25 protein-coding genes (1 of these 25 only partly in view) are annotated in these 57,671 nt (G+C 70.7%); 14 read left to right on the forward strand and 11 right to left on the reverse strand.

Annotation, left to right across the window (positions count from 1 at the left end; translation table 11 throughout):
- Positions 1-300 precede the first annotated feature (300 nt).
- From IEY56_RS02255 to IEY56_RS02300, 10 genes are all read left to right on the forward strand, one after another.
- Entirely contained in the window at positions 301-2,097 is a 1,797-nt protein-coding gene (locus IEY56_RS02255; protein ID WP_189035311.1) for a carbamoyltransferase family protein, read from the forward strand.
- 70 nt (positions 2,098-2,167) lie between these two features.
- Entirely contained in the window at positions 2,168-2,518 is a 351-nt protein-coding gene (locus IEY56_RS02260; protein ID WP_189035312.1) for a hypothetical protein, read from the forward strand.
- Positions 2,519-2,928: 410 nt separating this feature from the next.
- The gene (locus tag IEY56_RS02265; RefSeq protein ID WP_308424105.1) at positions 2,929-4,017 is read left to right on the forward strand and encodes a cytochrome P450; all 1,089 of its coding nucleotides are present in this window, start codon (positions 2,929-2,931) and stop codon (positions 4,015-4,017) included.
- A gap of 827 nt (positions 4,018-4,844) precedes the next feature.
- Positions 4,845-6,431, forward strand: a complete 1,587-nt coding sequence (locus IEY56_RS02270) for a (2,3-dihydroxybenzoyl)adenylate synthase (protein WP_189035314.1) — start codon at positions 4,845-4,847, stop codon at positions 6,429-6,431.
- A 391-nt stretch (positions 6,432-6,822) separates the two neighbouring features.
- Complete coding sequence (locus IEY56_RS02275) at positions 6,823-11,364, forward strand: non-ribosomal peptide synthetase (protein WP_189035315.1); 4,542 nt, start codon at positions 6,823-6,825, stop codon at positions 11,362-11,364.
- Positions 11,361-16,874 (forward strand): non-ribosomal peptide synthetase, encoded by a 5,514-nt coding sequence (locus IEY56_RS02280; RefSeq protein ID WP_229711481.1) that lies wholly within the window; start codon positions 11,361-11,363, stop codon positions 16,872-16,874. The genes IEY56_RS02275 and IEY56_RS02280 overlap by 4 nt, the downstream gene beginning before the upstream one ends.
- Complete coding sequence (locus IEY56_RS02285; RefSeq protein WP_189035316.1) at positions 16,871-17,941, forward strand: Gfo/Idh/MocA family oxidoreductase; 1,071 nt, start codon at positions 16,871-16,873, stop codon at positions 17,939-17,941. Before IEY56_RS02280 ends, IEY56_RS02285 begins: the two co-directional genes overlap by 4 nt.
- Before the next feature lie 359 nt (positions 17,942-18,300).
- Positions 18,301-20,130 (forward strand): ABC transporter ATP-binding protein, encoded by a 1,830-nt coding sequence (locus IEY56_RS02290; protein ID WP_229711483.1) that lies wholly within the window; start codon positions 18,301-18,303, stop codon positions 20,128-20,130.
- A gap of 2 nt (positions 20,131-20,132) precedes the next feature.
- Entirely contained in the window at positions 20,133-21,848 is a 1,716-nt protein-coding gene (locus IEY56_RS02295; protein ID WP_189035375.1) for an ABC transporter ATP-binding protein, read from the forward strand.
- 7 nt (positions 21,849-21,855) lie between these two features.
- Entirely contained in the window at positions 21,856-22,665 is an 810-nt protein-coding gene (locus IEY56_RS02300) for a thioesterase II family protein (protein WP_189035317.1), read from the forward strand.
- An 88-nt stretch (positions 22,666-22,753) separates the two neighbouring features.
- Here IEY56_RS02300 and IEY56_RS02305 read toward each other — a convergent pair whose 3' ends face one another.
- Positions 22,754-23,419 (reverse strand): TetR/AcrR family transcriptional regulator, encoded by a 666-nt coding sequence (locus tag IEY56_RS02305; protein WP_189035318.1) that lies wholly within the window; start codon positions 23,417-23,419, stop codon positions 22,754-22,756.
- Positions 23,420-24,596: 1,177 nt separating this feature from the next.
- Between IEY56_RS02305 and IEY56_RS02310 the strand changes: the two genes are divergently transcribed.
- Both IEY56_RS02310 and IEY56_RS02315 read left to right on the forward strand, forming a co-directional pair.
- Complete coding sequence (locus tag IEY56_RS02310; RefSeq protein ID WP_189035319.1) at positions 24,597-25,991, forward strand: salicylate synthase; 1,395 nt, start codon at positions 24,597-24,599, stop codon at positions 25,989-25,991.
- A 55-nt stretch (positions 25,992-26,046) separates the two neighbouring features.
- Positions 26,047-28,059 carry an AfsR/SARP family transcriptional regulator gene (locus IEY56_RS02315; protein ID WP_189035320.1) on the forward strand — a complete coding sequence of 671 codons (2,013 nt, stop codon included), beginning with the start codon at positions 26,047-26,049 and terminating at the stop codon, positions 28,057-28,059.
- 64 nt (positions 28,060-28,123) lie between these two features.
- On the opposite strand, the gene IEY56_RS02320 is transcribed toward IEY56_RS02315, so the two are convergent.
- From IEY56_RS02320 to ccrA, 10 genes are all read right to left on the reverse strand, one after another.
- On the reverse strand, positions 28,124-29,125 hold the full coding sequence (locus tag IEY56_RS02320; protein WP_268241310.1) for a beta-ketoacyl-ACP synthase III: 1,002 nt from the start codon (positions 29,123-29,125) through the stop codon (positions 28,124-28,126).
- An 82-nt stretch (positions 29,126-29,207) separates the two neighbouring features.
- Complete coding sequence (locus IEY56_RS02325; RefSeq protein ID WP_189035321.1) at positions 29,208-29,987, reverse strand: thioesterase II family protein; 780 nt, start codon at positions 29,985-29,987, stop codon at positions 29,208-29,210.
- Positions 29,988-30,102: 115 nt separating this feature from the next.
- Positions 30,103-30,300: a ferredoxin gene (locus tag IEY56_RS02330; RefSeq protein WP_189035322.1), complete on the reverse strand. Its 198-nt coding sequence runs from the start codon at positions 30,298-30,300 to the stop codon at positions 30,103-30,105.
- A 65-nt stretch (positions 30,301-30,365) separates the two neighbouring features.
- The gene (locus tag IEY56_RS02335) at positions 30,366-31,574 is read right to left on the reverse strand and encodes a cytochrome P450 (protein WP_189035323.1); all 1,209 of its coding nucleotides are present in this window, start codon (positions 31,572-31,574) and stop codon (positions 30,366-30,368) included.
- 71 nt (positions 31,575-31,645) lie between these two features.
- Entirely contained in the window at positions 31,646-32,389 is a 744-nt protein-coding gene (gene fabG / locus IEY56_RS02340) for a 3-oxoacyl-ACP reductase FabG (RefSeq protein WP_189035324.1), read from the reverse strand.
- A complete protein-coding gene (locus tag IEY56_RS02345) occupies positions 32,386-38,148 on the reverse strand; it encodes a type I polyketide synthase (RefSeq protein WP_229711487.1) in 5,763 nt (1,920 codons plus the stop codon). Before IEY56_RS02345 ends, fabG begins: the two co-directional genes overlap by 4 nt.
- Positions 38,149-38,153: 5 nt before the next feature.
- Positions 38,154-41,480, reverse strand: a complete 3,327-nt coding sequence (locus tag IEY56_RS02350; protein ID WP_189035325.1) for a non-ribosomal peptide synthetase — start codon at positions 41,478-41,480, stop codon at positions 38,154-38,156.
- Positions 41,477-44,788 (reverse strand): type I polyketide synthase, encoded by a 3,312-nt coding sequence (locus tag IEY56_RS02355; protein ID WP_189035326.1) that lies wholly within the window; start codon positions 44,786-44,788, stop codon positions 41,477-41,479. The genes IEY56_RS02350 and IEY56_RS02355 overlap by 4 nt, the downstream gene beginning before the upstream one ends.
- Complete coding sequence (locus IEY56_RS02360; protein ID WP_189035327.1) at positions 44,785-53,460, reverse strand: type I polyketide synthase; 8,676 nt, start codon at positions 53,458-53,460, stop codon at positions 44,785-44,787. The genes IEY56_RS02355 and IEY56_RS02360 overlap by 4 nt, the downstream gene beginning before the upstream one ends.
- A gap of 514 nt (positions 53,461-53,974) precedes the next feature.
- Positions 53,975-55,318, reverse strand: a complete 1,344-nt coding sequence (gene ccrA, locus IEY56_RS02365) for a crotonyl-CoA carboxylase/reductase (protein ID WP_189035328.1) — start codon at positions 55,316-55,318, stop codon at positions 53,975-53,977.
- Between the two features lie 565 nt (positions 55,319-55,883).
- Between ccrA and IEY56_RS02370 the strand changes: the two genes are divergently transcribed.
- Entirely contained in the window at positions 55,884-56,606 is a 723-nt protein-coding gene (locus IEY56_RS02370; protein WP_189035329.1) for a hypothetical protein, read from the forward strand.
- A gap of 813 nt (positions 56,607-57,419) precedes the next feature.
- Positions 57,420-57,671 carry the start of a non-ribosomal peptide synthetase gene (locus tag IEY56_RS02375; protein WP_189035330.1) on the forward strand. 9,075 nt of this gene lie beyond the right edge of the window, so 252 of the gene's 9,327 nt are visible here — the first part of the coding sequence; it begins with the start codon at positions 57,420-57,422; the stop codon falls past the right edge of the window.

Here is a 57,671-nt window from a genome sequence, read left to right on the forward strand (position 1 = left end):
AACTTGCCGCTGGTAAACGCTGTGCGCAGTTTTCTGCGTTCGCGAAACAGGTCCGGAGTTCACGCCGGTGCGGGCAGCCGGGCCGGGAGGGAGCGTGGTTCACACGAATACTGCACCTCCGGGAGTACGACGCTGCAGCCGCGATCGGCAGGCGGCACCACGTCACTCAGCCACCGTCTTGCACGAAGACAGCCAGGACAGCGACGTCGCGCTGGTCCGACACCGCCGGTGAACTTGCCCAGGAGCCGAACGCAGGTGGACGCGCACCTGAGACGGCACAACAGATAAGGAATTAGGGTCATGATTGTTCTGGGGTGCAACGGGTTCACCCGGGGCGCGGAGGTATTCGCCGACGAGTTCGGTGCGGTCGGTACCGAGAAGCACTATGTGCTCGGGCACGACTCGGGAGCGGCGCTGCTGGTGGACGGCGAGCTGGTCGCCGCCGTCGAGGAAGAACGTCTCAACCGGCAGAAGAAGACTTCGGACTTCCCGTTCCAGGCAGTCAACTGGTGCCTTGAGCAGGCCGGTGTCAAATTCTCCGACGTCGACCTCATCGCAATCCCCTGGAACTTCACCGACGAGATATTCAATGTGATGATGGGCGAGCTCGCGGGAGCCCCGCTGAAGCCCGCCGAGAAGGCGGAGCGCCTCAGCCACCTGAGCGCCTTGTTCGACAAGGTGCTCGGACGTGAAGCGATTCTCGCCGACTTCGCCGAACGTACCGGCTTCACTCCGGACCCGGACCGGGTCGTGTTCGTGCAGCACCACCTGGCGCATGCGATGACCGGCTACTACATGGCCGGCAAGAAGGACTCCGCCTTCCTCATCAGCGACGGCCGCGCTGAACTGTTCTCGTCCGTCGTCGGCGAGATACGCGACGGCCGCCCCCGCGTGTTCGAAGAGTCCACCATCAGCGCCAACGACTCGATCGGCAACCTGTACGCGTCGGTCACGCGGTATCTGGGGTTCGTGCCCAACAACGACGAGTACAAGGTCATGGGCCTCTCCGGGTTCGCCGGGGCCCCGTCACCGAACCCGTTCCTCGAACACATCGTCCAGCTGCACGACGACGGGCGCTACACACTGTGCAGGCCGCACGACGTGGAGAACCCCCGCTGCTTCGACGACCTGTTCGAGCAGCACTTCGGCCCCTTCCAGGACACCGTCGAGTACAAGGCGACGGTGGCCGCCGCGGCCCAGGACATGGTCACCGCCGTCACCAGCCACCAGCTCCGTGCGCTGGAGACCAGGACCGATCTGAAGCACCTGCTCTTCGAGGGCGGCCTGGCCCTGAACTGCGTGAACAACACCCACCTCCTCGAAGGCTCCGGCTTCGAGGACATGTCGGTCAGCTTCGGTGCCAGCGACACCGGAGTCGTCATCGGTGCGGCGGTCCATGCCTGGGCCAACCACCCGGACACCACCCGGACGCCTCTCGCCGAGACGGTCACCCCCTACCTGGGCCCCTCCTTCGACGACGCCGATATCGAAGCGGCCCTGCGCGACTTCGGCGACCAGGTGCAGTGGAACAAGCTGGCCGGGGACGAGGTCATCGAGCGGGTGACCGAGCTGCTGACCGAGAAGGTCGTCATCGGCTGGTTCCAGGGCCGCCTCGAACACGGTCCCCGCGCTCTGGGCCACCGCAGCATCCTCGCCAACCCGCGGTTCCCGGACATCAAGGACGTCATCAACATGCGGGTCAAGCACCGGGAACCGTTCCGCCCGTTCGCGCCGATCGTGATGGAGCAGGACGCGCCGAAGATCTTCGAGATGGGCCGCAAGAAGCGCTCGCCCTACATGACGTTCGTCTTCCCCGTCCGGTCCGAGTACCACGACGTCATCCCCGGGGCGACGCATGTGGACGGCACGTCCAGGGTGCAGACGCTCACCGACGAGGACACGCCGCTGCTCGCCAAGCTGCTGCGCCGTTTCACGGAACGGACCGACGTGCCCTGCCTGATCAACACGTCCTTCAACGTCGCGGGCGAGCCCATCGTGAACTCCCCCTCGGACGCGCTCAACTGCTTCCTGGGCACCGAAATCGACTATCTGGTCCTCGGTGACTACCTCGTCACCAAGACCGGTCAGCCTGCGTGACATCCCACCCCGCACGCCGGGACGGCCCGATGCGGCGTCCCGGCGTGCGGATTGGTGAAAGGTGCCCTCGATGTCCACCATCCACGAACAGCCCGCGGGGCTGCCGACGGTCACTGAGCACCTGGCGACACTGGCCGGCCGCCTGCGCCACGCGGATCTGCGCATCCCCGAGGTCAGCGCCGCCCACGACGCCATCACGTGCGCGGCCTTCCTGCTGCGCACCCAGCAGGACCGCGACGACGCGACCGACCACATGGACTTGCTGCACGAAGCGATCGGCCTTGCCAGGAGCGTCGTCGAAACAACGAAATACGCCTGCCGCGCACGCGCCGGGGGGCAGCCGGCGAACAGCCCCGCTCCCAGATCAGCACCCTCTCTGCGAAACGGTCAGGCAACGCAGGCAGCGGAAAAGCCGGACTGAGACCTCGGCATGGAGGGCAGCGCCGTCCAGGCCGGCATCCAGCCCACCGTGCAGAATTTCCCGCTCCACCCCGCGGTCCGCGCTGTGTTGCCGGTCGCCCTTTCCCGCTGGGCGCGGTCTGTCGGCCCGGTTCATTGCGATTCAGATTTCCGATCAGCTGCCGTGCACGGTGACGATCCGAGAAGACCGGATACACCCGCGGCGGTTACTGGTGGCGGTGGCGGAACCACATCCGTCGCACGGAGTGAACCTCTCCCGCCAGCAGCGTAGTTGCATGAAACAATCCAGGTTAGGAAACTATGACGGTCTCTTCCTGCCCCATCACGAACGGACTGCCGACATTCCGTGAGCGCCCCTTCGATCCGCCCGACACGGTAAGGAACCTGCAGGGCGAACAGCCGATCAGCAGGATGACCTTTCCCGACGGAGTGAAGGGCTGGCTGGTAACCGGGTACAACCAGGGCCGCGAGATCCTGGCGGACCACCGGCGTTTCTCGTCGGACATCAAGTACAAGCACATGGCGTTCCCCTCCGACCGTCCCGCGGATCTCGAGGCGGGAATCCCGGGTCTGATGGAGCACATGGATCCGCCCGAGCACACCCGCATCCGGCGGCGCCTCACCGGTCAGTTCACTCTCCGGAGAATGCGGCAGCTCACCCCCCGGATCGAACAGATCACGGCGGACTACGCGGACGCGATGACGCGCAAGGGGCCCCCGGCCGACCTGGTGCACGACTACGCGTTGCCGGTCTCCTCCCAGGTGATCTGCGAACTCCTCGGAGTCCCTTTCGGCCACCGCGACCGGTTCGAAGGAAACTCGGAGAAGCTGCTCCGTCTGGAGATCGAGCCCGAAGAGGCGAGAGCGGCGTTGGGGGATATCACCGAACTCGTCGGCACTCTCCTCCAGATCAAGAAGAAGGACCCGGCCGACGACGTCTTCAGCGTGCTGGCCACAGCCGACGACATCAGCGAACCGGAGATGATCGGCGCCACCCTGATGCTGCTGGTGGCCGGGCACGTCACGACCGCGAACACGCTCGCACTCGGCACCTACGCGCTGCTCAGCAACCCCGAACAGCTGGCCATGCTCCGTGCCGACGAGTCACTCACGGAGGGCACGGTCGAGGAACTGCTGCGCTACCTCACGGTCGTGCACATCGGCGTCCAGCGCACGCCCATCGAGGACGTCGAAATCGACGGGGTGACCCTGCCCGCCGGGGAACCGGTCCTGATCCACCTCCCGAGCATGAACCGCGACCCGGACCAGTACGCGGACCCCGACCAGTTCGACATCACCCGCAAGAAGGCGCACCTGACCTTCAGCCACGGCATCCATCAGTGCCTCGGGCAGCAACTGGCACGTCTGGAGCTGCGCATCGGCTTCTCCACACTCCTTCAACGCTTCCCCGAACTGCGCCTCGCCGAGCCCCCGGAGAACATTCCGATGCGCTCGGACATGGCCGTCTACGGAGTGCACCACCTGCCCGTAACGTGGTGAACGGGCCGGTGAAGGCCGAGCCCCGCGCAGACGCCTTCAGCCTGCCCTGACAGCGGAAGACTCGCTTCCACACCACGGTGCGGGAGCGAGTTTTCACGGATTGCGGATGCATCGCCCTTGCCCGGCGAGTGTCCATTCATACAGGTCGTGCCCAGTGCCGTGCCCGGCTCGTCGAAGATCGGACGAGGCCACCTGTCGGTGTGTGACCCGGAGGGTGCGCGAACCGCTCAGAACACCGAACCGGGGTGCCTCCAACGGGAGTTCGAGCGGGCGTGCGTGTCTCCCCGGCGTTGGAGCTCGCGCGCTGAGCTCTCCGCGGCGGTCGCCGTTCGAGGCCCGTCCTGCGGGCGGCGACCGGCCTCCCTGACCGCCGGTTTCGAAGTCCAAGTCGCCCTCGCCTCTGGCCTCCCGCGGTTTCCTCACCCGTGACCGATGCACAGGCTTTGCGCATAGCTCCTTCATAGCTTGTGCAGAAAGTAGCCAGATTCCCTGTGCGAGCCTGCCTCTCCGCAGGGCGCTGCGTCATGGGAAGGCTGGGCGGTGTATGCGCAACAGAGCGCAGGGCCGGACCTGCCGTGCACGGTGTCCCGAGTGAGCCGCACGGCGGGGGCAGGGACGCACGCTGCCGTCTCCGGAGCCGGCTCGCGCACCGAAGAGCAGCGGGTCAGGCCGCATTCGTCGATGCCCACCAGGCCTGACCCGCCCCCTGCCCGGCAACCGGACGCCACGCCGGACCGGCCACCGGGGCCCGCCCTGTTCCCGATCGACGTGCTCAGACGACAACTCCGGACTCCGAGAGTGGGGGATGACCCGTGCTTGAAGGTTGTGTGCCGTGGCCTGAGTCCTTCGTCCGCGACTACAAGACCAAGGGCTACTGGACCGACGAGGTTCTCGGAGGGCTGCCCATGTGGCTCCCCGGCGCCGAGGACAGGGAAGCCGTGGTCACGCCGGGCCGCACCATGACCTACGGTCAGCTCGACCGGGCGGCAGACCGGCTCGCAGCCGGTCTGCGTGCTCTCGGCATCGGCGCCGGTGATCGTGTGGTGGTGCATCTCCCGAACGACGTGGAGATGGTCGTCCTGTGTTACGCCCTCTTCCGGTCGGGGGCACTTCCGGTGTTCGCACTGCCCGCGCACCGCTCGTCGGAGATCACCCACCTGGTCGACACCTCCCAGGCTGTCGCCTACGTGTGCGCGGACCAGGTGCTCGACTGCGACTACCGTCTCATCGCGAAGGAAGTCCTGGCGAGCACGGACGGCTCCCTGGAGCACGTACTGGTGGCCGGGGACCCGGGGCCCTACACCGCCCTCTCGGACGTGGACGCGGATCCGGTGGACCTGCCGGCACCCGACGCCCAGGACGTGGCCTTGTTCCTGCTGTCCGGGGGCACTTCGGGACCGCCCAAGCTGATCCCGCGCACCCACGCCGACTACGCCTGCCAGCTGCGGATGACCTCGCGGCTGTGCGCGTTCGAGGCCGACACCCGCTATCTGTGCGCGCTGCCCCTCGGACACAACTTCCCGCTCGCCTGCCCCGGCGTACTGGGGGTCCTGCGCTTGGGGGGTACGGCAGTCCTGGCGTCCGAACCGACCCCGGAGTCGTGCTTCCCCCTGATCGAGAGCGCCCGGGTGACGGTCACTTCCCTGGTGCCCTCCCTGGTCCCGCTGTGGCTGGAGGCCGCCGAATGGGCCCAGGACGATCTGACGTCGCTCAAGCTTCTCCAGGTGGGCGGAGCCCGGCTCGGTCCTGCGGCGGCTAGCCAGGTGCCCGGGAGACTCGGGTGCACTCTGCAGCAGGTGTACGGGATGGCGGAGGGCCTGCTCAACTTCACGCGGCTCGACGACCCGGACAGCGTCGTCTTCCACACGCAGGGATGCCCGCTGGCCTCCGCGGACGAGGTTCGGGTGGTCCGCGAGGACGGCCGGGAGGCACAGCCGGGCGAGGAAGGCGAGCTGTACACCCGGGGCCCCTACACAGTGCGCGGCTACTACCAGGCCGCGGAACGCAACCGGAGCCAGTTCACCGAGGACGGCTACTTCCGCACCGGCGACGTGGTACGGCGGACGGCGACCGGCTACTTCGAGGTCGTGGGACGCAGCAACGACGTGATCAACCGTGGCGGGGAGAAGGTCCCCACGCAGGAGGTCGAGGAGCACCTCCGCGCTGATCCGGGTATCGCCGCCGTCGCGTTGATCGGCCTGCCGGACGAGGACCTGGGCGAACTGTCCTGCGCCTGCGTCGTGCCGAAGGACCCCCAGCAGCCGCCCACTCTCCGGGAGGTGCGGGCCGGGCTCAACGACCGCGGCATCGCCTCCTACAAGCTGCCCGACCGGCTGGTGATCCTCCCCGCACTGCCGCTGACTCCCGTCGGCAAGATCGACAAGAGGGCGCTGAAGAACCAGGTCCACAGCTGAGGAGGGCCTCGGCAGGACGGAAGCCGGGCGTGGCAGGCCCTCGTGGGGCAGGCGCCTGCTTCCGCGTCGGACGACGGGACGTGATCCCGCGTCACCGGCGCGCTCCAGATGAAGGCCCCCTACAGCCCGGCCCCGGGGACCCCGATCGCGTGCCGGAGGCGGGTGCGGCACCCGCACCCGCCTCCGCAGCAGGCCATACGGAAGGTGAACCCGGTATGCCGGCTTACCGGTGACGCACCCAGGGAGGGTCCAAGAAAGCGTTCAGATTCTCGCCAGTCGTCTCTGTGAGGCTGATCAGGGCTTCCGGCCGCATCGCATCAAAGAAGAGTTCGGCAGCCGGCGTTGCAGCGCGTCGCGGCTTGTACTGGAACCGATGAACCGGAGTTAACGGATGTCTCAGCAGATCGTGTCGCCGGGAACTTCCCCCTGGGAACCGCAGAACCTGCGGCAGGAGGTCTCCCGGCTGGTGGGCCGGGAGCTGGGTCCGGCGGACGACGACGTCAACCTCTTCGAACTCGGCCTGCAGTCGCTGCAGTTGATGCGCCTCACGAGCCGGCTCAACCGCGCCGGTGTCCGCGCCGACTTCAAGCGCCTGGCCACGGACGCCCGTCTCTCGGCCTGGTACGAGCTGCTGCAGAGCCCTGACGGGACCGCCCCGGCCTTTGCTCCCCGCCCGGCTTCCCCGGCGCCGGCCGACAAGGGCGAGCCCTTCCCCCTCACCGCCGTGCAGCAGGCCTACTGGATCGGCCGGGGCGACGACCAGTCCCTGGGCGGCGTCGGATGCCATGCCTACCTGGAGATCGACGCGAAGGACGTCGACCCCCGCCGCCTCGAGGCGGCCGTCCGCGCTCTCCTGGAACGGCACCCCATGCTGCGGAGCCGGTTCGAGTCCGACGCGACTCAGCGCGTACTGCCCAATTCGCCCTGGCCCGGACTGACCGTGCACGACCTGCGGGACCAGTCCGCACAGTCGGTGTCCCGGGCGCTGGAAGAACTGCGCGACCGGCTCTCGCACCGCCGCCTGGACGTCGGCTCCGGCGAGGTGCTGGACCTCCGACTGACCCGGCTTCCCGGGGCACTTGACCGGCTGCACCTGAACGTCGACCTGCTCGTCGCCGACGTCCACAGCATCCGGCTGCTCCTCGCGGACCTCGCCGCCCTGTACGAGGACGCCTCGTCGCTGCCGGAGCCGACCACCTACACCTTCGGGCAGTACCTGGCCGAGCAGAGCGGGACGAGGCGTACCGAACGGGAGAACGCCCGGAGCTACTGGCAGCAGCGGCTGCCCCGACTGCCGGGCGGTCCTGCGCTGCCCCTCGCGGTCGAACCCGAGCAGGTGCGCGCCACCCGCTTCGTACGCCGCACCCACGAACTGACCCCTGCACGCTGGAAAGCGCTCCAGGAGCAGGCCGCGAAGGCCGGCGTCACGCCCGCCGTCTTCCTGGCCACGGCCTTCAGCGAAGTCCTCGCCCGCTGGAGCGGACAGGACCGGTTCCTCCTCAACCTGCCGCTGTTCGACCGCGACCTGGAAGCACACCCGCAGATCGAGCACATCGTCGCCGACTTCACGAGCCTGGTCCTGCTGGAGTGCGACCTGAACCGCGGGCGCGACACGGCCGAGCGGGCCAGGTCCGTCCAGAAGCAGCTGCACCAGGACGTGGGGCACGCCGCCTACACGGGCGTGGACGTACTGCGGGACATGGTCCGCGCGGACGGAGACGCGCCGCGCACCGCCCCCGTCGTCTTCGCCTGCAACCTCGACGCGCCACTCGTGCCCGACTCCTGCGCCGAGACCTTCGGGGAGCTGTCCTGGATGGTCTCCCAGACCCCGCAGGTCTGGCTCGACCACCAGGTCTACCGCACCCGTGAGGGAGGACTGCTGCTCGCCTGGGACGCGGTGGAGGAGCTCTTCCCCGACGGGGTGCTGGACGCGATGCTGGCCGCGTACGGAAGGTTCCTCGAAGACCTCGCCGCAGGCGACGGCCCCACGACGCCGGAGATCCCCCTGCCGGCCGGGCAGCGGCGCCGCCGCGAAACGGTCAACTCCACAGCAGGCCCCGCCACTCGTACGCTGCTGCACACCGCGTTCTTCGAGAAAGCCGCCGGCCGCGCCGCGGACCCCGCGGTGCTGTGGGACACCGACGGTCGGCTCACCCACGCCGAACTCGCCGGAAGAGCCCTGCGCATCGCGGCCGCGCTGGTCCGGCGCGGTATCGGTCCCGGCTCGTCAGTGGCCGTCACCGTGCCCAAGGGCCCGGACCAGATCGCTGCCGTGCTCGGCGTCCTGGCCGCCGGTGCCACCTACATACCCGTCGGACTGGACCAGCCCGCCGCCCGCCGCTCCCGCATCCTGCAACTCAGCGGTGCCGGCCTCCTCCTGGACGGCACCCCGGACGCGACGCCCCCCGGACCCGATGACGGGGTGCTGACCGTCAGCGAGGCCCTGCGCGAAGAGCCCCTCGACGCACCGGTCCGCGTCGACCCGGACCAGGCCGCCTACGTGATCTTCACTTCCGGGTCCACCGGAACGCCCAAGGGCGTCGAGGTGACCCACCGGGCCGCGGCCAACACCGTCGAGGACGTGAACGAGCGGTTCGGGATCGGCGCGGAGGACCGCGTACTGGCCGTCTCCGCCCTCGACTTCGACTTGTCGGTGTGGGACGTCTTCGGCCCCCTGGCAGAAGGCGGCGCTCTGGTCCTGGTCGACGAGTCCGACCGGCGTGACGCGAAGCGGTGGCTTGCCCTGTGCGCCCGGCACGGAGTGACGGTGTGGAACAGCGTGCCGGCCCTGATGGACATGCTGCTGACCGCCGCGGACCGGGCGGAACTGCCGCCTTCGCTGCGGCTGGCCTTGCTCTCGGGCGACTGGATCGGTCTCGACCTGCCCGCACGGCTGTCCGCCGCGTCAGGCAGGCGGTGCCGGCTCGTGGGCCTCGGCGGCGCCACCGAGGCGGCCATCTGGTCCAACTGCCACGAGGTCGACGGAGTGCCCGAGCAGTGGCGGTCCATCCCGTACGGGAAACCCCTGCGCAACCAGAAGTTCCGCGTCGTGGACGGCCGCGGCAGGGACTGTCCCGACTGGGTTCCCGGGGAGCTGTGGATCGGCGGCGCCGGTGTCGCCCGGGGCTACCGCGGCGACGAGGAGCTGACGGCGGAGCGCTTCCCCGAGGTGGACGGCGAACGCTGGTACCGGACCGGTGATCTCGGCCGCTACTGGCCCGACGGGAACCTGGAGTTCCTGGGCCGCGCCGACCATCAGGTGAAGATCAACGGCTTCCGTGTGGAACTCGGCGAGATCGAGGCCGGCCTCCAGGCCTGCCCCGAAGTCGCCGCCGCCGTAGCCGTCACCGTGGGAGACCGCCGCCGCGAGGTGGTGGCCGCCGTCGTCGAGCGCGCCCCCCGGCATGAGGACCCCGGCATCCGGGCGGCGGACGAACTCTCCCCACACGGCACTCCGTCACCCACCGATGTGCCCGGACCGCATGAGGACGACCTCGAACTCCACCTCGTCGAGACCCTCCTGGCCGACCTGGTAGCCCCTGCCGTGGCCTCCGGCGCGGACCCGGTCCTGAGCCTCGCCGTCACCGCGGAGCAACGCCCCGTCCTGGACGCCTGGCTGGATTACCTCACGCGGCACGAAGTGGTGCGGCGCGACGGCCGGACCGTCCTGCCGGGGCGCCGCTGGTCACAGGTGCGTGACCCGGAACGGGCGGAGCGGCTGCGAGAAGAAGCACACGGCACACATCTGGAGCAGGTGGCCTCCGCGCTGCGGGGAGCGGGCCCCCTGTTCGCGGCGCTGCTCGCCGGCGAGGCCCGCGCCTCCGTGCTGCTGGAAGACCCGGTCCTCTCCCCGGAGGGACTCGGCGACGCGATGCCGGGAAGCAGGGAGTGCCTGACCGCCGTCGCCGACGAGCTGAGAGTCCTCGCCGCGGACGGTCCCCCTGCCGTCGCCGACTGGGACGGGGGGAGCGGGCTGGGCGCCGTCCGGCTCCTCGCCGCACTCGACCCCGGCGCCGTCGACTACACGCTGTTCAGCTCGTCAGGCGCGCTGCTGTCCGCAGCCGACGCAAGGCTGGCGGGTTCCGGACACCGGGTGCGTACGGTCCGGCAGGGCACTTCGGCCGTCCATGCCGGTTACCTGCACGCGTTCGACGCGGTGGTGGCCAACAACGTGCTGCACCGGATGCCCTCTCCCCAGGCCGCCGCAGCGACCATGGCGTTGCTGCTCAGACCGGGAGGCCGACTCCACATGCTGGAGAACACCAGGCTCTCTCCCCTCGCCGTTCTCGTCGCCCTTCCCCTCGACGCGCAGGCCGGCCGGCTCCGAACCGGGCCGAGCTCCTGGCTGCGGGACGGCCCGCAGTGGGTCCGGGCATGCGCCGCGGCCGGCCTCGTCGACGCACGCGTGGCGCGTACCGGAACCGGGGGAGAGGTTCTCGTGACAGCGCGACGGCAGCCCGACGCCCGCGGCATCGACCCGGAGCAACTCCTCCGCCAGGCCGCGGACCGGCTGCCCGGACACATGATCCCCACCAGCGTCGCGGCCCTGCCGGCACTGCCGCTGAGCAGCAACGGCAAGGTCGACCGGCAGCGCGTCCAGAGTGTGCTGGCCTCGATGGCCTCCCGCCACCGCGAGGAGGCGGAGCCGCCCCGTGGCGCCGTGGAGAAGTCCGTCGCCGAGCTGTGGGTCCGTCTGATGAGCCTGAGCACGGTCGGCCGTGACGAGAACTTCTTCACCCTGGGCGGCGACAGCCTCCTCGCCACCCGCCTGGTGACGGAGATCCACACGACGCTCGGCGTCGAGCTGCCCATGCGCGACGTGATGCGGGCTCCGACCGTCGCCGGCATGAGCGCGCTGATCGAGGAACGTCAGACGGTGGAGGAGGGCACAGCCGGGGCTGCGGCCGGCGACTTCGAGGAAGGTGTCCTGTGAACGCCGGCCAGCTGATCGAGGAGTTCGAGAGAGCCGGAATCCAGCTGTGGCGTGACGGGGAGGGGCTGCGCTTCCGCGCGCCCCGCGGCGTCATGACCGACGAACGCCTCGCGGTCCTGCGCAGCCGCAAGGAGGAGCTGCTGGCCCACGTACCCGACGGGGCCTCACCTGACGGGACGTCCTCCCGCGGGCCGGACGCGCGGGAGGAGCTGTGGCAGCCCGAACCGCAGGACAGACACGAGCCGTTCCCGCTGACGGACATCCAGTCCGCGTACCTGCTCGGCCGTGACGAGGCCTTCGACTACGGCGGTGTCTCCTGCCACATCTATCTCGAGTTCGAGCGCCCCGCCGGACTCGATCCCCAGCGCCTGCAGGAGGCCTGGGACGGTCTGGTGGAACGCCACGACATGCTCCGTTCCGTCATCTGCCCGGACGGCACCCAGCGCATCGCGCCGGCGCTGGACGACACCCGCATCTCCGTCACCGACCTGCGGAACGAGACCGCCGAGGCCGCGGACGGCGCCCTGGCCGCCGTCCGCGAGGAGCTGTCCCACCGGGTGCACCCCGCCGGTGAACGTCCCATGTACGAGCTGAGGCTGACGCGCGCGCCGGACCACAGCCGGCTCCATCTGTCCATGGATTTCATGGTGCTGGACTGGATCAGCATCCAGCTGCTGCTGACGGAACTCGACCTCCGCTACGCCCAGCCCGACTGGCCGCTGCCGCCGGTGGAGGCCACCTTCCGGGACTACGTCGCCGCTGAGCAGCGGCTGCGTGAGACCGAGCGCTACGAGCGCGACCGGGCGTACTGGTGGAGCCGCGTCGACGACCTGCCCGCCGCTCCGGCGCTCCCGCTGGCCGACGGCCACGACCCGTCCCGGGCGACGCCCCGCTTCCGCCGTCTGGGCACCTCCTTGAGCACGGAGGACTGGCAGATGCTGCGGGCCCGGGCGGCCGACCACGGAGTCACCCCGGCCAACGCCGTACTGGCCGCGTACGCGGAGACCATCGGCCGGTGGAGCGCCGACGAGCGGTTCTGCCTGGGGCTGACCGTCCTCAACCGCCTGCCGCTGCACCCGCATGTCGCCCGGATGCTGGGCGACTTCACGTCTGTCAGCCTTCTCTCCGTCGACCACTCGTCCCGGGCGGCCTTCGCCGGGCGGGCCCGGAGTATGGGCGAACAGCTCTTCGAGGATCTGGACCACCGGCTGTGCAGCGGTGTGCGGGTGCTGCGCGAGCTCGCCCGGCGCCGCGGACGGGAAGCCGCTCTGATGCCGGTGGTCTTCACCGGCGGAATCGGTGTCGTGGGCGAGGCGCTGAAGGACGCCGCCCCGCACCTGCGGCCGGTGTACGGCATCAGCCAGACACCGCAGGTGTGGATCGACTGCCAGGCCACCGACCAGTTCGGCGGCCTGGAGGTCAACTGGGACGTGCGGGAAGGGATCTTCCCCGAGGGCATGGTGGACGAAATGTTCGCCGCCTTCTCGCGGCTCCTGCACCGCCTGGCAGAGCGGGACGCCCCCTGGCGTGAGGCCGATCCGCTGGGCCTGCCGGAGCGGCAGGCCGCCCGCAGGGAGACCGTCAACGCCACCGCCGCCGCGGAGCCGGGCGGCCTGCTGCACGCGCCGCTGGTCGAGTACGCGCGCGGATGTCCCGACCGGACCGCGGTGGTCGACGCCGGCGGGTCGATGACCTACGGGGAGTGGCTGGGGCGCGCCGCCCGGGTCGCCGGGGAGCTGCGCGACGCGGGATGCCGTCCCGGAGACCTCGTCGCCGTCCTCATGGACAAGAGCCGGGAGCAGGCGGTCGGCGTACTGGGCGTCCTGCTCGCGGGAGCGGTGTACGTCCCCGTCGACACGGGCCAGCCGCACGTCCGCAGGGACCGCATCCTCACCGGGTGCGGTGCGCGTTACGCGGTCTACTCCGACCCCGGCCCGGCAGAGGAACTGCCCGCCGGGATACGGACGGTGAACGTGACCGGCGGCGAGGTACTCGCACCGGAGGAGTGGCCCCGGCCCGTGTCGGCTCCGGACGACCTCGCCTACGTGATCCACACGTCCGGATCGACCGGTGAACCCAAGGGCGTGATGATCAGCCACCGGGCCGCCGCGAACACCGTGCACGACATCGACCAGCGCTTCGCGGTCACGTCCGACGACCGGGTCTTCGGCCTTGCCTCCCTGGCCTTCGACCTGTCCGTCTACGACCTGTTCGGGCCGCCCTCCCTCGGTGCCGTTCTGGTGCTGCCCGACCCCGCGCGCCGCGGCGACCCCTCACACTGGGCGGACCTGACGGAGCGCCACGGCGTCACGCTGTGGAACTCCGTCCCGGCCCAGCTGCAGATGCTCCTCCACTACCTGGACACCGAGCCCCGCTCGCTGCCCCGGTTGCGGCTCGCTCTGCTGTCGGGAGACTGGATTCCGCTGGCGCTGCCCGGCCACGCGCAGCGGCAGCTGCCAGGGGCCGAACTGGTCAGCCTGGGCGGGGCGACCGAGGCGGCGATCTGGTCGATCCACCACCCCATCCGTGGCGTCGAGCCGCAGTGGCACAGCATTCCCTACGGCGTTCCCCTCGCGAACCAGCGCTTTCACGTGCTGGACGGCGCCATGCGGGACCGCCCGGAGCTGGTCGCCGGCGAGCTCTACATCGCGGGCACCGGACTGGCGGACGGATATCTCGGCGATCCAGAGCGCACCGCTGAACGATTTCCGCACCACCCCGCCACCGGAGAACGCCTCTACCGCACCGGTGATCTCGGACGTTATCTGCCGGACGGCGAGATCGAGTTCCTCGGCCGCACCGACCAGCAGGTCAAGATCCGTGGGCACCGCGTCGAGCTCGGCGAGATCGACGCAGTCCTCGGCGAGCACCCGGCGGTCGGCTCCAGCGCGGTGCTCGTGGAGGGCACCGACGCGATCGAGCGCTCCCTCGTCGCCTTCGTGGAACCGGCGGTACGTACGGAGCCGGCGCAGCCCGCAGTGGCCGAGGCCGTGCGGGAGTGCGTCCCGCCGCCCCCGGCCCACGCCCCCGACGCCGAGTCCGTCACCGCCTACGTCCGCCACCTGGACCGCGCGTTCCTGCTGTCGATGGCCGGGACCGTCGCCGCTTCCGGAATCTTCGCGGGGGAGGGCGCGGGCTGTTCCGAGGAGGAGCTGGCCGGCCGGCTCGGCGTGCACGGACGGCACCGAGGGCTGCTGCACCGCTGGCTCGTCGCCCTGGAGAAGGCCGGATACGTCAGGCACGAGGCCGCGGCAGGCACCTGGCACGGAACCGAGCGGCCCGGGAAGCCGGCGACCGACCGGGCATGGGACGAGCTCGCCGCGCACACGCATGACGAGGTCTGCCCGCCCGCGCTGCGCGCGTACTTCCGGGCCCACGCCGACGCGCTGCCCGCCCTGCTGCGCGGGGAGCGGGAAGAGGTGGAGCTGTTCTTCCCCGGCGGCAGCCAGGAGATCGCCCGTTCCTGGTACGTCGACAACCTGCCCGCCCAGCACCTGCTCAGCACTCTCGCGGCCGCCGTACGGAGCGCGGCCGGCGGAGTGCGGGGGAGGCCGTTGCGGGTTCTCGAGGTGGGAGCCGGCATCGGGGCGGCCACCGGGCCGGTCCTCGACGCGCTGGCGGACCAGCCGGTGCAGTACCTGTTCACTGACGTGTCGGAGTACTTCCTCACCGATGCGAGGCAGAGTTTCGGAGCGCGGCCCGGTATGCGCTTCGGCCTGTTCGACATGAACCGGGATCCGCGCGACCAGGGCATGCTGCCGAACTCCTTCGACATCGTGCTGAGCGCGGGAGCACTCAACAACGCCCGCGACACCCCGCTCGTACTCGACCGGCTGCGCAGCCTGCTCGCTCCCCGGGGGTGGCTCTGCCTGCTGGAGATGACACGGGAACACCCGGAGATCACCGCGACCCAGGCGTTCATGATGGAGGAGCCGGAAGACCTCCGAAGCGAGTCGGGAAGCCTCTTCGTCGACGAGGACGGGTGGCGCGAACTGCTCACCCGGGCGGGAGCCGGTCACGTGCTGACACTCCCGGGTCCGGACGACCCGTTCGCGGTGCTCGGGCAGCGAGTGATCGCCGCCTCCTTCAAGCAGGACCGTGCCGTGGTCGATGCCGAGGAGGTCGTCGGATGGGCCGCCCAGCGGCTGCCGGCCCACATGGTCCCCGCACACGTCCAGGTCGTCGACGAGATGCCGTTGACCTCCAACGGCAAGGTCGACCGCAAGCAGCTCCTCGACTGGGCGCCACGGCGCGGTGAGCGTGCAGCCGCGGAGGAGGCCGAGCCGCCGCGGCCCGGCCTGGAGCAGCAAGTGGCCCGGCTCTGGGCGGGACTGCTCGGCGGCGGCCTTCCCTCCCGCGAACAGGGGTTCTTCGACGCCGGCGGTGATTCGCTGCTGGCGGCGCGTCTGGTGGGGCAGCTGCGCGAACACCTGCCCGAGGCGGCGGACGTCACGTTCGACGTCCTGCTCCGCGCGCTTCTGCACACCCCGACCGTCGCCGGGCTCGCGGCGCTGCTGGCAGCCCCGCACGGGCCCGTTACCCCCGGAGAGGGGCGTCGCAGCGCGTCGGCCCGCGGGCGGGGCGCGCTGGTCGATCTCGGCGGTACGGGGACGGGGCCGGTACGGCTGCTGGTGCACGAAGGTCTGGGCACCCTGGCGCCGTACCGTCCGCTGATCGGGGAGCTGACGGCCGCCGGTCCCGTGGTGGGACTCGCCGTGGAGGACAGCGACCGCTACCTCGAACTCCCCGCGCCTCGGCTCGTGGAGGATCTGGCCGCGGACTATGCCCGAGAGGTTCTCGCTGCCGGGCACCGCGAGGTGGAGGTGGTGGGCTACTGCTCCGGCGGTCTGGTCGCGGCCGAACTGGCCCGCGCACTCGACGAGGGCGGAGCCGAGGTCCAAGGGCTGACCGTGGTCTCCAGCTACCGCATCCCCTACCTGCTGCACGACGAGCTCTTGGTCGACTACGCCTTCGCCCGTGTCATGGGCGCGGAACTGCGGTCCCTGGGCTGGCCCGCCGACGAAGAAGACATGGGCTACGCCCTGGCTGCGGCCCTCGAACGGTCCCCCAAGGGGCTGGAGCCCGGTGCCTTCGCCGTGCTGGACGGAGACGACCGGCTGCGAGCCGTCGCCGAGAGCTTCCGCCTGCTGGGGGAGCAACCCTCCGAGAAGCGCCGGGACGCACTGCGGCAGGCGCTGGCGCAGACCGCGTCGGGACTGGACAGCGCCGGGCAAGTGACCGCGCTGCACCGCGTGTTCGAACATACGGTCCAGGCGGTCACGCACTACGACCCCATGCCTTACGCGGGTGACATCACCTTCCTGCGACCCCTGGAGCCCACACACTTCATCCCCGGCTTCCAGGACGACATGACGCGCTTCTGGCGCGAACTGTGCCTCGGCGAACTCACAGTCCGCGACGTCCCCGGCGACCACTTCACCTGCATCCAGGCCCCGCACGTACGGCGGACCGCCGCGATGATCACGGCGAACACGGGAGCAGGCCGGTGAGCGGTGGTCAACGCGCCCCGGTGAACGTGGTGGTCTGCGGCACCCGCTTCGGGCAGGTCTACCTCTCGGCACTGGCCGGCTGCCCACAGCGGTACCGCCTCGCGGGCATCGTCGCCCGTGGCAGCGCCCGGTCCGTCGCCCTCGCCGCGGAGTACGGCGTCCCGCTGTACCACTCCGCCGGCCAGTTGCCGGACGACGTCGACGCCGCTGTCGTGGCGGTCTCCAGCTCCGTCGGCGGCGGCCAGGGAGCCGAACTGGCACGGTCGCTCATGGAACGCGGAGTGCACGTGCTGCAGGAACACCCGGTCCACCAGAAGGAACTGGCGGACTGCCTGCGCACCGCCCGCAGTACCGGGACGCAGTATCTGCTCGACACCTTCTACCCGCACCTGGCACCCGTGCGGCGCTTCATCGACGCCGCACGGCGGCTGACAGCGCTGCGAACCCCCGTGTTCGTCGACGCGATGTGCGCCGTCCAGGTCTCCTTCGACCTCCTGGACATCCTCGCGGAGATCTTCGGCGGACTGCGTCCCTGGTCGCTGGCCGAGCCAGCCGCAGCGACGGGCCGCCCCCTCGCCAGTGTCGACGCGACCGTAGCGGGCGTTCCGCTCACCCTTCGGGTGGAGAACCGGATGGAACCCGGCGACGACAGCTCCAGCCTCTTCCTCCACCGCATCACCGTCGGAACCGATGCGGGGAACCTGACTCTGGTCAACACCCACGGCCCGGTGGTCTGGAGCCCGGTGCTGCGCGTGGAGCAGGACGCAGACGGACGTCTCGTCACCGGCTCCGGCGACGGCGGCCCCGAGGTGCTCGGACCAGCGGAGGGGCCGTCATGGACGGAGGTGCTCGCCTCCGTGTGGCCACAGGGCGTTCTGCGCGCTCTGGACGAGCTGTGCGCTCGCATCGAGGCGGGCGGTGACCCGCTGCGCGGAGCCCAGCGGCATCTGGCGGTGGCGCGCATCTGGCAGCAACTCACGGAGACGCTCGGCTACCCCCAGGCGGCCGGCCCTCGGCCCGGCCCTCCGATCACGGCCGCCGATCTCCTTCCGGACACCCGGCGGTGAGCCGCGCCGCCACGTAACCATGGCCCCCGCCCGCACGGGCCCCCGTAACCGGGTGACATGGGTGCCTACTTTCTGTAAAGTTACTGTACGCGTACAGTAACGCCCCTGACGGTTGGAGGAGCGGTGAATCAGGCGCGACCGAACAGAGAGCGAGGGCTCCTCGCGCGGCCCCCGGCGCTCACGGTCCCATCGGTCGTGCCGCGTGTGACCGGGACGTCGTCCGGACTCCGCTCCGGCAGGGGCGCCGCACCCCGCCGCTCTTCACCGGCCGGGGCCGGTCGCCCGCCGGCAGCGGGCACTTCGCCGGCCGGCTGCCCGTCAGCCGACGGCCAGGGAGCCCCGGCGAAGGAGGGGCGGCAGTGACCACCGAAGAGGACTTCATATACCGGGGCGGCGCCCGCGCCGCGTTCGCCGGAACCGCCAGAGGGAACCCCCTCACCGAGGTGCTGTGGCCCTACCGGATCCGCCTGAGCGCCGTCCTTCTGCTGAAGACCATCAGCGCCCTCGGCGGTCTCGCTCCCCTCATCGCCGTCGTGGAGCTGGGCCGGGCCCTGCTCTCGCCCGAACCGGTGGAGGAAAGCCATGTTTGGACCGTCGTCGCCGTCGGCGCCGGGGGCCTGCTCGTCCGTGTGCTCTTCGAGAGCCTCTCCTCGGGCCTCGGGCATCTCTTCGACGGCGAACTCCAGCTCTCACTACGGCGCTTGCTAGGCGAGCGCCTGGGCCGAGTTCCCCTCGGCTGGTACGCGAGACGGGACTCCGGCGAACTCGGCCAGGTCGTGCAGAAGGACGTGGCCGCACTGCACCCGCTGACCGCGCGCACCCCGGGGGAGATCACCTCAGCGGTCGTCGTACCGCTGATGTCCCTGGTCTACCTCTTCGCCGTCAACGTGTGGCTCACCCTGATCGCACTGATTCCGGTCCTGCTGGGTCTCGCGCTGAACCTCAAACTCATGTCGGACACCCGGCGAAGTGACCGACTGGCCCTCGACGAGGCCATGGGCCGGATCGCCCGGTCCGCCGTCGAGTTCGTCCAGGGCATCTCCGTGATGAAGACCTTCGGCGCGTCGGGCCGTGCGCACCGCGCCTTCACCAAGGCCGCGGACGACTTCGCCGACTACTTCACCGGCTGGGTGCTGGGTGTGGCGGGCCTGGGCGCCCTGGCCTCCCTGGTGCTCTCCCCGCTCTTCGTGCTGGTCCTCCTCCTCACCGGCGGCACCGCCCTGATCACCTCCGGCACCGCGCCGGCATCGGACCTGCTGCCCTTCCTGCTGCTGGCTCTCGCGCTGACCGCCCCGGTCGCCGCCCTGTGCCACGGCTTCGACGACGTGCGGGCGGCCCGGACGGCTGCCGGCCGCATCCGCGCTCTCCTCGAAGCGCCCCCGCTGCCGGAACCGGCCCGGCCCCTGCCCCCGCGCGGCAGCCAAGTCGAGCTGCGCGACGTCCACTTCTCCTACGAGCCCGGACACGAGGTCCTGCGCGGCATCAGCCTCAAACTCCCACCAGGCACGGTCACGGCGCTGGTGGGCCCGTCGGGAAGCGGCAAATCCACCCTCGCCCAGCTGGTGCCGCGGTTCTGCGACCCGACACACGGAAGCGTCCTGCTCGGAGGGGTCGACCTGCGGGACATCGCCACCCGGGACCTCTACCGCCGGGTCTCCTTCGTCTTCCAGGACGTCAGACTCCTGCGCGCCAGCGTCGCTGAGAACATCGCTCTGGCGGTCCCCCACGCCGGCCGGGACGACATCGTCCGCGCCGCGCGTCGCGCCCGGATCCATGACCGGATCCTCCAACTGCCCCGTGGCTACGACTCCGTCATAGGTGAGGACGTCACCTTCTCCGAAGGCGAGGCCCAGCGCGTCTCCATCGCCCGGGCCCTGCTGATCGAGGCCCCGGTGGTGGTGCTCGACGAAGCCACCGCCTTCGCCGACCCCCGCAGGGAACACGAGGTACGACGGGCTCTGGACACACTCCGGGAGAACCGGACCCAACTGGTCATCGCCCACCGCCTGGAGACCATCGCGGAGGCAGACACCGTTGTCGTCCTGGACGACGGAGCCGTGTCGGAGATCGGCACGCCCGCTGAACTCCTGGCGGCGGACGGGCAGTTCGCCGCGATATGGCAGTCCCAGCTGGGCATGCCCGACGCCGCCTCGCACGATCGCGACACGATCGCACGAGGAGGCGAGTGACGTTGATCCGCCTGCTCCTGCGCGTCCTCGGCGGCGAGCACGCCGCCCGGCTGCGCCGCACGCTCGCTCTGATGACCGCGGCCGCGGTGGCGGAAGGCCTCTCCTACGCGCTGCTGGTCCCCGTGCTCACCACCGTCTTCGGGGGCGAACCCGCCGACGCCTGGCCCTGGCTGGGTGCCTTCGTGGCAGCCGCGGCCGTCACAGCCGTCCTGCGCTACCGCTCGGACGTCTCCGGCTTCCGGGCCGCATCCGTGCTCTCCCGCGGCCTCCACCACAGGCTCGGCGACCATCTGGCCCGGCTGCCGCTGGGCTGGTACACCCCCCGCCGTATCGGGGAGGTCTCCGTACTCGCCGGCCGCACTGTGCTGCAGGCCATGGCAGTCCCGGCCCACCGCCTCCAGCCGCTCATCGGGGCCTGCGTCACCCCGCTCACCGTGGCCGCCGTGCTCTTCTTCCACGACTGGCGGATGGGCCTCGCGGCCTTTGCGGCCGTACCGGTCGTCGCGGCCGCTCTGGCCTGGACCGGCCGGGCCACCGCGGCACAGGACGCCGAGCGCGCACGGCGCGACGAGGAGGCGGCCGGACGGGTCCTCGAGTACTTGCGGGCCCAGCCCGCGCTGCGGGTGGGGGGCCGGACGGCGGACGGATTGAGACAGATGGAGGACGCGCTGGAGGGGCAGCGGCTCGGCCTGCGGCGTTCCAGCCTGTCGGCACTGCCCGGAGTCCTGGGCCTGTCGTTCAGCGTGCAGGCCGTCTTCACCGCCCTGCTGGTGCTCGGAGCCGCCTCGGCGCTGGGCGGACGGACCGGGCCGGCCGAGGTGCTGGCTCTGCTGGTCCTCGCCGCGCGCTGCGTGGACCCGCTGCTGTCGCTGTCCGACCTCACTGGCCGACTGCGGTCCACCCGGGGCGAGTTGCAGCGCCTTGAGGACGTTCTGCGGGAGAACCCTCTGCCTGAAGCCGACGAGCCGGTGGAGCCCCGCGGCAACGATCTCGCCCTGAACGCGGTCACCTTCCGCAGAGACGGCCGTACCGTCCTCGACCAGCTCTCTCTGACCGTCCCCGATGCCACACGCCTCGCGGTCGTAGGGCCCCCGGGCTCGGGCAAGACCACCCTGCTCCAGCTCATGGCGAGGTTCCACGACGTGGATGCCGGCGCTGTGCGCGTCGGCGGCGTGGACGTGCGGGACATCGAGACCGAGAAGCTGATGAGCCGCATCTCCGCCGTCTTCCAGGACGCCTACCTCTTCGACGGCACCATCGAGGAGAACGTACGTCTCGGCAGGCCCGACGCCGACGACGCCGACGTCCGGGCCGCCGCGGCAGCCGCACAACTCGAGGAGACCGTCGCCCGCCTCCCTGACGGCTGGTCGGCCAGGGTGGGGGAGGGCGGCGCGGTGCTCTCCGGCGGGGAGCGCCAGCGCGTCTCCATCGCACGGGCACTGCTGAAGGACGCTCCCATCGTGCTTCTGGAGGAGGCGACGTCCGCCCTGGACGCGGAGAACGAACGCGCCGTCCAGAACGCCCTCGACCGCCTGCTGCGGGGACGGACCGTGGTCGTGGTCGCCCACCGGCTGCGCACCGCCCAGCAGGCGGACTCCATCGCCTTCCTGGACGGCGGCCACGTCGTCGAACAGGGAACGCACGAGGAACTGCTGCACCGGAAGGGGCGTTACGCCCAGTTCCGGCAGCTGTCCCTGGCATCCGTACCGAGTGAGTGAGGCAGAGATGTCCCCTGAACCTCTGATACGGCCGCAGACGGGGAGCGCGATCCGCCGTCCGGCGCCCCGCGCGTACGCACGCGCCCGCGTCCTGTGCTTCCCGCACGCCGGCGGCACCGCGGGCTACTACCGCAGGTGGGCCGTGGAAGCGCCCTGGAACGTGGAGTTCGCGGTGGTCCAGTATCCGGGCCGCGAGGACCGGTACCACGAGCCGGCCCACACGGACATGGCCGAACTGTCCGGCCGGATCACCGACGACATCCTGGCCGGCCGGCAGGACGCAGCACCGCTGCCGACCGTGCTTTTCGGCCACAGCATGGGCGCGGCCGTGGCCTGGGAAGTCGCCCGCGGCCTGACTGCCGCCGGCCGGGAGCCCGCTGCCCTGGTCGTCTCCGGCCGCCCCGCGCCCGCACTGTCACGCCCGGGCACAGTGCACCTCGGAAGCGACGACGAACTCGTGGCCGACATGCGCCGTCTCGGCGGCACGAGCAGCGGCATCCTGGACGACGAGTCGCTGATGGCTGCCGTACTGCCCACCGTCCGCCGTGACTATCAGCTCATCGAGACCTACCGGCCGCTCCCCGGTGTGCCGTTGCGCTGCCCGGTCACCGTCCTGTACGGGGACCAGGACCCGGAGATCGACGAGCCGGAGGCCGAGGCTTGGGACGAGGCCACGGAGGGTCCCTGCCGGTTGCATGTCCTCCCGGGAGACCACTTCTATCTCGAGGAGCACCGCAAAGAGGTCCTCGGACTCGTCGTGGCCGAGGGGCGCCGTGCCGCGGCCGCCACGGCAGAGGCACGGACGTCCATGCCGTGAGTCCGCATGGACGCGCCCCAGGGGGTGGAGCGTCGCGGCCGGCCGCTCCGGGGCGCGGCCGGCCCGTGGCCTCCGGGCCCACACCCCGTCAGACGCGGGCCAGCAACCCGTCGACAAGCGCTTCGAGGCTCTGACGGTGTGTATCGCGACGGGTCAGTTCCGGCCACTGGCCGGCCAGGGACGACAGCCGGGGGTAGGCGTCCGGCGACAGGGTGGCGAAAGTCTGGTCGCGGTGCGAGGGCCGCGAGGCTTCGGCAGTCCGGCGTTCCCGGCTCACTCGTATCAGCAACTCGCCCGCGGTGTAGTACCAGATGGCGCGGTAGGCGTCGACGGCCCCTTCGGGGCTGAGGCCGCATTCGACGGCGGAGTCGACGATGGCCTCGACGATCCACAGCGCGGACTTGGCCATGAGGTCGTCCGAGGCGAGGACCTCGACGATCCAGGGGCAGCCGGCGAGTACGTCGTGCAGCAACTGGCCCGCGGTGATCATCCGGTCACGCGGGTCCTCGGGCAACGCCGGGCGGGGGATCGTCCTGGCGTGCTCCTCCAGCAGGAGCAGCAGTAAGTCGTCCTTGTCGCGCACGTGGTGGTAGAGCGCCATAGGCGTGCTGTCGAGCTCTCGGGCCAGACGTCTCATCGACAGACCACGTGTACCTTCGGCCGCCAGCAGATCCTGGGCAGCGAAGATGATCGTCTCCTGCGAGAGCCGGGGCGGGCGGCCGGTTCGCCCGGTGTGCTTCGGTCCAGAGTGCATCGGTCGATCTTCCTCCACGGATCGCGACCGCTACCGCGGCCCAGCACGGTGCGGGGAACGTGGCCCTGTGAACGTCCCCTGCCCTGGGAGTGCTTCGGAAGCCGCCCGTCTGCCGCCGGCGGGGCCGAGACCAGAATGACGGTGGGGGTGACAACCAACTCAAACACCGCTACTTTATCGTACGTGTATAACGCGTGTGTACGAAAACCTCGGGCCAGATGGCCGGAAGGTGTTGTCGTAAGCGGGTTCCGGCCTTCATTCCGCCGTTCCGCTCAGGCCTCCTTCCGCCCTATCGGTGACCCCCGTAGCGGCAGCCGGGAGGGGCGTCGGTGTCATTTTACCGGTGCGCCGACCGGTTTTCGCTCTGTCCCGGCAGTTCCGGTGCGTAGCCGTACGCCCCGGCGGCGGCTGTATCCCCGTCAGCTGCTGCGGCCGCCTTCCCGTCACGCGGATCTGCCTGGCCTCCGCGGCAATCCGCGTGCGCTGGGCGGATGACTTGCGCGGCGCGCGCGCAAAGTGGTTCTCCGGTTCGTGAACGGGGATAAGAGCGGTACTCCGAAGCCGTCCGACTCTTAGAAGCACGCCCGAGGTGGGACGTCGCGATGTGTTCGGCATGCCCGAATTGCTGCCGAAAACATTCGCTTCGGCCGACCCTGAGCAAGGGGTGCTGATAAGTAAAAGAACCCATTCAACGGCCGGTTGATCTGCGGGAGTCGGGTCAGTACAGTCGCTGGCCAGTTCGATCGATGTGCCGTCTGTATTCCGTGGCTTTTGGGGTGCCGAAGTGGCGAGATTGCATTTTCATCCGCTGGCGCGTGCGCGTGGCGCGCAAGGCAAGATTAGAGAGCGATCCGTCCAGGATACGGTTCTTCCCGGGGTGATCGACCTTAATTGCTTCCCCGGGGAAGCACAGGGGAAACCTGTCGACTCGGTCAACGTTCATTGAGTGTGCCTTCCCGCTGATGTGGCGTGAATCACACTCATTCCGTATGTGTACATGATCCATTTTTCCTTGGAAGCCCCCTGTCTCAACGGTTGCGTGACCGGGGTTTACCTGGTTGATGTGTCATGTCCCTGGCGAGCAATCTCGTAAAGCAATAGGAGGCAAAAGGTGCCGACGGCGGGTTTGGTGCAACTCCCCTAAGCGCGGGCGCGCCCTTCACTCGGAGGAAGTGAAATGAAGGCTCACTATCGCACTGCCGTGGTAGAAACCGCATGTGAACCGCTGGATATCGCCGTTGGACTCGCAGAATCGGAGCTCTCCGACACTTACGTGATCTACGAATCGCGGGACGGTTGGTCCATAGCCGACGGCGTGGCCGCCGAGGTGATCGTGGACGCCGGGACCGTGCGAACCAGGGCGCTCGACGAGTGCCACGAGGAACCGTGGTCCGGGGACCCCCTGGCCGCAGTGCGGAAGTTCCTGTCCCAGTTGCCGATAGCCGACTGGGCCGCGTACGGCTGGAGCGCCTTCGAACTCTCCCACGCCATCGCCGGTCTGGAGGTCGGCGCGCAAACCCTGCTGCACCTGGTGATCCCGGAGACCGAGATCCGGCTGTCCGGCAGCCAGGCCACCCTGCGCAGCCTCGATGCCGCCGCGCTGCCCGGCATGGAGAGAGCCCTGAGCCGCATTGGGGCGAAGACCACGGCCGGTGACGCGGAAGCCCGGCGGACCGGGCTGACGCCCCTTCACGTAGACCTGGAAACCGGTGCCGAGGACTACCGGCGCAGCGTGGCGTCTTTGGTCGCGGAGATCCGTGCTGGCGGGCTGCAGAAGGCCATCCTCTCCCGTGAAGTACCCGTCGAGGCCGAGATCGACTTTCCGGCGGGGTACCGGCTGGGACGCCGGCACAACACCCCCGCCCGGTCCTTCCTCCTGGACATGGGCGGGTTGCGCTGCTTCGGGTTCAGCCCCGAAACGGTCCTCGAAGTCTCCGACGACCGCCGCGTGTCCAGCCAGCCGCTCGCCGGCACCCGCGCCCTCACGGGCGATACCGATCTCGACCGCAAGCTCCAGGACGAACTCCTCTCGGACCCCAAGGAGGTGCACGAGCACGCCATCTCCGTAAAGCTCGCGGTCGACGAGCTGGCCGGGCTGTGCGAACCGGAGACGGTCGTCGTCGAGGAGTTCATGTCCGTCAAGGAGCGGGGTTCCGTCCAGCATCTGGCCTCGAGAGTGAGCGGCCGCATCCCCGAAGGCAGGTGCGCCTGGGACGCGTTCGCCGCGGTCTTCCCGGCCATCACGGCCTCCGGAGTGCCCAAACTCGCGGCTTACCAGGCCATTCGCAGACACGAGCGCGGCGACCGCGGGCCGTACGCGGGGTCCGTCCTCAAAGTCACTCAGGGCGGCACCCTTGACGCCGCCCTGGTTCTGCGCAGCGTCTACGCGCATGGAGGCCGGACCTGGCTGCGGGCCGGGGCGGGCATCGTCGGGCACTCGCAGCCTGACCGTGAACTCGAAGAGACCAGAGAGAAGCTCAGATCCGTGGCCACGTCTGTGCTGGTGCGGACCGAGGGCGCGGGAACCACATCGTCCACTGCGCGGCCCGTTCGCGCTGAGTCGCACAGCTGACCGGGACACCGGCAGCGATGGCCACTACGCACCCCATTTCTGGAGGCGACAAGGCATGCTGACCACGGGGGAAGGCATATCAATTCAGTTGCTGGGTCCCATCCGCGCTTGGCGGAACGGCAAAGAGATCGCCTTGGGCCCTCCGAAGCAGCGGGCTGTCCTCGCGCTGCTGGCGAGCCGTCCCGGTGACGTCGTGGGGATCGACCGCATCATCGACGCCGTGTGGGGGAGTGAGATCCCGCGTACTGCCACCAACGGCGTCCACACCTACGTGGCCGGGCTGCGCTGCGCGCTGGACCCGGGCCGCAGTCGGCGGGGCAGCAGCTCGGCGATCGGCTCGTCGGCCGGCGGTTACTGCCTGCGGGTGAGCCCCGAAGCCGTGGACGTCATCCGCTTCCAGCAGCGCCACGCAGAGGCGCGTCAATCGCGTGCCGACTCCGGCAGCGCCCTCGCGATGTACGAGGACGCCCTGTCGCTGTGGCACGGCGAGGCGTTCGCGGGCATTCCGGGTCCGTTCGCCGCGATGGAGCGGACCCGGCTGCAGGACCTGCGGATGACGGCCGTCGAGGAATGGGCGTCGGACATGCTGCAGGCGGAGCGGCACGCCGAGGTGGTGGCCGACCTGTCGGCAGCGGCGGCACAGGAGCCGCTGCGCGAGAAGCTGCGGTGGCTGCTGATGCTCGCGCTCTACCGCTGCGACAGGCAGGCTCACGCGCTTGCCGTCTACACCGAGACCCGGCATCTGCTCAACCAGGAACTGGGCATCGAGCCGGGCACGGAGCTGCGCAACCTGCACCAGGAGATACTCGCGGGGCGCGAGGTCACCGCCTGCCGTGACCGGTCGGCCGCAACGCAGTCGGCCACGCCGCAGCAGGCCGCAAGCCAGCCCGCCACGCCGCAGCCGGCTGGCGAACCCGGCAGGGAGATGCTCCCGCTCCACACACCGCTGCCCGTCCAGCTTCCGCCCCTGGCCAGGGGTTTCGTCGGCCGCACGGCGGAACTCTCCCGTCTGGAGCAGGTCCTCACCGACGAGGGGGTAAGACCCGGCGAGAACACACCGGTGGCCGTGCTGGACGGTCTGGCCGGCGTGGGCAAGACGGCGGTCGTACTGGAGGCCGCACGCAGGCTCAAGGACCGCTTCCCGGACGGACAGCTGTTCGTCGACCTCGGCGGCACCGGCCTGCAGGGCAGCTACCTCTCGGCGACGGAAGCCCTCGCCCAACTGCTGCGCAGCCTCGGTGTGGACGCCTCACGGATGCCCCTCGACCTGGCCGGCCGTGTCAGTCTCTACCGCAGCCTCCTGTACGGACGGCGCATGCTGGTCGTACTCGACGACGCCCTCAGCGCCGACCAGTTGAGACCGCTGATCCCTCGGGGCGCCTCGTGCGTGCTGGCCACCAGCCGACGGCGGCTCAGCGGACTCGCGGTCCGTGACGGGGCACACCTCATCGGGGTCGGCCCGCTGTCCGAGCTGGAGTCGGCGCAACTGCTCACCTATCTGGGGGGAGACCGGCTCCGAGGTGAGAAGGCGGCCATCATGCGCCTCACGCGCATCTGCGGAGGGCTGCCGCTGGCACTGCGCTGCGCCGTCGAAGGACTGAGCCAGATTCAGCACGTGCCGCTGTGCAACGCGGTCGAGAACTACACCGATCCGCGCGGCTTGTTAGACAACCTGACGGTGGAGGGCGATGCGGCCGCCAATCTCCGTACCGTCTTCGGAGCGTCGTACCAGGCACTGCCGGCAGAGGCCGCACGGATGTTCCGGTACCTGGGCTTGCACGCCGGCAGTCCGGTCACGGTGAACCTGGCCGCCACCCTGGCGGACACGAGCCTCGAGGCGGCCCGGCGGCTGCTCGTCATGCTGGCCGACAACCACCTCCTGGAGCGGTTGTCCGACGGCCGGTACCAGTTCCACGGCCTGGTAGGGCTCTACGCGGCAGAGTGCGCACAGCAGGAGTCCAAGACGGACCGGGACCTGGCGCTGATCCGGCTGCTCGGGGAACAGGAGGACTTCGTCACCGGCCACACCGCACCGGCCAAGGAGGACCGGCTCTCGCACGTCACGTGACCGGCACGGCACGGCCGGAGGCGGGGACCACCGGTCCCCGCCTCGTGTCGTGCTCGCGGAGGTGCTACGGACAGCGGATTGTCTGCGCCGCGTACGACAGCCCCGCACCGAACCCGAAGAGCAGCACGGGGTCGCCGCTGGAGATCTCGCCGCTCTCGATGAGCTTCGAGAGGGCGAGGGGGATGCTGGCGGCGGACGTGTTGCCGGAGTCGACGACATCACGCGCGACGACGGCGCGGGTGGCACCGAGCTTCTCCGTCACGGCGTCGATGATCCGCACGTTGGCCTGGTGGGTCACGACAGCGGCCAGGTCGGAGACATCGACCCCGGCCCGTTCGCATGCCTTGCGTGCCAGCGGGGCGAGAGTGGTCAGCGCCCACCGGTAGACGACGTGCCCGTCCTGCCGGAAGAGGGCCCGCGGCCCGTCCGGGCCGGAGGTCCCCAGAGTGATGGCCGACCCGCGCTCCGGCTGCGATCCCCACACCACGGGCCCGATGTGGTCCGCTCCCGGATCGCCCCCCGCGCCGACGATCGCGGCACCGGCCGCGTCCCCGAAGATCACGCACGTGGAGCGGTCCTGCCAGTCAAGGAAATCGCTCATCTTGTCCGCACCGACGACGAGCGCGGTTCGGCTGTCGCCGACGCGTACGGCCATGCTCGCGGTGGCCAGAGCGTAAGTGAAGCCGGCACAGGCGGCGTTGACGTCGAAGACGCCTGCTGTCGGGATCTCCAGGCGACGGGCCACACGGGCGGCGACGCTCGGCATGCGGTCCACCGCCGTGGCGGTCGCCACGACCACCAGGTCGATGTCGGCGGCGTCCACACCTGCCAGGGCGATGGCCTTGGCGGCGGCGTCCGCCGCCATGTCGACGACGCTTTCGTCCTCCGCGGCGATATGGCGGGTGGAGATGCCGATACGGGATCTGATCCATTCGTCTGACGTGTCGACGATCGTGGACAGATCGTCGTTCGTCATCACGCGCGTCGGCTGGTGATGGGCGACCGAGAGTATCCGGGAGCCGGTGAGGGGGGCGGGCACGAGTCCTCCGAGGATGTTGTTCGGCAAACGGGAAGTGAGCGTCAGATGTCACAGTTCCGGGGAAAGCGAACGAGGAGCCGCGCGAGCCAGGACCGGCAGGCCGGGCAGGTCACGCCATGCTTCCCCGCGGGCTTGCAAGGGCCTCCGGCACCACCTGGCGCAGGACGTCGGTGATCGCTCTCATCACCTCCGCGGTCGCCGAGTGCAGGAAGAAGTGGTCGCCGGGGACGACGATCAGCTGTGAACGGGCGCGGGTGTGCCGCTGCCACCGCTGCAGCCTCCTGCTCTCCACCACCGGGTCCGCGTCGCCGCCGAAGACGGTCATGGGGACGCTCAGCGGTGGCCGGGCCCGGTACTGGTACGTCTCCAGTACGGAGAAGTCGGCGCGCAGGACAGGCAGCAGCAGCTCCACGAGCTCGGGATCGTCGAGGATCTCGGGCGGCGTACCGCCGATGAACCGCAACTCCTCGAGGACGTCGGTGTCCGGCGCGGCATGTACCGGCAGCCGCGGACGCGGCAACTCCGGCGGGGCCGCTCCGGAGACGAACAGATGCGCCGGCCGCGGCAGGCCACGGTCGTCGAGAGCCCGGCACAGTTCGAACGCGAGCAGCCCGCCCATGCTGTGGCCGAACAGCGCGTAAGGGCGGTCCAGATGTCCGGCCAGGGCGTCCGCGGCCATGTCGACCAGCAGCGGCAGCCTGCTGACCGGAGGCTCCCCCGACCGCCCGCCCCGGCCGGGAAGCTCCAGTGGGCACACCTGTCCGAAGCCGGAAGCACGTCGGTTCCACTCCCGGTAGGCCGCGGCACTGCCGCCGGCGTACGGGAGGCAGAAGAGACGGACACCGGGGAGGTCCTGTGGCTCTCCCTGAGCAAACCATGGGTTGCGCACGGGTCGGAATCTCCTTCGTCCAAGGGTGGTTCGCCGTTCCCCGGCGGTGCCGTCCGACAGCACCGGCAGCAGTGCGGACGGCACGTATGCAGCCGTCCGCACCCGAGCGGCGCGGTCAGTCGGCCAGTCTCAGCGCGCCCGAGGGGCAGCGCTCCACCGCTTCCCGTACGTCGTTCTCGGCGCCCTCATAGGGAAGGTCGTCCCGGAGCAGCACGACGGTCCCGTCCTCCTCGGACTGGTCGAACATGTCCGGTGCGGTCAGGGCGCACATGCCCGCGCCGACGCAGATTTCCGGGTCAGTCTGGATCTGCAAGGTGTTTCGCCTCCGTGTCCTCGTGGTTCTCTCCGCGCCGACTCAGGCTCGGCGGAGCCCGGCCCTCACCAGGCGACCGGCAGTTCGTGCACGCCGTAGACCGTCATGTTCTCGCGCATCGGGACCTCCTCCGCCGGCACCGCGAGGCGCAGGTCGGGGAACTCGCGCAGCAGCGTGGCGTAGCCGACCCGCAGCTCCAGACGGGCGAGCTGCTGGCCCAGGCACTGGTGGATGCCGTGACTGAAGGTCAGGTGGCCGACCGCGCGCCGGGTGACGTCGAGCCGGTCGGGGTCGGGGAAGCGCTCGGGGTCGCGGTTGGTGCTGGGCAGATGGATCAGCACGGTCTGGCCGGCCTTGACCGGGACCCCGCGGATCTCCATGTCCTCCGTCGGACTGCGCTGCACCCCGATGTGCACGATCGTCAGGAGGCGCAGCAGCTCCTCCACCGCGCCCTCGAGGAGGCTCTCGTCGGCGCGCAGCCTGGCGAGCTGGTCCGGCTCGCGCAGCAGCGTGTAGATGCCGAGGGAGAGCATGTTCGCCGTGGTCTCGTGCCCGGCGACGAGCAACAGCAGCGACATGCCGATCAGTTCGGCCTCGTCGACCTCCCCGCTGGTGACCAGCTTCGTGAGCAGGTCGTCGCCGGGGTCGGACGACTTCTGCGCGGCGACCTTGCCGAGCAGTCCGGTGATGTTGTGCAGAGCGCCGAGGACTTCCTCGGGCGCCGTGTCGAGGTTGAGCAGCTTGGACGAGTCCGCTTCGAAGCTTTCCCGGCTCTCCACCGGGATGCCCAGCAGCTCGCAGATGACCTCTGACGACATGGGGAAGGCGAAGTCGTGCACCAGATCCGCCGGCGGGCCCTTCCGGCGCATCGCGGCCACCCGGTCCGCCGCGATCTCCTCGATGCGGGGAACGAGCCTCCGCATGCGGCGCAGCGTGAAGTCCGAGGTGAGCAGCTTGCGGTAACGGGTGTGCTCCGGCGGATCCATGTGCTCGAACTGGCCGGGCGGGAGGTCCTTCTCGAAGTCGAAGTCCATCGCCCGGTCCGAAGGGAACGCCAGGTGCTTCAAGGAGCCCTTCGAGCTGAGCCGCGAATCGACCAGCAGCTCCCGGGCCAAGGCGTAGTCGGTGACCACCCAGCCCTCGTGGCCGTCGGGGAAGACCATCGGCGCTATGGGCTGCTCGGAGCGCAGCCTGCCGAGGATCTCCGGCGGGTCGAGGGGGTTCTCCCGGTGGGTGGGCAGACCGTTGGACAAGGGGCAGCCTGTGTGGGTCATCGTGAGCCTTCGGCGTCGGATACGGGTTCGGGCGTGGGGGCGGGACGGCGCCTGCGCCTGTCCGCGCGGAGTCATACGGCCATGCCGCCGTCTATCTGGAAGGTGGAACCGGTGACGTACGCCGCTCGCTCCGAGAGCAGGAAGGAGACGAGTTCGGCGACTTCCTGCGGTGTCCCGAACCGGCCCAGCGGGACACGTTCCTCGAACCGCTTGCGCATGTCGGCGGGCAGGTCCATCACCGGGTCGGTGGCCACGAATCCGGGCACGACCACGTTCGCGCGAATGCCGTACCTGCCGACCTCACGGGCCAGGGACTTGGTGAAACCGATGATCCCGGCTTTGGAGGCGGCGTAGTTGGTCTGTCCGGAGTTGCCGTGCAGGCCGGCGATGGAGGACATCGTCACGATGGCCCCCCGCCGCCGCTCGATCATGGTGTTGATGACGGTCCGGCAGACGTAGTACACCCCGTCGAGGTTGACGCGCAGGACGTCGGCCCAGTCCTCGTCCTCCATCGCCGACAGCGGACCGTCCCGGAGCACTGCCGCCGAGGTGACCACCGCCTCGACGGGCCCGAGCGCGTCCTCGATCCCGTCGACCAGGTCCTCCACCGCGCCACTGTCGCCGACGTCGGTCCGGCGGATGCAGGAACGCCGTCCCAGCGCGGTGATCTCCTTCTCCAGGCTCTGCGCGGCCGACGTGTCGGAGGCGTAGCACACCGCCACATCGAAGCCGTCGCGGGCGAGTTGCAGCGACACGGCACGGCCGATCCCGCGCGAGCCGCCCGCGACGAGAGCCACGGGATTCTCCTGGGTCATCGCTCTCCTCCGTCCTGCTGACCGTCGGCGTCCTCGTCCAGCAGCGCCCGCAGCTGCGCCTCGACCTCTTCGTCCGAGAGGCCCGCGATCCCGTCCAGGCCGGCGTCCGCCTCGTCCTCGTGGCGGCTGAGGACCTCGATGGCCTCCTCCGGACGGCTCCCGGCCTCCAGCAACTCGGCGGTGTGCGCCACGGTGGGGTTCTCGAAGAAGGCCCGCAGATCGACCTCGACGCCCAGACGGCTCTTGACGCGTGTGCCGATCTGCACGGCCGCCAGTGAGTGGCCGCCCAGAGCGAAGAAGTCGTCACGGACACCGACCGGCTCGACGCCGAGGATCTCCTGCCACACTTCGGCGACTTCGCGCTCGAGGTCGGTGCTCGGGGCGACGTAGGGCGTGTCGAGGTCCGGCCGCGGGTGGGAGGTACCGGGCGGAGCGAGCTGGCCCATCTCCTCCTCGAGCAGCGCGGGCGTCAGAGAGCCAGCCAGTTCCCGCACGGCGGCGAAGTCGCGGTGGGAGACGACCACGTGTCCGGGGAGGTCGCCGCCGGCGAGAAGACGGGCGAAGACCTCCTTGCCCTGCTGCTCGGTGATGCCCGCGGCGAGGGTACGGAGCACCCCGGCCTCCTCCCCGGGACCCTCCTCCTGCGCCCCCGGGCCCTGGTCTTGCTCGGACGGCTCGGCGGCGCGCGCTATCTGCTCGCGCAGGCCCTCCAGATCGTTGATGCGCTTGATGGTGAAGTCGCCGATCCGCACCAGGAGCCGGCCGCCGGGGTCGAGGATCTCGAGGTCGCAGGTGCTGGTCTCACCGGCGGCGTCCTCGGTCTCCTTCACCTCGACACTGACGTGGACGGTGCTGGTCAGGCCGTGGAAGACCCGCAGGCTGCGGTAGCTGAAGGGCAGGTAGTAGGTGTCGGGGGCGTGGACGCGGGCCGTGCCGCCGGCGGCGTCGAGCAACGCCGGGTGCAGCAGGTAGCGGTCGAGGTCGCCGTGGTGCTCCTCGTCCAGGCTCAGCGTGGCCATCACCCGCTTCGGGCCGACCTGGATCTCCCGCATGCACTTCCAGCGCGGCCCGAAGGAGAACTCCAGAGGACCGCCCTTCTCGAACCGGTCCAGGCGGAGACCCTTCTTGATCGTCTCCTCGGTGTCGAGGACCTCTTCCACCTCGCAGCGGGCGAGGACCTGCGCCAGGTCCCGTACGGTCTCCGGCTCCCGGTCCTGGAACGTGACGGTGCCCCGCGCGTGCTCGGCCCAGGAGACGGCCCCCGGCGCGCCGGTGCGGCTCTGCACGACGAAGTTCCACCGGCCGTCGCTCTCCTCGACGGTGGTGAAGACCTCGCGGGTCTGCCCGTCGGGAACGACGACAGGGGTCAGGTACTGCACGTCGTTGATCTCGATGTCCTGCCCGGCCTGTGCCGCGGGCTCCGCGAGGGCGGCCCGGACCAGTTCCAGGTAGGTGGTGCCCGGCACGAGGCCGTGTTCCTGGATGCGGTGGTCGCCGACGATCCAGCTGTCGGCGGTGCTGAAGACGGTGCTGTACGTCCGGGAGGCGTCCGTCGAGCGCACCAGGCGGTGCAGCAGCGGGTGGTCGTCGAGCGGGGTGCCGGAGCCGAGGCTGAAGCGGGAGCCGAGTCCGGCCGCCATGCCGACGTCCTGCCAGGTGTCCCAGCCGACGGCGGTGACCGGTAGCGCGGTCTCGCGGCGCATGTACTGCGCCCACGCGTCGAGGAAGGCGTTGGCGGCGGCGTAGTCGCTCTGCCCGGGCCCGCCCAGGACGGCGGTGACCGAGGAGCACAGCAGCACGAAGTCCACCTCGTCCTCGCGGCAGACCCGGTCCAGTACGAGCAGACCGTGCGTCTTCGCGGCGAGGACCTGGCCTGCGTCCTCCGCGGACTTGGTGACGATCATGCCCTGGGAGGGCAGTCCGGCGGCGTGGACGACACCGTTGAGGGGCCCCGCCTGCGCGCGCAGCTCCCCGACGGCCCGCCGCATCTGCTCCTCGTCGGTGACGTCGGCCCGCAGCAGGACGACACGGGCACCGAGCGATTCCAGACGGCGCAGCCGCCGGATGACGGTGCTCGTCGCATCGGCGTCCTCGTGGGCGGCGAGGTGGCCGTCCCAGTCGGCGGGCGCCGGGAAGGCCGAACGCCCCAGCAGTCCGAGGACGGGGCCGCTGGCGGTCTCCGCGATCTGCTCGGCCATGGCCAGTCCCATGCCGCCGAGGCCTCCGGTGAGGAGGTACACACCGCCGTCGCGCAGCTTGGTGCGTTCCCCTTCGTCCGTGGTCCCGCCGAGCCATCCCGCCCGGTCGAAGTCGCGTACCCACCAGTGGCGCCCGCGCAGGGCGAGTTCGCTCTCCGTGCCGGGGGAGGCGAGCGCGGAGAGCAGGGCGCCGACGGCGCTCCCGGACGGGGCGGACGGGTCCGTGCCGGTGATGTCGAGGACACGGCAGTCGGTGTCGGCGGTCTCCTGGGGGATGACGGTGGCCGCACCGAGCACGGTCGCGTGCTCCGGCTGCAGTACCTCGTCACCGGTGACCTCGTACACGCCGCGGCAGAGCACGTCGATGGCGGCCGGGGCGGGCAGATGCTCCGAGCCGAGAGCCTGGGCGAGGGCGAGGAGGCTGTCGAAACCCGTGCGGCGTGCGGCGTCCAGGCGCTCGGAGGTGGGAGGCGCGCCGTCTGCCGGGCAGTCCGCGGACCACAGGTGGAGGAAGCGGTAGCGCCCCCCTTCTCCGGTCGGGCCGGAGGAGCCGGCCAGTGACGACACGAGAGCGGCCAGGTGTTCGCGGTCGGTGGGGTCGACGGTCCAGGTGAGCTTGTCGTCGTCGTGCGACATGGTGCTGCCGGCGGTGGCACGTACGACGCGGTCTCCGCTCGCCGCCAGGCGGTCGGCGAGCGCGTCGCCGAGAGCGAGTCCGCTGCCGAGCACCACCCACACGTCACCGCGGGCGGCGGGCTGGTTCCGCTGGGGGAGGCTCAGCCGCTGCCATCCGGGGGTGTAGAACCAGTCGCGCGCGGAGTTCACGGCGGGTTCCGTGCCGCGCCGGCGCTCGGCGGGCTCGACCCAGTAGCGCTGGCGCTGGAAGGCATAGCCGGGCAGGCGCACGGTTCCGCGCCGGCCGGGTCCCTGGACGGCGTCCCAGTCGAGGGCCGCGCCCGCGCTCCAGACGGCGCCCAGGCCCTCCAGCAGGTATGCGTCCCCGGGAGTCTGGTCCCCGGGGTGCGGCAGCGAGCCGGCACCCGTCCGCTGCGGCGTCCACGCCTCGTGGGCGCGGGCGAAGTTGGTGAGGTTCTGTCCGGGGCCGACCTCCAGCGTGACGAGGTTCGGATCGGCGAGCAGCTCGTCGAGGGCGTCGCGGAACCGTACGGGCCGGCGCAGGTGGCGTCCCCAGTACTCGGGGCTGGTCGCCTCCTCCTCGGTGATCCAGGTCCCGGTGACGTTCGACAGGAAAGGTATCGCCGGGGGGTGCAGAGCGACCGCACTGACCTCGGAGGTGAAGGGCTCGACGGCGGCGTCCATCGAGCGGGAGTGGAAGGCGTGCGAGGTGTGCAGCCTGCGGCAGCCGACGCCGTCGTCCTTGAGCCGCTGCTCGAAGGCGTCGACGGCTTCCGGGCTGCCCGAGACCACGGTCAGAGCACTGGAGTTGACGGCCGCGAGTTCCAGACCGCCGTCCCCGAGGAGGGCGAGCGTCTCCTCCTCCGGGAGGAAGACGCTGAGCATGGCACCGCGCGGCATCTCCTGGACCAGACGTCCACGCGCGGCGACGAGCCGTACGGCGTCCTCCAGGCTGAACACCCCGGCCAGGCAGGCCGCCACGTACTCACCGATGCTGTGACCGGCCATGGCGCGCGGCTCGATGCCCCAGGACTGCCACAGCTTCGCCAGCGCGTACTCCACGCTGAACAGCGCGGGCTGGGCGAGACGTGTCTCGCGCAGCTGCTCGGCGGCCTCCTCCACGGACTTCGGCTCGTCCGGACCGAGCACCAGATCGCGCAGGTCCTGACCCAGCAGCGGGGAGAACAGGTCGGCACAGCGGTCGAACTCGGCGGCGAAGACGGCCTCGCGGGCGTGGATGCGACGGGCCATGCCCGGGTACTGGGCGCCCTGGCCGGGGAAGAGGAACGCGACCGGGGCGCTCTGCGGAGCCGCGGCCGGGGGCGCGCCCTTCGCGAGCCGCCGGAGAGCGGCGACCGCTTCATCGGTGGTACGGGCGACGGTGGTGCCGCGGTAGGGCAACTGGGCGCGCCGGCAGGCCAGTGTGTGGGCGGCGGCGTCGAGCGGGGTGGCCGGCTGGGACTCGAGATGGTCGGCCAGGCGCCCGGCGGCCTCCGCGAGTGCGGGAGCCGACTTCGCGGACAGAGGCAACAGCCGAACGGGTGGCCCCTCCGTGGTCCCGCCGGTCTCCCGTCCGTTCCCGGCTTCGTCCGCGTCCTGGAGAGGGGCTTCCTCCAGCACGACGTGGACGTTCGTGCCCCCGATGCCGAAGGAGCTGACGCCCGCGCGGCGCGGCGCGTCCCCGCGGGGCCACGCGCGCAACTTGCCATTGACGAAGAACGGGCTGCTGTCCAGCTCGAGATCGGGGTTGGGCTTCTCGCAGTGCAGCGTCGGCGGGATGGCCTCGTGCTTGAGGGCGAGGGCCGCCTTGATCAGGCCGGTGACGCCGGCAGCGGCGTCGAGGTGGCCGACGTTGCTCTTCACGGAGCCGATGGCGCAGTAGCCGCGGTCGTCGGTGCCGGTGCGGAAAGCGCGGGTGAGGGCGGCGATCTCGATGGGGTCGCCCAGCGAGGTGCCGGTGCCGTGTGTCTCCACGTATCCCACCGACCCGGGGCTGACGCCGGCCAGTTCGAGGGCCTCGGTGACGACCTCGGCCTGTCCGTCGACGCTCGGCGCGGTGTAACCGGCCTTGAGGGAGCCGTCGTTGTTGACGGCAGTGGCGAGGATGACCGCGTCGATGCTGTCGCCGGCCTCCTGCGCGTCGTCGAGGCGGCGCAGCGCCACGACGCCGACGCCGTTGCCCGGCACGGTGCCGCCGGCGTCGGCGTCGAAGGCGCGGCACTTGCCGTCGGGGGAGAGGATGCCGCCGAGTTCGTACTGGTAGCCCTCGCGCAGCGGGGACGTCACGGACACGCCGCCTGCGAGAGCGATGTCGCACTCGCCGTTGAGGAGGCTCTGAGAGGCCATGTGCACGGCTGTCAGGGACGTCGAGCAGGCGGTCTGTACGGTCACGGCCGGGCCCTTCAGCCCGAGCTTGTACGCGGTGCGGGTGGCCAGGAAGTCCTTGTCCGAGGCGAGTTGCACCTGGTACATGCCCACCGAGTCCAGGACCCGCTGGTTGTTCATCAGGTTGAACAGCAGGTACGTGTTGAGACCGGCGCCGGCGAACACGCCGATGCGCCCCTCGAAGCGTTCCGGATCCACGCCGGCGGACTCCAGCGCGTGCCAGGCGCATTCGAGGAAGACCCGGTGCTGCGGGTCGAGAAGCTCCGCCTCGCGGGGGCTGTAGCCGAAGAAGCTCTCGTCGAACCGGTCGCCGTCCTCCAGCACCCCCTTGGCCTTGACGTAGCCGTCGCGGGTGGAGAGGGCCGGGTCGACGCCGGAGTCGGCCAGTTCCTCGTCGGTCAGGGCGCTGATGCCCTCTTGGCCCTCTTCGAGACGGGTCCAGAAGGTCTCGACGTCGCCCGCACCGGGGAACCGGCCGGCCATGCCGATGAGGGCGACGCCGTCGAGGTCCCGGTTCTGGGCCTGGTGTGCTTGTGACACTTCGATCACCTGTCTCCGCGAGAGGAAGCCCGGCGTCCTGCCGCCTGTCGCCGCCGGTCGCGGGACTGACGGCGGGTCTGTGCGCGTCGGCTGGCGTTCTGGACGGCGGTGCTGGAGGGGCCGGGGGCGCCGCCGAGATGGGCGGCGAGCGTTTCGAGAGTGGGGTGCTGGAACAGCTCGACCATGGCCACTTCGTGGCCGAGGGCTGCCAGCCGGGTACGGAACTCGGCCATGAGCAGGGAATGTCCGCCGAGGTCGAAGAAGTTGTCGCGCATCCCGACACGTTCGACGCCCAGCAGGGTGCTCCAGATCTCGGCGAGCTGCTGCTGCAGGCCGTCCTCGGGCGCGACGAACCAGGTGCCGGTTCCGGAGCGGTCGGCACGCGGTTCGGGCAGGGCCTTGCGGTCGGTCTTGCCGCTCGGGGTCAGCGGAAGGGCCTCCAGCACGGTGAAGGACGCCGGGATCATGTACTCGGGAAGCTGTTCGCGCAGATGCGCGGCCAGGTCGTCACCGCCGGGGCCGTCCGTGCCGTCGGTGGTGACGTACGCCGCGAGGCGGACGTCGCCCGGCGCGTGCTCGCGGGCGACCACGACCGCCTCCCGAACCGCCTGATGCCTGCTCAGGACGGCCTCGATCTCCCCGAGTTCGAGGCGCTGGCCGCGGAGTTTGACCTGGTGGTCGAGGCGGCCGAGGAACTCGAGCGTGCCGTCGGCGCGGCAGCGCGCCAGGTCACCGGTGCGGTAGAGGCGCTGTCCCGGGACGAACGGGTCGGCCGTGAAGCGCTGGGCTGTCAGCCGCGGCCGGTTCAGATAGCCGCGTGCGACGTTCCTGCCGCCGATGCACAGTTCGCCCGGCACGCCGATCGGCTGCGGACGGCCTCGGTGGTCCAGTACGTGAATGCGGGTGTTGGCGATGGGGCGGCCGATGGGCACCGGACCGTGGGCGTCCGAGGACCGGCAGTGCCACGCGGTGACGTCGATCGCCGCCTCGGTGGGCCCGTACAGGTTGTGCAGCTCGGCCTGGTGGGACTCGAGGAACCGGTCGTGCAGGGTGCGGGTCAGTTCTTCCCCGCTGCATATCACCCGCCGCAATGTGGCCGACTTCTCCGGCGGCTCGGAGAGATAGAGCTGGAGCATGGACGGCACGAAGTGGACCGTGGTGATCCGCTCGGCGGCGACGGTCGTGGCGAGGTAGGTGCTGTCGCGGTGCCCGCCGGGCCTGGCGACGACGAGAGTGGCGCCCGTCATCAGCGGCCAGAAGAACTCCCACACCGACACGTCGAACGAGAACGGCGTCTTCTGCAGAACCCGGTCGGTGGCGTCCAGCCCGTAGGCGTCCTGCATCCACAGCAGCCGGTTGCGCAGGCCAGCGTGGACGTTCATGACGCCTTTGGGCCGTCCCGTCGATCCGGAGGTGAAGATGACGTAGGCGAGGTCCTCGCCGTCCACGGCCACCCCGGGGTTCTCCGAGGACTGTGCGGCCAGTTGTGCAGCGAGTTCCTCCATCGGCAGCACGGGGCAGTCCAGCGCGGGCAGGCCGTCGGCCGTGTCGCTGTGGGTGAGCACCACGGAGGGCCGGGCGTCCTCCACGATGCCGGCGAGCCGGGCGGGCGGCAGGCCCGAGTCGAGAGGGACGTAGGCCCCGCCGGCCTTGAGGACGGCGACGAGCGAGACGACAAGGTCGAGGGAACGCTCCATGGCGACGCCGACCAGGACGTCGCGGCCGACTCCGCGGCCGCGCAGCAGGTGCGCGAGACGGTTGGCACGCTCGTTGAGTTCGCGGTAGGTGAGGGAGGTGCCCTCGTACCGGACGGCTTCCGCGTCGGGGGAGCGGCGTGCCTGCTCCTCCACGCACTCGTGCACCAGCCCGTCGGGCCACTCCCTGTCGGTGTCGTTCCACTCGTGCACGAGCCGGCGGTGTTCCGTCTCGTCGAGGAGGTCCAGTTCGTCGACGGGCACGTCGGGGTGGGCGGTGACCTGTTCGACGAGACGGCGGAAGTGGCCCTCCAGACGGACGATGGTGGCCTTGTCGAACAGGTCACGGTCGTACTCGAACCAGCCGGTGACGCCGCCCTCGGAGTCGAACGCCTGCAGTTCCAGGTCGAAACGGGCCCCCTCGCTCCTGACCGGGAGCCGCGTGAGCCGGGCGCCCGCCATGGCGAAGTCCGGCACCGGTTCCCTGCCGTAGCTGAAACTGACCTGGTAGACGGGGGAACGGCTGAGGTCCCGGGGGGCGTTGAGGTCGGCGACGATCTTGTCGAAGGGCAGGTCCTGGTGGGCGTAGGCGCCCAGGCAGGCGTCCCGGACACGGCCGAGGACCGACGTGAAGTCGGGATTGCCGGACAGGTCGGTCCTGATCGGCAGGGTGTTGACGAAGTAGCCGATGAGCGGCTCGACTTCGGCGTGTGAGCGGAGGGCCGCGGGCCCGCCGACCAGGATGTCGTCCTGTCCGGTGTAGCGCTGCAGCAGGATCCGGAACACGGAGAGCAGCGCCATGTACGGGGTCGCGCCGTGCCGGGCGGCCAGCGCGGCGAGCCCCTCGGCCACGTCGGGCGGCAGATTCAGCTGGACGGAGCCGCCGTTGAAGCTCTGGACGGCCGGACGGGGCCGGTCGGTGGGCAGGTCGAGGACGAGCGGCGCTCCGGCGAGATGGTCACGCCAGTACTCCAGGTCCTCCTGCCAGCCGCCGTTGTCGAGCTGCTGGTTCTGCCAGGCGGAGAAGTCGCCGTACTGGATGGGGAGTTCCGGCAGCGAAGGAGGCCGGTCCTCGCTGAACGCTTCGTAGAGCTCGGACACTTCGCTCAGGAACACCCCGGTCGACCACCGGTCGGAGATCAGGTGGTGCATCGCGACGACGAGCACGGACTGCTCGGGCCCGGTGCGCAGCAGCCGTACCCGCAGCAGCGGGCCGGTGCCGATGTCGAAGGGCTCCGACAGGACGTCGTCGATCCACTTCTGGTGGTCGGCCTCGCTGTACGCCTGGCCGCTGAGGTCCGTCTCCGGCACCTCGACGGTCAGACGGGGGTCGACGACCTGGACGGGTGCGCCGTCGCGCAGCTGGAAGGACGTGCGCAGGGCCTCGTGGCGCCTGACGACCTCGGCGACGGCGGCGCGCAGCATACCGGTGTCGAGGGGGCCTTCGACACGGACCGCACCGGGCACGATGTATCCCGGGTTGCGGGGCCGTATCTGTTCGAGGAACCAGGTGCCGCGCTGCAGGACCGCCAGAGGGAAGGTGTCCTCCGTGGTGGCCTGCTCCGCGAGCAACTGCTCGTAGCGGGCGCGCTCTTCGGGTGTGAGGGCGGCAAGCCGCCGGGTGAGGTCGTCGGTCACGAGCGTGTCTCCGGGCGGGACTCGGGGGCGGCCTGGCCGGTGACCTCGTCCAGAAGCGCCGCGGCGGCGTCAGCTGCGCGGGGGACCCGCTGGATCGCAGTGGGTCCCCCGGAGCTGCCGTGCCCGCTGCCCGTCGAGGAGGCGCCGCCGGTCGCGGACAGCTCCTTGACGATGCGCCCCGCGACGCTGCTGATAGTCGCGTCGCCGAGGAAATCGGTGATCTTCAGGGTGAGGCTGAGCCTGCTCTGGATCTCGTTCCGCAGCTCGACGGCCATGAGGGAGTCCAGGCCGAAGCTGGTCAGGGTCTGGTTCACGCCGACGTCGGTGGTGCTGGAGCCGAGGATGTCCTTGACGCTGAGGACGAACTGGGCCGAGAGCGTCTCCAGCCGTTCGGAATCGGGCAGTTCCATCAGCTCGGCCGCGGTCGGGATCCGGCTGGCGCGGCGCCGTGTGCGGGAGGAGCGGCGGCGGCTGCGGGATCCCTCCCGGGCGGTGCTGCGGGCACGCGGGCTCTCCCCGTCCCCGTTCCCGTCGTCGCCGGCGGCGGCGGAAGCGCCGCCCTCCCAGGAGCGCGGCGGCTGCCAGCAGTCGACCGGGTCGAAGGCATAGGTGGGAAGCGGCGCCTTGGCCCGTGTGTAGTCGCGGTCGAAACCGGCCCAGTCGACGGACGCCCCCGACGCGTACAGCTCGGCGACGGTGGGCAGCAGGATCTCCCACTCGTCCTGCTGGGGCCGCAGGCTGGGCAGCAGCAGGACGTCGTGCTCGGGCGGCAGGGAGTCGCTGATGACGCCCAGCAGGGTCGGAGCGGGGCCGACCTCGACGAAGGTGCGGTAGCCCATCTCCTGAAGGGTCCGGACGCCGTCGGAGAACCGCACGGTGCTGCGCACGTGCCGGCACCAGTAGTCGGGGCCCGGCGCCTCGTCCCACGGCCACAGCTCTCCGGTGACGTTGGAGACCAGGGGGATACGCGGCGCGGTGAAGGCGATCTTCTCCGCGGCGATGCGCAGCGGCTCCAGGACGGGATCCATCATCGGGGAGTGTCCGGCCGAGGCGATGTGCAGGCGCTTGGTCTTCACCCCCCGGGACTCGAAGGCGGTGCACACCGCGTCGACCAGGTCCCGGTCGCCGGAGACCGCGATGTTCGAGGGGCCGTTGACCGCGGCGACACCGATCCGGCCGGGATGCGCGGCGAGTTCGGCGGTCACCTCCTCCTCGGAGGCGAACACCGCGGCCATGGTGCCGGGCAGCGAGAACTCCTCGATGACGCGGGCGCGTTCCACAGCGAAGGCCAGGCCGTCCTCGAGGGACATCGCCCCCGCCACGCACGCGGCCACGCACTCGCCGAAGCTGTGCCCCAGGACGGCCGCGGGGGTGATGCCCCACGACTGCCACAGCTGCGCCATGGCGTACTCGACGACGAAGGTGACGGGCTGGGCGTAGGCGGTGTCGTTGATCTGCTGGTCGTCCGGGTCGTCGGGGAAGAGGACGGACAGCAGCGGCCGGTCCAGCAGCGGTCGGAGGATCTCGGCACATTCGTCGACGGCCGCACGGAAGCCGGGCTGGGTGTCGTACAGGCCGCGGGCCATGCCGGGGCGCTGGGCGCCCTGCCCGGTGAAGAGGAAGACCACCTCATCGGGGCCGTCCGCCTCGCCCTGCACCAGGCCGGGGGCGATCTCGCCGTTGCTGAACGCAGCGAGCTGGCCTGCGATCTCCTCACGGGTCGACCCGACGGCGGCGAGACGGTGCCGGAAGTGCGAGCGCCCCGTGCCCGCCGAATAGCACAGGTCGGCCAGCGGCGTCCCGTCGCCGTCGGCCAGGCGTTCGGCGTAGCGGCCGGCCAGGGCGGTCAGCGCCGTCTCGCTGCGGGCGGACAGCGGCAGGACGGAAGCCGGTCGGCGGTCGTCGGGGGCCGGCGGCGCAGGCGTTGGGGCCTGCTCGAGGATCAGGTGCGCGTTGGTGCCGCTGAGGCCGAAGCTGCTCACCGCCGCGGCCCGGCGCTCGTCGGTCCGCGGCCACGGGGCGAGGCCGGTGGGCACCTGGAAGGTGGTGCCGTCGAAGGAGATGTTGGAGTTCAGACGCGTGAAGTGCAGATTCGGGGGGATCTCGCCGTGGTCGAGGCACAGCGCGGCCTTGATGAGCCCGGCGATGCCGGCCGCCGCCTCCAGGTGCCCGATGTTGGTCTTGACGGCACCGAGGTAGACCGGCGCGCCGCTCTCGCGGCCGTACACGTCGGCGAGGGCTTCGGCTTCGATGGGATCGCCGAGACGGGTCCCGGTTCCGTGGGTCTCGATGTAGCCGATCTGCTCGGGGGAGACCCCGGCGGCGTCCAGGGCACGGCGGAAGACGTCCCGCTGCGCGGCCCCGTTGGGGGCGGTGATCCCGGCACTGCGGCCGTCCTGGTTGACCGCGCCGCCCCGCACGACGGCGAGGACGCGGTCGGAGTCGCGCAGCGCGTCGGACAGGCGCTTGAGGACGACGACACCGCAGCCTTCGCCGCGTACGTAGCCGTCGGCGCTGTCGGAGAAGGACATGGCCCGGCCCTGCCGGGAGACCGAGCCGAACTGGGACTGGGAGATCATCAGCAGCGGCGACAGCACCACGTTGACGCCGCCGGCCATGGCCATGTCGCACTCTCCGAGCCGCAGGCTCTGGCACGCCTGGTGTACGGCCACCAGCGAGGACGAACAGGCGGTGTCCACGGTGATGTTGGGGCCGCGCAGGTCCAGCAGATAGGCGATGCGGGCCGGCACGAAGGACAGGGCCGCGCCCGAACTCGTGTAGGCGCTGACGTCGTCGGGGTCCTGGATCTGCGAGGTGATGTAGTCCCAGGACGCGGCGCCCATGAACACGCCGGTGCGGCTGCCGGCGAGACCTGCCGGGTCCTGACCCGCGTTCTCCAGGGCCTCCCAGCACACCTGGAGGCTCAGGCGCTGGTGCGGGTCCATCGCCATGGCCTCGCGCTTGGAGATCCCGAAGAAGTCGTGGTCGAACAGCTCTACGCCGTCGGTGAACGCGCCCGAGCGGGTGTAGACCTTTCCGGGCTTGCCGGCCTCTTCGTCGTAGAACGCCTCGTGGTCCCACCGCTTGGCGGGGATCTCGCTCACGGCGTCGGTGCCCTCGGTCAGCAGCCGCCAGTAGCCGTCGGCGTCCGAGACGCCGCCGGGGAAGCGGCAGCCGGTGCCCACGATGGCGATGGGTTCGTTCCGCGCCCGCTCGTGCTCGTCGACCTGCCGCTGGAGACGTTCCATCGTCAGGTAGACACGCTTGAGCGTGTCGGCCGATACCAGGTCCGGTCCCTGCGGCGTCATCGCTGACCCCCTTCGTCGATCTGCTTGGTCTTGGCCATCAGGAGTGCTTCGAGTTCGGTGGCGGACATCGAGTCCAGATCCGGCCTCGCCTCCGAGGCGGGCGCCCCCTCGGTCTCCGGTCGCGGCGCAGGCGGTGGGGGTGCGGACGGCTGGTCCGCCCCCTGGCCTTGGCCCGGCTCCAGCTCGATCTCCATCCGCTCGGCCAGGTACGGCACCAGGGCGTCGATGGTCGGGAAGCGCCAGGTGACCGTCGAGGGCAACTTGACGTGCAGGGAGTTCTCCAGGGACTTGCGCAGCTCGAGCGAGAGCAGCGAGTCGAAGCCCATGCTGGTGATGGGTGCGCTGGTGTCGATCCTGGCGGTGTCCGCTCCGAGGAGGCGGGCGGCGGTGTCCCGGCAGTGGTCCGTCAGGACGGCCTTGCGCCGGCGGCCGGGTTCGACGGCGAGCATCCGGCGGCGGATCTCACCCACCGGTCCTCCCGCCGCGGCGGAGCCCTCACCCGACTCGGCGAGAAGCGTGCGCAGCAGGCCGCCGCCGGGTGCTTCGCGGAGCTTGTCGCGGTCCAGCGGCAGAACGCAGACCTGGGTGGGGGAGCTGCTCAGCAGCCGGTCCAGGGCGGCGATGCCCTGCTCGGGACTGATGCTCTCGATACCCCGGGTGGCCAGGGCTCCGCCGCGGTCGGGGCGGGCGGCGAGGCCGATCTGCGACCAGGGGCCCCAGTCGATGCTCAGCGCCGGCAGGCCGCGGGAGCGCCGGTGATGGGCCAGGGTGTCGAGGAACGCGCTGGCGGCGGCGTAGTTGCCCTGGCTGGCCGAGCCGAGCACGGCGGCGGCCGACGAGTACAGGACGAAGAAGTCCAGTTCGCGGTCGAGGGTGGCCTGGTGCAGGTGCCAGGCCGCGTACGACTTCGGGCCCGCAACGGACCGGAACCGTTCCTGGTTCAGGCCGGTGAGCAGTCCGTCGTCGAGAACGCCGGCCGCGTGGACGATCCCCGCCAGCGGTGGCATGGAGGCGTCGATGCGGGCCAGGAGGCCGTCCACGGGGCCGCGCTCGGAGACGTCGGCGCTGGCGACGGTGACCTCCGCGCGGGCACGCAGCTCCTCGAGGACCTGTTCGGCGTCGGCGCCGGGAGCGCTGCGGCCGACCAGGACCAGATGACGGGCGCCCTGCTCGACGAGATAGCGGGCTGTCGTCAGGCCGAGTGCGCCGAGGCCGCCGGTGATGAGGTACGTGCCCGAGGGGCGCACCGGTGCGCCACCGGGGGCGGTGGTGATCTGCTCATCGGCGGCGGGGCGCAGCACGAGCTTGCCGGTGTGTTGGGCCTTCGCCATGGCGGTGAAGGCGGCAGGGGCGTCCGCGAACGGGTGGACGGTCACGGGGAGGGCGGTGAGATCACCCTGGTCGAAGCCCTCCGCGATCCCGGTGAACAGCTCCGCGATCTCCCCGGGTTGGTTCCGGATGGTGCCTTCCAGGTCGACGGTGAGGAAGGCCCGGTTGTCCTTGAAGAGCTCAAGGCCGATGTGGCTGTTGTCGTAGATGTCCCGCTTGCCGATCTCCACGAACCGTCCGCCGGGCGCGAGCAGTCGGAGCGACCGCACGAAGGCCTCGCCGGAGGCGGAGTTCAGCACGACGTCGACGCCGCGGCCGTCCGTGAGCTTCGCGATCTCGTCGGCGAAGTCGAGGGTGCGGGAGTCCATGACGTGGGCGACGCCGAGACCGCGCAGAAGCTCACGCTTCTCGGGGGTGCCGGCGGTGGCGTAGACGTGGGCGCCGCGTCCCTGCGCGATCTGCAGCGCCGCGAGGCCGACGCCGCCGGTGGCGGAGTGGATGAGGACGCTCTCGCCCGCACGGAGCCGGGCCAGGCGGTCGAGGCTGTGGACGGCGGTGAGGAACGCGATGGGCACGGCGGCGGCCTCATCGTCGCTCAGCGACGCCGGAGCGGCACTCACCAGGTGCTCGTCGAGGGTGGTGAACGCGGCCATGCTGCTGGGGCCGACCGCGATGACCCGGTCGCCGACCTGATGGCGGGTGACGCCCTCGCCCACGGCGGTGATCCGTCCGCAGCACTCAGCACCGAGAGGCACCACGCCTTCGGTACCGGCGTAGGTCTCCAGGGCCTTCAGGACATCGCTGAAGTTCAGGCCCGCCGCGGTCACTTCGATCTCGACCTGTCCCGGCCCCGGCGGGGTGCGGTGCCACGCGGTGGAGCGGAGGCTGGCAAGGCTGCCGGGACGGGTCGCGAGCAGGCGGTGGTTGCCGTCGCGGGAGGAGTCGAAGGACCAGGAAGGACGCTCGTCCAGCGCGATCCGGCCCTCCGGCGTCCAGGGAGCGAGCGCCGGAGTGAGGCGCTGCCCCGCGCGCAGGGCGACCTGGTCGTCGTCTCCGTCCCGCAGTATCTCGGCGACCAGTTCGGCCGGCTCGCTCTGCGAACGGCCCGGGTCCAGGTCGACGACGGTGGTCCGCAGCTCACTGTGCTCAAGGCCGACGACCCGGGCCAGACCCCACAACGGGGCCTGCCCGACGGCCAGTTCGTCGCCGTCGGCGGCGGACTGGGCCCCGCGGGTGAGCAGAACGAGACGGGGAGCCGGGTCCTGGCCGCCGGCGGCGAGCTCCTGCACCAGATGGAGCGCGGGCAGGCAGGCGGCGTTCTGGGCTGCGGTGATCTGCTCGGGGCTGCTGTCGTCCGCGAGTTCCACGTCGAGGGCCCACGCGTGGACGAGCCCGTCCGCCCGGACACCCTCGGAGGACAGGTCGGCCAGGAGCGCGGCGACGTCCTCGCGGCGGCCGGGGTCGAGTTCGTAGCTGCCCGTGCCGGTCTTGCGGTAGGCGCTTCCGGCGGTGACGGTCAGGCAGGTGGCGCCGCGGGAGCGCAACGCCGTGTCGAGTGCCGCCGCAGTGCCGCCGCCGTCGGCGAACAGCAGCCAGGTGCCCGGCTGTTGGTTGGTGGTGTCGTCACCGGCGGGGGAGTGGCGCCAGTCGATGCCCAGCAGGGACTCGCCGAGCGGATCGGCGGCTTCGGTGCCTTCCAGCCGTCGCAGGGTGATGCCGGTGACCTCGCCGACGGGAGTGCCCTCGTCGTCGTAGAGGACGACGGCGGCACCGGCGATCTCGTCGGCCCCGGCCTCCGGTGGCGGGACGGCGGCGTGCGCCCAGCGAGGTTCGGCGCGGTCGGTGTGGAGGGTGAACCCGCCGACGCTCACCGGCACGTACGAGGCGTCGAGGGGCTTCTCCTGCGCTTCGAGAGCGGCGCTGACGACCTGCAGCGCGCTGTCGAGCACGGCCGGGTGCACGGGGTGCTCGCCGCCGTCGCCGGTCAGGGCGGTCCGCTCCCGCAGCCGGGCCACGGCTTCGGCCCGGCCCCGCCACAGCTGCTCCACGCCCTGGAACGCGGGCCCGTACGCGAGCCCGGCACGCCTCAGCGCGGCGTAATGGCCGTCGGCGTCGGCGGCGCCGGTGCAGCGCGCCCGCACCTCGGCGAGCGGTGCGGCGGTCGCGCCGGGGGCCGCGCGGCGGAAGGAGGCGCGCGCGGCCTCGGCCCAGCCGTCGTCGGCGCCGGTACGGGTGAACAGCCGCAGCGAGCCGGTGTCGGAGGTGCCGGGGAGGAGGACGAGCTGCAGCGTGGTGTCGTCGGCCTGCTCGGGCACCACGGTCAGCCGGGTCAGCTCGACGTCCGTCAGGACGGCGCTGTCGCCGAGGTGCGCACGGGCCGCGGCGAGGCCGGCGTCCAGTACGAGCGCTGCGGGCAGGACGGGGGTGCCGCCGACCTCGTGGTCCTTCAGGTAGGGGAACTCCGCGAAGTCGACGGGCGCCGACCAGTGGACGGCGTGCGGGGGCAGCGCGGAGGCGACGCGGTCCCGCAGCACCGGGTGGCCGCGGTGCGCAGCCCGGCGGCGGTCGCGCGGCTCGTACCAGCTTCTGGTGCGCTGCCACGGGTACGTGGGCAGGTCGGCCATGGGCCCGGTGGGCCCGTAGACGCGGGCCCAGTCGACCTGGTGTCCGGCGGTGTAGAGGCTGCCGAGTTCGCCCAGTACCGTCGCGCGGCCCGGCTGGTCGCGCCGCAGCGAGGAGACGGCGCAGCCGCCCTCGTAGGACGAGAGGCGTTCGGTGACGGCGTCGGTGAGCATCGGATGCGGCGACATCTCGACGAACACGTTGTGTCCCGTCTCGGCGAGCGCCGTGACGGCCGTGTCGAACAGGACGGGCTGGGTCAGGTTGGACGCCCAGTACTCCGCGTCGAGCCGGTCGCCGGCGATGGCCTCACCGGTGACCGAGGAGATCATCGGGATGGCCGTGGCGCGGGGGCTCAGGGAGGACTGGAGCCGCCACAGTTCGGCTGCGACGGGTTCCATCAGGGGGCAGTGGGAGGCGAATTCGACGGACTCCAGCACCTTGCAGTACAGGCCGTCGGCCTCCAGGGACTTGGCGAAGGCCTCCAGAGAGCTGCCCTCGCCGGAGAAGACCGTGGAGTTCGGGCTGTTGGCCGAGGCGATCCACACCTGTTCCGGGGAGCGTTCCGCGAGCAGCTCGCGTGCCCGTTCCAGGGTGACGCCGGCGACGGCCATCCGGCCCTTGCCGGTCGCTGCGTGCAGAACCGTGCCGCGGTGCACGGCGATCAGCAGGGCGTCCTCAAGAGAGATCGCGCCCGCGACGTGGGCGGCGGCGATCTCACCGACGCTGTGTCCGACGACGGCGGCGGGCTCCACTCCCCAGGAGCGCCACAGGGAGGCCAGCGCGACCTGCACGGCGACCAGCGCGGGCTGGCCGACGGCGGTGTCCATCAGCCGGGAGCTGGACGGGTCGGCGGCGACCTGATCGAGCAGCGACCAGTCGGTGTGACGGCGCAGCAGGGCGTCGGCACGTTCGAGGACCGCGCGGAAGGCCTTCTCGCCGGCGAGTTCGCCGGTGAACAGGTCGGCGGCCAGCGGCCACCACCGGGGGCCCTGCCCGGAGAAGACGAACACGGGCTTGGGCTGCCAGCCGATCCTGCGTATGCCGGAGCTGAGCCCGGTGACGTCCTCACCGCGGCCGAACGCGGCCAGCGCGGCGCGCAGTTCGCCCCCGGAGCTGCCCACGCAGGCCAGCCGGTGCTCGTGGTGGGTTCGGCGTCCGGCGGCAGCGGCGGCGAGGGCACCCACTGGTGCTGTGTCGCCGAGCCGGCTCTCCCAGCGGGCGGCGAGGTCGCGCAGGGCCTGCTCGTCGCGGGCGGAGACGGGCAGCACCACGGCGCCGCCGGCCGGCGGGGCGGTGGGGGAGGGGGCGGGCGGCGCTTCCTCGACCACCACGTGGGCGTTGGTGCCGCCGAAGCCGAAGGAGCTGACGCCCGCGAGTGCCGGGGTACCGCCGACGGGCCAGGGCTGGAGGGCGTCGGCCACGCGGACGGGCAGGTCGTCGAAGGAGATGTGCGGATTGGCCTCGCGGTAGTGCACGGTCGGCGGCACCATGCGGCGCTCGACCATGAGGACGGTCTTGATGAGGCCGCCGATGCCCGCAGCGGCCTCCATGTGGCCGACGTTGGACTTCACCGAGCCGATCAGGCAGGGCCGGTCCGGGGCGCGGCCGTCACCGAGGACGGCACCCAGGGCCTTCGCCTCGATGGGGTCGCCGAGGATCGTGCCGGTGCCGTGCGCCTCCACGTACGCGATGTCCGCGGCCCGCACCCCCGCCTTGGCGTGGGCGGAACGGATGACCGCCTCCTGGGACTTGGGGTTGGGCGCCATGAGGCCGTTGCTCGCGCCGTCCTGGTTGACCGCCCCGCCGCGGATCACGGCGTGGACGGGGTCGCCGTCGGCGAGGGCCCGGCTGAGCGGCTTGAGCACCACCATTCCGGCGCCCTCCGCGCGGACGTAGCCGTTGGCGCCGGAGTCGAACGGCTTGCAGCGGCCGTCGGCGGACATCACGCCGGCCTTGCTGAAGTTGATCGCGAGTGCGGGGGACAGCACGAGGTTGACGCCGCCGGCGAGGGCCACGTCGCACTCGCCGCGGGCCAGGCTCGAGCACGCCTGGATGACCGAGACGAGCGAGGAGGAGCAGGCGGTGTCCACCGCCAGGCTCGGCCCGCGCAGATCCAGCAGGTACGAGAGGCGGTTCGCGGCGATGCTCAGGGCGCTGCCTGTGCCGGTGTAGGCGTCGATGTCCGCCAGTTCACGCAGCTGGCCGGTGGCGTAGTCGAACGACGATATGCCCACGAACACGCCGGTGGGCGAGCCGGACAGCTCGTCGGTGGGCACGCCCGCGTTCTCCAGGGCCTCGATGGTGACCTCGGCGAGGAGCCGCTGCTGCGGGTCCATCCGGTTCGCCTCTTGCTGCGAGATGCCGAAGAAGCCCGCGTCGAACTGGTCGACGTCGTCGACGAATCCGCCCCAGCGGCTGTTGGTGCGGCCGGAGGCCGCCGGGTCCTCGGAGGTGTACTCCTCGATGTCCCAGCGCTCGGCGGGCACTTCGGTGATCGCGTCGCGGCCTTCCTCGAGCAGCCGCCAGAAGCTCTCGGGGCTGTTCACCCCGCCGGGGAAGCGACATCCCATGCCGATGACGGCGATCGCCTCGTCCCCGGCGAGGGGTTCGGCCGCTGCCCCGGGGGATTCGGCCGGGACGGCGGAGGTGCCGGAGACCCCCTCGGCGGTCGCGGCTTCCTGCGCGGGAGCGGCCTCTCCCGACAGGTGCCGGGCGAGCTTGGCGGCGGTGGGGAACTCCCAGACGATGCCGGGTTCCAGCGGTACGCCGAGGCGGCGCTCCAGGTCGCCGACCATCGCGACCATGTGTACGGACTGCAGTCCGTACATGGCGAACGGCAGTTCCGGGTCGATGCGTTCGACCTTCTCGCCGGCCGCGGCGGCCAGCGCTTCGCGCAGCCACAGCTCGATCTCAGCTGAGCTCGGCGCGGAGTCCTGTCCGCCGGTCCCCGCCTCCTCCGGCTGTTCCCGGTCCGCGTGTGCGTCGGCTGCGTCGTCCGCCCGCCACAGGGCCAGCGAGTCCATCTCACCCCGCAGCAGCGCGTCGAGGCAGGCCGAACGCTGCAGCTTGCCGCTCGAGGTCTTCGGCACCGTTCCGGCGCGGGCGAGGGCGACGATGTGGGCCTGCAGCCCGTGCTCGCGGGCGACTTCGGCGCGGACCGCTGCGATGACCCGGGCGTGCTCCTCGGGGTCACGGCCGCGGTACTCCTGGACGATGATGAGGCGTTCCTCGCCGTCGATGTCGCGGCTGCCCGCGACACCGCAGCCCTGCCGCATGCCCGGCGCGACGGCCTCGACGGTGCGTTCGATGTCCTGGGGGTAGTGGTTGCGGCCGGCGATGATGATGACGTCCTTCATACGGCCGGTGACGTAGATCTGGCCGTCCTCGGTGAAGCCGAGGTCGCCGGTGCGCAGGAACTCCTCCGCGCCGTCGTTCAGCCGGGCGTGGAAGGTCTCTTCGGTGGCCTCGGGGCGGCGCCAGTAACCGTGCGCGATGCTCGGTCCCGCCACCCACAGTTCGCCGACGCGGCCGTCCTCCAGCGCGGTGCCGGTCTCCGGGTCCACCGCGACGACCTTCTGGTCGTGCGGAGAGAAGCCGCAGCTGAGCAGCGTGCGTACCGCCTCGCCGGGGGCGGCGTCCTCGGCGGTTCCCGCCAGGAGCCCTTCGGCCCGCAGATCGCGGAGAGTCGGCCGGGTCGCCGGGTCCGCGGTGGAGACCATCAGGGTCCCCTCGGCCAGCCCGTAGGCCGGCGTGTGGGCGCTGGGCCTGAAGCCGCACTCGGCGAAGGTGCTGGAGAAGCGCTCCAGCGTCTCCTTCCGCACCGGTTCCGCGCCGTTGACGGCGGCGTGCCAGGTGCTCAGGTCCAGAGTCGCCCGGTCTCGCTCGGTGGTCTTCGCCACGGCGAGGTCGTAGGCGAAGTTGGGGGCGGGACTCGCGGTGCCGCCCACTTCCGAGATCGTGCGCAGCCAGCGCAGCGGTCTCTTGAGGAAGGAGAACGGCGACATGAAGGTGACGGGGAACCCGACGTAGGCGGGGGTGAGCAGACCGAGGATCAGCCCCATGTCGTGGAAGGGCGGCAGCCAGCTCACCATGTGCTGGTCGGGGCCGGTGAGGTGGAACTGCCGGGCCATGGCCGTGATGTTGTGCATGAGGTTGCCGTGGCTGACCATGACGCCCTTGGGCCGGCTCGTCGAGCCGGACGTGTACTGCAGGAACGCGACGTCGTCACGGCCCGTTCCGGGATCCCGCCAGTCGTCCGCGGCGGTGGTGTCGAGTTCGTCGACGGCGACCCAGGCGAGGTCCCGCAGCAGCGGGGCCTGTTCGGCGAAGCTGTCGGCGAGAGCGACCGTCGAGGCGGGCGCGAGGACCGCTACGGGCTCGGCGTCGTCGACGATGCTGGTCAGCCGCGGCAGGGTGCGCATCAGGAACGCCGGGTCGGGCGGATAGACCGGGACCGCGATGATGCCCGCGTACAGGCAGGCGAAGTAGGAGGTGACGTAGTCCAGCCCGGCCGGGCACATGATCAGTGCCCGCTCACCGGAGGGGAAGCGCTCCTGAAGGGTCGCGGCGATCGTCCGGGCCCTCAGGTCCAACTCGGAGTCGGTGATGGCCTGCGGGCTGCCCTCGCCGTCCACGAGGTACCGGAAGGTCTGCTCCTGCGGGTGTTCGCCGAAGACCGTGCGGAAATGCTCGACAAGCGACTGTGCCTCCCGGCCCGACATCCGATCGTCCTCTCCGTGATCGACACGTTGCACGAATGCGCGGAAGTATGGCGGATCGCTCTGCATAATCCCGCTGAAAATTAGCTGAGTACTCGTCCGTCAAGCGCGGATGAGTGCACGAAAGTTGCCACTGCTGCTCGGATGATTCCACCCGGTAATCTACTGGAATTTCGCGCCGGGGGAATCTCGGAGTGTGGACCGGATGGATCGCGAGAAGACTGTGAAAGCGGGCCGAATGGATGCCCCGGTGAATTCCCGCCATTCGCAGGTCAGCATGCAGTAAGCGCGTGGACCCGTCAAGAAATGTCTGAGGTGCAGAAGTCGCAGACCTTTGGCGCGGCCCGTTCCGGTGCATCTGCGGCATGCCGCCCCGGTGGAGCCGGCAAGCCGCGTATCCGGTGTGCCGGTCACGGCTTCCGGCGCTGCCCCGTGACCCGCTACACCCCGGCCGCCCCGGCGCTGGCGACGTGGCCGTCGCCGGCGGGGGAGCCGACTCGCACTCCGGGCCCTGCCGTCAGACGGGCTCAGGCTCGGTGCGGAACCGGTTGATCGCGGCGTCGTGCCGGGCCCGCAGCTCCGGATCGCTGACCCCGAGCCCCTCCTCGGGCGCCAGGCACAGCACGCCCACCTTTCCCTGGTGCAGGTTGTGGTGCACGTCGTGAACGGCCTGCGCCGTCCGCTCCAGCGGAACCACTTGCGACAGCGTGGGATGGATCTGGCCCTTGGCGATGAGCCGGTTCGCCTCCCATGCCTCCCGGTAGTTCGCGAAGTGGGTACCGACGATCCGTTTGAGGTGCATCCACAGGTACCGGTTGTCGAAGCTGTGCTGGAATCCCGAGGTGGACGCGCAGGTCACGATGGTGCCGCCGCGCCGGGCCACGTACACACTCGCGCCGAAGGTCTCCCTGCCCGGGTGCTCGAAGACGATGTCCGGGTCGTCACCCCCGGTCAGCTCTCTGATCCGGGCGCCGAACCGCTTCCATTCGCGCGGGTCCTGGGTCTGCTCGTCCTTCCAGAACCGGAAGCCCTCCGCCTTCCTGTCGATCACCAGCTCCGCGCCCATCTGCCTGCACGCCTCGGCCTTCTGCGGGCTGGAGACCACGCACACCGGGGTCGCTCCGCCGTTGAGCGCGAGCTGCGTCGCGTACGAGCCGAGGCCGCCGGAGGCACCCCATATCAGTACGGTGTCGCCCTGCTTGAGGTGCGCGCCGTTGTCGGAGACCAGCTGCCGGTAGGCGGTGGAGTTCACCAGCCCCGAGGCGGCGGACTCCTCCCACGTGAGGTGGCCCGGCTTGGGCATCAGCTGGTTGGCCTTGACCAGCGCCAGTTCGGCCAGCCCGCCGAAGTTCGTCTCGAAGCCCCAGATCCGCTGCTCGGGATCGAGCATGGTGTCGGCGTGCCCGTCAGGCTGGTCCAGCTCCACCGACAGGCAGTGCGCGACCACTTCGTCTCCGGGCTTCCAGCCCGTCACCCCGTCCCCGCAGCGCAGGACCACCCCGGCCATGTCCGAGCCGAGCACGTGGTACGGCTGGTCGTGCCGGGAAGCCTGCTGCGAGGTCCGGCCGTAGCGCGACAGGAAGCCGAACGTCGGCATCGGCTCGAAGATCGACGACCACACGGTGTTGTGGTTGATCCCGCTCGCCATCACTGCCACCAGCACTTCGCCGACCGCGGGGTGCGGGGTGGGCACATCCTCCAGGTGCAGCGACCGGCGGGGGTCCTTGTCGCGGGACGGCAGCCCGTCGAACAACTCGGTCTCGTCGGCGTGCAGAGTCACACCGCGGTAGAACTCGGGCACCGGCAGGTCGCCCACCTCTTCGAGTTCGCCCGCGAGGATCGCGTCGAGGATCTTCCGCATATTCTCCGGCCCTCATTCCGGCTCGGTCCATGACAAGACGCGAGCAGCTCGGTTTCGCTCCTACGAGAAAGGTGGTGAGAAATCCCGGGATATTTGCTTTGCCCTGTTCTTTCCGAATTGCGAGGGCAAGAGCGTGATGCATGCTGGCATCAGGCCGTCAGCAGAGTCCAGCGGTCGCGGGTTGAGACCCGTCGGCCCGGGAGGGTGCCCAGGGGTGGACCGGGGGACGTTCAACTGTCCCGCGCGATCACTTGAACACCGCTCGCCGACCTGTTCGCCGACTGTGCTCCTGCCGCCGCAGCACCCGCGCCGACCAGCGGATCTTCCGCGCAGCATGCCGGGCGGGATGTCGAAATGCGACCCGCTCCGGCCTCCCTGTCAGGGGCGATCGGGCCTGTGCGTCAGGGCACCCCCGAGGCGTCTTGGGGGATTCCCCTGATGTCGGAGAGTTTCCCCGTGGCTACTGTGAGCGAAATCGACGGAAGCGGGCATCTCGTCCCGCACCCGCCGTCTGAGCACACCGCATCCGGAGCCGACCCCCGGGTGGCAAGCCGAGGAGGAATTCGTGACCGACATGGACGCCGGCCTTTCGACGAGGGCAGCCGACACAGACACCACGTCCGGCGGATGGACGGCCGGGCGCATCTCTGCCGTCGTGATCGGCGGAGTCCTGTCGCTGGTGGCCCTGACGCTCGCAGGGCTGGGGGCAACTGCTCTGGCCATGGGCGCACAGAACGACGGGTACATCGACCTGGGCACGGACCGGTACGCACACCAGACCGACACCTACGCCATGACCAGCGACGCGTGGCGTGCCGACAAGGACATGGGAGGTCTCTTCGAGGACCTCCGGATCACCTTCACGCCGAAGGACGAGTCCACTCCGGTGTTCGTCGGCATCGCCGAGAAGGCCGACGCGAGCCGGTACCTGAAGAGCGTCGAGCACGTCACCATCCACGACTCCAAGCCCCAGGGCGACACCGCCAGCAAGCACTCCGGCGGCAAGCCTTCGACGATGCCGGAGCAGTCCGACGCGTGGGTCGCCAAAGCCGCCGGGAAGGGCGCCCAGACCGTGGACTGGAACGTGAAGTCCGGCGAGGTCCAGGCGGTCGCCATGCGGAGCGACGGCGCCTCCGGCCTGTCCGGCCATGTGAACGTGGCGGCGAAGGTCGCGGGGCTGACCTGGATGGGCACCGTGCTCCTGGCCGCCGGCCTGGTGCTCCTCGCCGGATCGGTGATCTGGCTGATCAGGAAGCCGGTCCGCCGCGCCCGGGGACGCACCGCCTGACCCTCTGCCGCAACCCACGCAGCGACAAGACGCAGCCGGTACGACGGCTGCGTCTTGTGCTGTCTCCGGCAGGTGTGGACACTCTGAGGCGCGCGGCACACCGCCGCGCCGTGAGTTCGCGCGCTCCGCCTGCAGCGTCGCCTCCCGTGCGCCGCGTCCGGAAGGACGCCTGCGTGCGCTCGGCCGTCGGCAAACGGTCAGTCCCAGGGCATGGACGACAGTGCAGCGCCTTCGCCTGGACATCGTCCTGTTGCGCGGGAAAACCTGAGGCTCTCGCAGCACCGGAGTATTGCCCACCGTGTATTCCGGGGAGACTCCGAGTTCGCCGGGGTCATCGAATGCGCACGTGCACCACGCCGCCTCGGCGGCTTTCCTTTCCGCATTCTTTCGGCGTCTGCCGGGTCACCCTCCGCGCGCCGGTGCGAGGCCGGACGAAAACTTGCGCCTGTGGCGGCAGCGGACCCGTTGTCCTATGGTTCTGCACTGCTGGAAGTGAAAAAGTCTTCGCCGACGCTCCGCAGACCGCCGCACCCCCGACCGGAGAAAGCTGTCCCGCTCTGGGTGACGAATCCTGCGTTACTCGAGGACTTCACTTCCCTCAAGAGATACCGCTGCCCAGCCGGCCTGCTCCCGGGTCGCAGCGAGCGGTTCGCGACAACAGCCGGTCCGCCGTCTGAGAGTGAGACGGGGCCGAACCGAGCAGGGCAGTCGCAGCCACTGGGCCGGGGACCGAAGACGTTGTCCGACGCGCATGGCTGAAGCACAGGCGCGGATGCTCCTCGTCGGCGAGATCAACGAGCAGGAGAAGGGCGAATGACCGACATCGATCTGTCCAGCCTCACACCGGAGCAGAAGCGCGAACTGCTCGTAGAGCGGCTGCGGCGCAAGGCCGTCGACCGGACGGCACCCGAGCGCCGGTTTCCCGCGTCCTTCCCCCAGCAGCGCATGTGGTTCCTGGACCAGCTCACCCCGGGCAGCGCCACCTACAACATTCCGGCGGCCGTGCGCGTGCACGGCCCGCTCGACGTGGAGCTGTGGGACCGCAGCCTCCGCGAGATCGTGCGA

It is taken from the genome of Streptomyces daqingensis, assembly GCF_014645895.1.
Classification (GTDB): domain Bacteria; phylum Actinomycetota; class Actinomycetes; order Streptomycetales; family Streptomycetaceae; genus Streptomyces; species Streptomyces daqingensis.

Excerpts from the sequence above, each read along its gene's own strand:
- IEY56_RS02255 (WP_189035311.1), top strand. The coding sequence starts at position 301 with ATGATTGTTCTGGGGTGCAACGGGTTCACCCGGGGCGCGGAGGTATTC.
- IEY56_RS02260 (WP_189035312.1), top strand. The coding sequence starts at position 2,168 with ATGTCCACCATCCACGAACAGCCCGCGGGGCTGCCGACGGTCACTGAG.
- IEY56_RS02265 (WP_308424105.1), top strand. The coding sequence starts at position 2,929 with ATGACCTTTCCCGACGGAGTGAAGGGCTGGCTGGTAACCGGGTACAAC.
- IEY56_RS02275 (WP_189035315.1), top strand. The coding sequence starts at position 6,823 with ATGTCTCAGCAGATCGTGTCGCCGGGAACTTCCCCCTGGGAACCGCAG.
- IEY56_RS02300 (WP_189035317.1), top strand. The coding sequence starts at position 21,856 with ATGTCCCCTGAACCTCTGATACGGCCGCAGACGGGGAGCGCGATCCGC.
- IEY56_RS02305 (WP_189035318.1), bottom strand. The coding sequence starts at position 23,419 with ATGCACTCTGGACCGAAGCACACCGGGCGAACCGGCCGCCCGCCCCGG.
- IEY56_RS02310 (WP_189035319.1), top strand. The coding sequence starts at position 24,597 with ATGAAGGCTCACTATCGCACTGCCGTGGTAGAAACCGCATGTGAACCG.
- IEY56_RS02315 (WP_189035320.1), top strand. The coding sequence starts at position 26,047 with ATGCTGACCACGGGGGAAGGCATATCAATTCAGTTGCTGGGTCCCATC.
- IEY56_RS02335 (WP_189035323.1), bottom strand. The coding sequence starts at position 31,574 with ATGACCCACACAGGCTGCCCCTTGTCCAACGGTCTGCCCACCCACCGG.
- fabG (WP_189035324.1), bottom strand. The coding sequence starts at position 32,389 with ATGACCCAGGAGAATCCCGTGGCTCTCGTCGCGGGCGGCTCGCGCGGG.
- IEY56_RS02355 (WP_189035326.1), bottom strand. The coding sequence starts at position 44,788 with ATGACGCCGCAGGGACCGGACCTGGTATCGGCCGACACGCTCAAGCGT.
- IEY56_RS02360 (WP_189035327.1), bottom strand. The coding sequence starts at position 53,460 with ATGTCGGGCCGGGAGGCACAGTCGCTTGTCGAGCATTTCCGCACGGTC.
- ccrA (WP_189035328.1), bottom strand. The coding sequence starts at position 55,318 with ATGCGGAAGATCCTCGACGCGATCCTCGCGGGCGAACTCGAAGAGGTG.